Genomic DNA, 56916 nt, shown 5'->3' on the forward strand with positions numbered 1-56916 from the left:
AGGTCGCCGTGGTGTTCGGCTGCTGGACCTCGGTGTCGCGCAAGTCGGTGCTGCCGGTGTTCGAGGAACTCAACGGCCTGCTGTTCTACCCGGTGCAATACGAGGGCGAAGAGATGTCGCCGAACGTGTTCTACACCGGCGCGGCGCCTAACCAGCAAGCGATCCCGGCGGTGGAATACCTGATGAGCGAAGACGGCGGCAGCGCCAAGCGCTTCTTCCTGCTCGGCACCGACTATGTCTACCCGCGCACCACCAACAAGATCCTGCGCTCGTTCCTGCATTCCAAGGGCGTGGCCGACAAGGACATCGAAGAGGTCTACACCCCGTTTGGCCACAGCGACTACCAGACCATCGTCGCCAACATCAAGAAATTCTCCGCCGGCGGCAAGACCGCAGTCATCTCCACGGTCAACGGCGACTCCAACGTGCCGTTCTACAAGGAACTGGCCAACCAGGGCCTGAAAGCCACCGACGTACCGGTGGTGGCCTTCTCCGTGGGCGAGGAAGAACTGCGCGGCATCGACACCAAGCCGCTGGTGGGCAACCTCGCGGCCTGGAACTACTTCGAGTCCGTGGAGAACCCGGTGAACCAGAAGTTCGTCGCCGACTGGAAAGCCTACGCCAAGGCCAAGAAGCTGCCGGGCGCAGATAAAGCCGTGACCAACGACCCGATGGAAGCCACCTACGTCGGCATCCACATGTGGGCCCAGGCGGTGGAGAAAGCCAAGTCCACCGACGTCGACAAAGTCCGCGAAGCCCTGGCCGGCCAGACCTTCGCCGCGCCGTCGGGCTACACCCTGACCATGGACAAGACCAACCACCACCTGCACAAGCCGGTGATGATCGGCGAGATCCAGCCGGACGGTCAGTTCAATGTGGTCTGGCAGACCGAAGGCCCGATCCGCGCCCAGCCGTGGAGCCCGTTCATCCCGGGCAACGACAAGAAGCCGGATTACGCGGTGAAGAGCAACTGATCCTGACCTCAGGTCTGACGCCTTCCCTGTAGGAGCGAGCTTGCTCGCGATCGACCGCGAAGCGGTCGCAAGAGCAATCACCGCTGGAGGTCCTGCGGGCCTCATCGCGAGCAAGCTCGCTCCTACAGGTGTCCGGGTGTACCGCGAGGTCATCCGGACCTTTCAAGGACATCGATATGCCCACTGCCCTCTACCGTTTCATTCTCGCCTGCCTGCTGTTGCTGCCCTTGGCTGCCAGGGCCGGCGATGCCGAAGACTTCGTCGCGGCCAACGCCACGCAACAGGCCAGGCTCCTGGAAAGCTGGGCCGCGCAACCCGACCCGGCGCGCCTCGAACTGCTCGGCGCCTTGCAGCAAGGCCAGCTGACCGTCGATGGGCAAGCCAAGACCTTGCGCCTGAACAATCGCCTGCGCGGCCTGATCGACACCGCTATGGCCAGCCATCAATTGCTCGCCAGCGATGCCAACATCCGTCTGGCCGCCGCGCAGCAGTTGCAGAAAAGCGCCAAGCCGGCGCAGTTGAAATTCCTCGATGCCAGCCTGGAGGCCGAACAGGACCAGGCCGTGCATGACGCCCTGAGCCTGGCCCTGGCCAACCTGCAACTGGTGGACAGCGACCCGGCCGTGCGCCTGGCCGCGGTACGCCTGCTGGGTGAAACCGGCGACCCGCTGGCCCGCACCCGCCTCGAAGGTCTGCTCGAACCCGGGGTGGAAGCCGATGCCGGGGTGCGCACCGCTGCCGAAACCAGCCTGGCCCAGGTCAAGCGCAAGCTGTTGGTGGGCGAAGTGCTCGGCCAGGCCTTCAGCGGCATGTCCCTGGGTTCGATCCTGTTGCTGGCGGCCCTGGGCCTGGCGATCACCTTCGGCCTGCTCGGGGTGATCAACATGGCCCACGGCGAGATGCTGATGCTCGGCGCCTACTCCACCTACATGGTGCAGTTGCTGTTCCAGCGCTACGCCCCGCAGGCCATCGAGTTCTACCCGCTGATCGCCCTGCCGGTGGCGTTCTTCGTCACCGCCGGCATCGGCATGGCCCTGGAACGCACGGTGATCCGCCACCTCTACGGCCGGCCGCTGGAAACCCTGCTCGCCACCTGGGGCATCAGCCTGATGCTGATCCAGCTGGTGCGCCTGGTGTTCGGCGCACAGAACGTCGAGGTGTCGAACCCGGCCTGGCTGTCCGGCGGGATCCAGGTGCTGCCCAACCTGGTGCTGCCCTACAACCGCATCGTGATCATCGCCTTCGCGCTGTTTGTCGTCGTCCTCACGTGGCTGCTGCTGAACAAGACCCGCCTGGGCCTGAACGTGCGCGCGGTCACCCAGAACCGCAATATGGCCGCCTGCTGCGGCGTGCCCACCGGCCGGGTGGACATGCTCGCCTTCGGCCTCGGCTCCGGCATCGCCGGCCTCGGTGGCGTGGCCCTGAGCCAGATCGGCAACGTCGGCCCGGACCTGGGCCAGAGCTACATCATCGACTCGTTCCTGGTGGTGGTGCTCGGTGGCGTCGGCCAGCTGGCCGGTAGCGTGTTCGCCGCATTCGGCTTAGGGGTAGCCAACAAGATTCTCGAACCGCAGATCGGTGCCGTGCTCGGCAAGATCCTGATCCTCGCGCTGATCATTCTGTTTATCCAGAAACGTCCGCAAGGCCTCTTCGCATTGAAAGGACGGGTGATCGACTGATGAATCAACCATTACTCATTACCGCCAGCCAGAAAGCCGGGCCCAAGGTCTCGGTCGCCGTCGGCGCGCTGATCCTGGTGCTGCTGCTGGCCCTGCCGCTGCTCTCGCTGCTGGCGCCGGACAACCCGCTGCACGTCTCGGCCTACACCCTGACCCTGGTGGGCAAGATCCTCTGCTACGCCATAGTCGCCCTGGCCCTGGACCTGGTCTGGGGGTATGCCGGGCTGCTGTCCCTGGGCCATGGCCTGTTCTTCGCCCTCGGCGGCTATGCCATGGGCATGTACCTGATGCGCCAGGCCGCGGGGGACAGCCTGCCGGCGTTCATGACCTTCCTTTCGTGGACCGAGTTGCCCTGGTACTGGAGCGGCACCAGCAGCTTTCTCTGGGCGATGTGCCTGGTGGTGCTCGCGCCGGGCTTGCTGGCGCTGGTGTTCGGTTTCTTCGCCTTCCGCTCGCGGATCAAGGGCGTGTATTTCTCGATCATGACCCAGGCCCTGACCTTCGCCGGCATGCTCCTGTTCTTTCGCAACGAGACCGGCTTTGGCGGCAACAACGGCTTCACCAACTTCCGCACCATCCTCGGCTTCGGCATCACCGAGCCGGGCACCCGCGCGGTGCTGTTCCTGGCCACCGTGCTGTTGCTGGTGGCCAGCCTGTACATCGGCTGGCGCCTGGCCCGGAGCAAGTTCGGCCGGGTGCTGACCGCGCTGCGCGATGCCGAGAACCGCCTGATGTTCTGCGGCTACGACCCGCGCGGCTTCAAGCTGTTCGTCTGGGTGTTGAGCGCGGTGCTCTGCGGCCTGGCCGGCGCCTTGTACGTGCCGCAGGTAGGCATTATCAACCCCAGCGAAATGTCGCCGACCAACTCCATCGAGGCCGCCGTATGGGTCGCCCTGGGCGGTCGCGGCACGCTGATTGGCCCATTGCTCGGCGCCGGCGTGGTCAACGGCATGAAGAGCTGGTTCACCGTGGCCTTCCCGGAATACTGGCTGTTCTTCCTCGGCGCGCTGTTTATCGTCGTGACCCTGTACCTGCCCAAGGGCGTGATCGGCTTGCTGAAGAAAAGGGGCGAATCATGAGAATCACACCGACGGCCGACTTCATGCTCGAGCCCATCCTCGAACCCAATAAGGACGCGGGTAGCAGCCGCGACGCCATCGGCCTCGGCCAGGCCGCCGGCAAGGGCCTGAACACCCGCCACGGCACCATCCTGACCCTGGAAGACATCAGCGTCAGCTTCGACGGTTTCAAGGCGCTCAACGACCTCAACCTGTACATCGGCGTCGGCGAACTGCGCTGCATCATCGGCCCCAACGGCGCGGGCAAGACCACCCTGATGGACGTGATCACCGGCAAGACCCGACCCACCCACGGCAAGGCCTGGTTCGGCGAAACCCTGGACCTGACGCAGATGAGCGAGGTGCAGATCGCCCAGGCCGGGATCGGCCGCAAGTTCCAGAAGCCCACGGTGTTCGAGGCCCTGAGCGTGTTCGAAAACCTGGAGCTGGCGCAGAAGACCGACAAGTCGGTGTGGGCCAGCCTGCGGGCGAAACTCTCCGGCGAGCAGAAGGACCGCATCGACGAAGTGCTGGAAACCATTCGCCTGACCGCCTCGGTGGAGCGCCAGGCCGGCCTGCTGTCCCACGGCCAGAAGCAGTTCCTGGAGATCGGCATGCTGCTGATGCAGGACCCGCAACTGCTGCTGCTCGACGAGCCGGTGGCGGGCATGACCGACGCCGAGACCGAGTTCACCGCCGAGCTGTTCAAGCGCCTGGCGGGCCAGCATTCGCTGATGGTGGTGGAGCACGACATGGGCTTCGTCGGCTCGATCGCCGACCACGTCACCGTGCTGCACCAGGGCAGCGTGCTAGCCGAAGGGTCGCTGGAACAGGTGCAGGCCGATGAACGTGTCGTTGAAGTCTATTTGGGCAGATGATCGGCCAGCTTCAAGCCGCAAGCTTCAAGCGGCAAGTGAACAGCAAAGCCACATCCCCCGCCCTTACTTGCAGCTTGAAGCTTGCCGCTTGAAGCCCTACTAACGGAGTTCCAATGCTACAAGTCCAACACCTGCACCAGTACTACGGCGGTAGCCACATCCTGCGGGGCCTGAGCTTCGAGGTGAAGGTCGGCGAGGTCACCTGCCTGCTCGGGCGCAACGGGGTGGGCAAGACCACCCTGCTCAAATGCCTGATGGGCCTGCTGCCGGCCAAGGAAGGCGCGGTGAACTGGGAAGGCCGGGCGATCACCGCCTACAAGCCCCATCAGCGGGTACACGCCGGTATCGCCTACGTGCCCCAGGGCCGGGAAATCTTTGGCCGCCTGACCGTGGAAGAAAACCTGCTGATGGGGCTGTCGCGTTTCCCCGGCTCCGAAGCCAAGGAAGTGCCGGCCTTTATCTACGAGCTGTTCCCGGTGCTGCTGCAAATGAAACAACGGCGCGGCGGCGATCTGTCCGGCGGCCAGCAACAACAGCTGGCCATCGGCCGCGCCCTGGCCAGCCGGCCACGGCTGCTGATCCTCGACGAGCCCACCGAGGGCATCCAGCCGTCGGTGATCAAGGAGATCGGCGCGGTGATCAAGAAACTCGCGGCACGCGGCGACATGGCGATCCTGCTGGTGGAACAGTTCTACGACTTCGCCGCCGAACTGGCCGATCAGTACCTGGTGATGTCCCGGGGCGAAATCGTCCAGCAGGGCCGCGGTGAAAATATGGAAGCCGAGGGTGTACGCGGACTGGTTACGATCTAACCTGTAACGTCCCGACATTAAGCACGAATCATGAATCTGCCTGCCCACACCGCCCTGTTCACCCCCAGCTGGCATGCCGAGCTGGAACTCGGCTACGCCCGCTTTGGCGACAGCACGCGCCCGGTGCAGCGCCGGCACAAGGGCCCGCTGCGGGTGCAGAAGCATCTGTACGCCGAAGGCCCCGAAGTCTGCCAGCACATCATCGTGCATCCGCCCGGCGGGATTGCCGGCGGCGACCGCCTGCAGATCCGCGCCAGCGTCGAGCGCGATGCCTGGGCGCAACTGACCAGCCCCGGCGCCGCCAAGTGGTATCGCGCCACCGGGCCGGCCTATCAGACCCTGGACTTGAGCGTCGCCGCCGGTGCCACCCTGGAATGGCTGCCCCAGGAAACCATCGTGTTCAGCGCCGCCCAGGCCGAGTTGAGCACCCGCATCGAGCTGCAAGGCGACGCCCGGCTGTTCTACTGGGACCTGGTGGCCCTCGGCCGCCCCGCCAGCGACGAACGCTTCGACCTCGGGCATTTCCAGTCGCACCTGGACATCCGCCGCGACGGCCAGTTGCTCTGGCACGAACGCCAGCGCATTGTCGGCGGCGACGGCTTGCTCGACTCACCGATCGGCCTGGACGGCCAGCCGGTCTTCGCCACCTTGCTGGCCACCGGCGAGATCGACAGCCCGTTGCTGGAACGCTGCCGCGCACTGCCTCATGCCGTGCGCGGCGACCTGACGCAACTGCCCGGCCTGTTGGTGGCCCGCTGCCTGGCCAGCGAAGCGCTGCTGGCCCGCGCCTGGCTGATCGACCTGTGGCGCCTGCTGCGCCCCGCCCTGCTGGGCCGCGAGGCGCTGCCGCCGAGGATCTGGAGCACATGAATATCCATGTCCCTGTAGGAGCGAGCTTGCTCGCGAAAAACGCCAAGTCACCGCGCTCCTTCAGGCAGTACGCATTATCGCTAACACTTTTCGCGAGCAAGCTCGCTCCTACAACAACGGATTGCCAACGATGGACCTGACCCCACGCGAAAAAGACAAACTGCTGATCTTCACCGCCGGCCTGGTGGCCGAACGACGCCTGGCCCGGGGGGTGAAGCTCAATTATCCGGAAGCCATGGCCTACATTTCCGCGGCGCTGCTCGAAGGCGCCCGCGACGGCCAGACCGTGGCCGAGCTGATGCACTACGGCACCACCCTGCTGACCCGCGAACAAGTGATGGAAGGCATCCCGGAGATGATTCCGGAAATCCAGGTGGAAGCGACCTTCCCCGACGGCACCAAGCTGGTCACCGTCCATCAACCGATCGCCTGAGGCCACGCCATGACGTATTCCATCCGCGATGCCGTGCATGCCGACCTGCCGGCGATCCGCGATATCTATAACGACGCCGTGCTCAACACCACGGCGATCTGGAACGAGCAGGCCGTGGACCTGGGCAATCGCCAGGCCTGGTTCAGCGCCCGCCAGGCCCAGGGTTATCCGGTGCTGGTGGCGGTCGACGCCGACGACAGCGTGCTCGGTTATGCCTCGTTCGGCGACTGGCGGCCCTTCGACGGCTTCCGCCATACCGTCGAGCACTCGGTCTATGTGCGCAACGACCAGCGCGGCAACGGCCTCGGCCCGCGCCTGATGCAAGCGCTGATCGAACGCGCCAGGACCTGCGACAAGCACGTGATGGTCGCGGCCATCGAAAGCGGCAATGCCGCCTCGATCCGCCTGCACGAACGCCTGGGCTTCGTCACCACCGGACAGATGCCGCAAGTGGGCACCAAGTTCGGGCGCTGGCTGGACCTGACGTTCATGCAGCTGACCCTCGATCCGGGGGCGCTACCGCCCACTATCCACAAGGAGTGATACCCGATGAACGCTGCCCAACTGCGTCGAGTCCATGCGGAGAGCTTTGCCCACTATCGCCAGGGGTTGATTGATCTGTTGTTCGACGCCGTGGGCCACGGCGCCTCGGTGGGTTTCATGGCCGACCTCGACGAGGAACAGGCCCGCGCCTACGTCAACAGCGTCCAGGCCAGCGTGGCCGACGGCAGCCTGTTGCTGTGGGTGGTGGTGCAGGACGAGCGAGTCCTGGCCAGCGTGCAACTGACGCTGTGCCAGAAGCCCAACGGCCTCAATCGCGCCGAAGTGCAGAAGCTCCAGGTGCGCCACGACGCCCGCCGCCGTGGCCTGGGCCAGCAGTTGATGCACGCCGTGGAGCTCGCGGCGCGCCAGCACAAGCGCGGCCTGCTGCACCTGGACACCCAGGCTGGCTCGGACGCCGAAGCCTTCTACAGCGCCCTCGGCTACACCCGCGTCGGCGAACTGCCGAACTACTGCCAAAGCCCGGACGGCACCTACACCCCGACCGCCATTTACTTCAAGACTCTGGGGCAACCCGTATGATTCCAGGCCAATACCAGATCCAGCCCGGCGACATCGAACTCAACGCCGGCCGCCGCACCCTCAGCCTGAGCGTCGCCAACAGCGGCGACCGGCCGATCCAGGTGGGCTCGCACTATCACTTTTTCGAAACCAACGACGCCCTGACTTTCGACCGCGCCGCCAGCCGAGGCATGCGCCTGAACATCCCGGCCGGCACCGCCGTGCGCTTCGAGCCGGGGCAGACCCGCGAGGTGGAACTGGTGGACCTGGCCGGGCATCGCCGGGTGTTCGGTTTCGCCGGGCGGGTCATGGGCGACCTTTGAGGTGTATTGCCTGTTCTGACGCCATCGCGGGCAAGCCTCGCTCCTACAAGGGAATGCGATCAAATGTAGGAGCGAGGCTTGCCCGCGAATAGCGAGCTACGCGAGCGGTCTCAAATCCAATTGAATCCCAAGGCAAGCACATGAAGATTTCAAGACAAGCCTACGCCGACATGTTCGGCCCCACCGTCGGCGACAAGGTGCGCCTGGCCGACACCGAGCTGTGGATCGAAGTCGAGAAGGACTTCACCACCTACGGCGAAGAAGTGAAGTTCGGCGGCGGCAAGGTGATCCGCGACGGCATGGGCCAGGGCCAGCTGCTCGCGGCCGAGGTGGTCGACACCCTGATCACCAACGCGCTGATCATCGATCACTGGGGCATCGTCAAGGCCGACGTCGGCCTGAAGGACGGACGCATCGCCGCCATCGGCAAGGCCGGCAACCCGGACATCCAGCCCGACGTGACCATCGCCGTCGGCGCCAGCACCGAAGTGATCGCCGGCGAAGGCATGATCCTCACCGCCGGCGGCATCGACACCCATATCCACTTCATCTGCCCGCAGCAGATCGAAGAGGCGCTGATGAGCGGCGTCACCACCATGATCGGCGGCGGCACCGGGCCGGCCACCGGCACCAACGCCACCACCTGCACCTCCGGGCCCTGGCACATGGCGCGCATGCTCCAGGCGGCGGACTCGTTCCCGATGAACATCGGCTTCACCGGCAAGGGCAACGCCAGCCTGCCAGAGCCTCTGATCGAGCAGGTCAAGGCCGGGGCCATCGGCCTCAAGCTCCACGAAGACTGGGGCACCACCCCGGCCAGCATCGACAACTGCCTGAGCGTCGCCGACCAGTACGATGTGCAGGTGGCGATCCACACCGACACCCTCAACGAGTCGGGCTTCGTCGAAACCACCCTCGGCGCCTTCAAGGGCCGCACCATCCACACCTACCACACCGAAGGCGCCGGCGGCGGCCACGCCCCGGACATCATCAAGGCCTGCGGTTTCCCCAACGTGCTGCCGAGCTCGACCAACCCGACCCGGCCGTTCACCCGCAACACCATCGACGAACACCTGGACATGTTGATGGTCTGCCACCACCTCGACCCGAGCATCGCCGAGGACGTGGCCTTCGCCGAAAGCCGCATCCGCCGCGAAACCATCGCCGCCGAAGACATCCTCCACGACCTGGGCGCCTTCTCGATGATCAGCTCCGACAGCCAGGCCATGGGCCGGGTCGGCGAGGTCATCACCCGCACCTGGCAGACCGCCGACAAGATGCACCGCCAGCGCGGCCCGCTGCCGGGCGACGGTGCCGGCAACAGCAACTTTAGGGTCAAGCGCTACATCGCCAAATACACCATCAACCCGGCGATCACCCACGGCATCAGTCATGAAGTGGGCTCCATCGAAATCGGCAAATGGGCCGACCTGGTGCTCTGGCGCCCGGCGTTCTTCGGGGTCAAGCCGACGCTGATCCTCAAGGGCGGGGCCATCGCCGCCAGCCTGATGGGCGACGCCAACGCCTCGATCCCGACCCCGCAGCCGGTGCATTACCGGCCGATGTTCGCCAGTTACGGCGGCAGCCGGCACGCCACCAGCCTGACCTTTATCAGCCAGGCCGCGCTGGAGGCCGGGGTGCCACAGCAACTGGGGCTGAAAAAGCAGATCGCAGTGGTCAAGGGTTGCCGCAACGTGCAAAAGACCGACCTGATCCACAACGACTACCTGCCGGCTATCGAGGTCGACCCGCAGACCTATCAGGTCAAGGCCGACGGCGTGCTGCTGTGGTGCGAGCCGGCGGACGTGTTGCCGATGGCGCAGCGCTACTTTCTGTTCTAGAAACCTGGATCCAACGGGCGCCCATGCGGGCCGCCCAACGGTCAGCAAAGCCGGACGTCTTGCTGTGTTGAACGGATCAATCGCGGCTAGAATTCGACAGGCCGTCCTCACTCTTGCTGCCTGACAAGGTTCCCGGCCATGCGTCTACCCGACTTCATCGTGCAACACGTTGATCGAATCGTTGATGAGTGGGAGCAATTCGCCCGATCCATCGCCCCCGATACCGACTCCCTGACCCGCCTGCAATTGCGCGACCATGCCAAGTCCATCCTGCTGGCCGCCGCTCGCGACATGCGCACCGCCCAGACCGCCAGCGAACAGGCGGCCAAGGCCAGGGGCGAAGGCCCGGAGAAGACCCCGAGCCTCGACAAGGCCGCCGCCAGCCATGGCGAATTGCGCCACAACGTCGGCTTCGACCTGGTACAGATGACCTCGGAATTCCGCCACCTGCGCGCCTGCGTGATCCGTCTCTGGGTCACCAGCCTGGAGTCGCCGCAGCTGGCCTATTTCCAGGACATGATCCGTTTCAACGAAGCCATCGACGAGGCGCTGGCCGAATCCACCACGGCCTATGCCGAGCAGGTCAACCGCTCGCGGGATATCTTCCTGGCGATTCTCGGCCACGACCTGCGCGCGCCCTTGCAGGCGGTGAGCATGTCCACCGAGATGCTGGCGCGCAAAGTCGCGCTGGACGCCGATGCGCTGGCCTATGTGTCGCGGATCAAGAGTGGCGCCAGGCACATGGCGGCGATGGTCGGCGACCTGCTGGAGTTCGTGCGCAGCCGCCTGGGCAGCAGCCTGCCCATCGAGCCGGCGCCCATGGACATGGCCAGTGCCATCAAGGCAGCCATGGACGAAGCCTGCGCCGGCCAGCCGGACTGCACACCGGCGCTGAACTTCCATGGCGACAGCCATGGCATCTGGGATCGCGGGCGTATCGAACAGATGCTGCAGAACCTGATCGGCAATGCCCTGCAGCATGGCAGCAACAGTCGCACCGTGACCGTGACCCTCACTGGCAGCGCCGAGCAGGTGCTGCTGACCATCCACAACTACGGCCCGCCGATTCCCAAGGAAGCCCTAGGCACCCTCTTCGATCCCCTGGTGCGCAGTGCCAACGAAGAGCTCGGCAGCCCTTCCACCAGCCTCGGCCTGGGCCTGTTCATCGTCAAGGAAGTGGTTACCGCCCACCAGGGCAGCATAGAGGTCAGCTCCAACGAGAGCGATGGCACCACCTTCACCGTGACCCTGCCACGAGTATCCCGCGCCGAATCGTTGTAGCCGCCAACACAGAACCCCGTAACCGCTGCCCATGCTTCTGTAGGAGCGGCCGGCCGACGCGCCATTGCTCGCGATGGACGATGCCCGAGCCTTCCAACCGCTATAGAGACGAACGCACCGTAGCCGCTGCCGAGCCCGCGAGGCTGCGATCGAGGACGAAGTCCTCGCAAAGCCTGGGCATGGGGTGTGTCTGGAAGAACGGGTTGCCCGGTTTTGCGACCGCTTCGCGGCCGATCGCAGCCTCGCGGGCTCGGCAGCGGCTACAACATCACCACCCATGCCTCCGTAGGAGCGCGATGAACGATAACGCGCAGTCTCAGTCGGCGAGCAGGCGCCCCAGGCGCTGCTTGAGCATCTGGTTTTCCGTGCGCAACTCGCGGACTTCGTCGAGCAGTTCCAGCGCCAGGGCGACGCCTTCCCACTCCAGTTCCAGGTCGCGCCGCAACTTCGCGGCGCGCTTGGCGACCGCCAGTTCATAGTCGGTGAAACGCCAGTCGCGGGGCGCCGCGCCATGGGGATCGAGGATCCCGTGCTCGACGATTTCCATCACATAGGCGGCCGGCAGATCGGCCACCTCGCAGAACTCTTCCATATCCAGCTGAACGATCAGGGTGCTCATGGTCAGCGACTCCTATGTTCCAGATCAGAATGGGTTGCGGATCAGAAATGCTCCCGCGGGTTGAAGGCGGCCTTCTTCGCCAGCTCCTGCCACAACGCCTTGACGTCGTCGCCGCAAGCCTTGGGCATCACGGCCTTGAGCTGCACGAACAGATAACCGCGATGCCCGGCCTTGTTCAGCAGGCCATGGCCCTTGGCGCGCATGCGCTGGCCGTTCTGGCTGCCGGCCGGCACCTTGAGGTTGATCTTGCCGGTCAGGGTCGGCACCGCGACCTCGGTCCCCAGCGCCAGCTCCCAAGGGGCCAGCGGCAGGGTGATGATCAGGTTCTCGCCCTCGATATCGAACTTCGGATGGGGCGCGAAACGAATGGTCAGGTACAGGTCGCCATTGGCCCCGCCGCCGACACCGGGCGCGCCCTGGCCCTTGAGGCGGATGCGCTCGCCGTCGGCGACGCCGGCCGGGATCTTCACGTTCAGGCTCTTGCTGGTGTTGCTGACATGCTGCCCGGCGGCGTTGTACTGCGGCACCTTGAAGCTGACCTTCTTCGACTCGGCCGACAGGGTTTCTTCCAGGAAGATCGGTAATTCCATTTCCACGTCTTGCCCCCTGCGCCCGGCGCTGCGCGATTGTCCACCGCCGAAACCCGGCCCGCGGTTGCCGAAGATCGAACTGAAGAAGTCCGAAAAGTCCCCGCCATCGCCGAAACCGCCCGCATCCGCGCGGCCTTTCCAGCCCGGTGGGCCCTGGAACGGCTGGCCGTGCTGGCCATAACGCCGTAGGTCGTCGTATTCGGCCCGCTTGTCCGCGCTTTTCAGCGCTTCATAGGCTTCCGACGCGTCCTTGAACTTGGCTTCGGCGTCTTTTTCCTTGCTGACATCGGGGTGGTATTTGCGCGCCAGCTTGCGATAGGCGGCCTTGATCGCCTTGTCGTCCGCCGTCGGCTCCACCCCGAGAATCTTGTAATAGTCTTTGAAGTCCATCTAAGGATCACCATCCGTTATCAATGTGGCGCGGCGGGACGTACAGCATGCACTCTTGAGCAGCGTCAAGGCTGATCGATCTCAATACTGTGACTCACGCGGCGCAGCAGAAGTTTATCGGCAGCTGGCGGCGGTTCTTGCGACCGCCCGATGGCTGCCCGGCCCATGCCTGCAAGTTTGGGGTAAAGAATAGTCTTTCAAGGCTTGCGGGTTTCGATTTAGCGGATAGTCGGCCTTCGATTCTGCGAACGACTGGCATACACTGCGCGGCCGTTTTTTCCAACCGGAACTCGAAAGACATGAAAAACGCATCTGCGGCCCGTGCCTGCGGTATCGACTTCGGCACGTCCAACTCCACGGTCGGCTGGCTGCGCCCCGGCATGGAAACGCTGATTGCGCTGGAAGACGACAAGATCACCCTGCCGTCGGTGGTCTTCTTCAACATCGAAGAACGCCGTCCGGTGTATGGCCGCCTGGCGCTGCACGAGTACCTGGAGGGCTACGAAGGCCGGCTGATGCGCTCGCTGAAGAGCCTGCTGGGCTCCAAGCTGATCAAGCACGACACCAGCGTGCTGGGCACGGCGATGCCGTTCAAGGACCTGCTGGGCCTGTTCATCGGCCAGCTCAAGAGCCGCGCCGAAGCCGCCGCCGGCCGGGAGTTCGAGGAAGTGGTGCTGGGCCGCCCGGTGTTTTTCGTCGATGACGACGCCGCCGCCGACCAGGAGGCCCAGGACACCCTGGTGGAAGTGGCGCGCAAGCTGGGCTTCAAAGAAGTCTCCTTCCAGTACGAGCCGATCGCCGCGGCCTTCGACTACGAGTCGACCATCGAACGCGAAGAGCTGGTGCTGATCGTCGACATCGGCGGTGGTACTTCCGACTTCTCCCTGGTGCGCCTGTCGCCCGAGCGCCGTGGCCTGGACAACCGCCACGAGGACATCCTCGCCACCGGCGGCGTACACATCGGCGGGACCGATTTCGACAAGCAGTTGAGCCTCCAGGGCCTGATGCCGCTGTTCGGCTACGGCAGCCGGATGAAGAGCGGCGCCTACATGCCCACCAGCACCCACATGAACCTGGCGACCTGGCACACCATCAACTCGGTGTACTCGCAGAAGTCCCAGCTGGCCCTGGGCAGCATGCGCTACGACATCGAAGACACCGGCGGCATCGACCGCCTGTTCAAGCTGATCGAGCAGCGCGCCGGACACTGGCTGGCGATGGAAGTGGAAGAGACCAAGATCCAGCTGACCCACGCCGACAACCGCGTGGTGCCCCTGGACCGTATCGAGGCGGGCCTGAGCGTGGACCTGAGCCGGGCGCTGTTCGAGTCGTCCATCGACAGCCTGCTGGAGCGCATCCGCGGCAGCGTCACGCAGCTGCTGGGCGATGCCAATGTCGGCGTCGGCCAGGTCGATACGGTGTTCTTCACCGGCGGCTCCAGCGGCATCCCGGCCCTGCGCCAGAGCGTCGCGGACATGCTGCCCAACGCACGCCACGTCGAAGGCAACATCTTCGGCAGCATCGGCAGCGGCCTGGCCATCGAAGCGAAAAAACGCTACGGCTAAACGCCCCCCTGTAGCCGCTGCCGCAGGCTGCGATAAGGTCCGCAGGACCTTCAGCGATTTTGAGATCGCTACGGCCTTCGGCCGATCGCAGCCTTCGGCAGCGGCTACAGGGATAGCGTCAGCTCAAACCAACCCCGCCTGCTTCAATTCACTCTTCAGGTAGGCGTAATAGATCGGCCCGGCCACCACCCCCGGCAGGCCGAACGCCGCCTCGAACACCAGCATCGCCAACAGCAATTCCCAGGACTTGGCACTGATCTGCCCGCCGACGATCCGCGCGTTGAGGAAGTATTCCAGCTTGTGGATAAAGATCAGGTAGCCCAGCGCCGCCGCGGCCACCCAGATCGACAGCGACATGCCGACGATGGTGATCAGGGTGTTGGAGATCAGGTTGCCGATCACCGGCAACAGCCCCAAGAGGAAGGTCAGCACGATCAGGGTCTTGGTCAGCGGCAGCTTGACGCCGAACATCGGCAGGATCAGCGCGAGGAAGATCCCGGTGAAGAAGGTGTTGAGCAGGGAAATCTTGATCTGCGCGAACACGATGTTGCGAAAGGCCTGGACCAGCAGGTGCAGGCGGTCGAACAGCGCGGCCGCCAGCGGCTTGCGCTTGGTCAGGTCGGGCACGCGCTGCAAGGCGATGATCGCCCCCAGCACCATGCCGATCAACAAGGTCACGAACATGTGCGCCGCGTCCTTGCCCACCAGTTGCAGCTCGCTCAGGTGCTTGCTGGCCCAGGCGCCGATGGCCACCTGGAACTCCGCCGCGCTGGCCGGCAGATAGGAGTCGAGGAACGGCGGCAACTGGCCGCGCGCCTTGTCCACCACCGCCATGAATTTGTCCAGGGAAGCCCCCGGATTTTCCGCTTCGTGCAGCAGGAAGCTGATGGCGCCGGCGAACAGCAGCGTCAGCACGCTGACCACCAGGGTGCCGAGCAGGGCCACCGCCAACCAGCGCGCCCGCCGACCTTCGATCAGCCGTTGCAATTGCGGGGTGAGCATGTTGACCAGTTCGAACACCAGCAGGCCCGCCAGCAGGCTCGGTAATAGCCGCAACGGGATTACCAGCAGCAGGCCGCCGAAGATGATCACCCAACTGAACAACAACAGATGACGCTGAGAAAACGTTGGCATACAGCCTCAAACAAACAGCGTGAAAGGATTGGCAGTCTGCCAGCGTTGCACTGACGATGCGAGGCCGACAGGCGCGGGTTTGCTGGCGATCAACGATACAGAGTGTGTCAGGCAAACTGCCGCGACCGGATCGTGAACAAGCTCGCGCCTGCGAGGGAAAAGGTTATTGCTTCTTCAGGCAGGTGCTCATGAAGGTCTTGCGCTCGTCGCCCTTGAGGGCTTTGGCGGTGGCGTCGGCGTTGCAGGTCTTCATCCGTTCCTGCGGGGTGGACGGGGTTGCCGCAGCAGCCGGGGTGGCTTTCAGGCAGGTGCTCATAAAGGCTTTGCGTTCATCGCCCTTGAGGGCTTTGGCGGTGGCGTCGGCGTTGCACGTGGTCATCTTGTTCTGCTGGGCGGTGGCGGCAAATCCTTGGGAACAGAGCAGCAGGCCAACCATCAACAAAGGGATACGCAGCATCTTCATGGAGTTTTCTCCTTGTTACCGCACCGACGGGCGCGGCCTCCAGCGCAGTGTAGACAAACCCTGTTACAGGTTCACCTGTTCTGTAGGCTGGTGCGCCGGTACTGCTCGGGCGTGCAGCCGGCCTGGCGCTGGAACATCGCGATAAACGCCGAGGCGCTGCTGTAGCCCATGTCGAACGCCACCTCCTGGACACTGCGCGCACTGTCCAGCGCCTCGATGGACGCCAGGAAGCGCAGGCGCTGGCGCCACTCGCCAAAACTCATGCCCAGCTCGCGCACGAATTGCCGGGCCAGGGTGCGTTCGCTGACATGGATCTGCCGCGCCCAATCGGCCAGCGCGCGGTTATCCCCCGGGGCGGCCTGCAATGCCTCCAGCACGCCGAGCAAGGCCGGGCTGCTGGCATAAGGCAGGTAACCGTCATGCACCGGCGCCTGCTGCAACTGGTCGAGCATTACCTGGGCCAGGCGGCTGTCCGTTTCCTGCTCGGGGATCTGCACATCGCGCGCGGCGAAGTCCTTGAGGATCGCCTTGAGAATATCGCTGATGGCCAGGGTGCAGGCCTGCTGCGGCAGCACCCGGCACAGCTCCGGGACCAGGCACACGGCGCGGTATACGATCGGCTGCGGGCTGTAGAAGCTGTGCTCGGTGTCCGGCGGAATCCAGATGGCGTACTGCGGCGGCGACATGAAGCGCTGGCCGGCGATCTCCATGTGCATCACGCCGTGGGCCGAATACTCCAGGCAGCCCCAGGGATGACGATGCTCCAGCGCATGGCTGTGGGCGTCGAAATCGGCGTAGCGGAAGTACACCGGGGCCGGCAGACCGCTGAAGGGCAGCAGGTCGATGTGTTTTTTGCTCATGCTGTCCGGATTCAAGGGCGGGTTGTCTGGATCGAAGTATAGGCTTTGATCCAGACAGAGGGATAATCACCCTTCATCAACGTTCTGGTTTTTCCTCATGCAATACGCTTATCCGTTACTGGCCGTCTTTATCTGGGCCGGCAATACCGTCATCAACAAGCTGGCGGTCGGGGCGATCTTCCCCGCGGAGATCGGTTTCTATCGCTGGCTGCTGGCCGGCCTGCTGTTCACGCCGTTCATGCTCAAGGCGGTGGTCGCCCACTGGGCGGTGATCCGCCCGAACCTGGGCAAGATCTTCATCCTCGGCGTGCTGGGCATGGCGGTGTACCAGAGCCTGGCGTACTTCGCCGCGACACTGACCTCGGCCACCAACATGGGCATCATTCTTTCGCTGATGCCGCTGATGTCGCTGGCCATGGCGATCGCCAGCCTCGGCCAACGCCTGACGGCCGGTGCCCTGGTCGGTGCGGTGCTGTCGTTTGCCGGGGTGCTGGTGGTGGTGTCGTCCGGCAGCCTCGAGGTGCTGCTGGAACACGGCGTGAACCTGGGCGACGCGATGATGCTGATCGCCACCCTGGCCTACGCGATCTACAGCACCCTGCTGAAAAAATGGCAGCTGCGCCTGCCGCCGCTGGTGCTGCTGTACCTGCAGGTGCTGGTGGCCGTGGTGGTGCTGTTTCCGCTGTTCTTGGCCTCGCCGAAAACCGGCCTGACCCTGCACAACATTCCCCTGGTGCTCTACGCCTGCCTGCTGGCCTCGATGCTCGCGCCGCTGGCCTGGATGCAGGCCGTGGTGCGCCTGGGGCCGAGCCGCACCACGCTGTTCTTCAATCTGCTGCCGCTGATTACCGCGCTGATCGCCGCCGTGGTGCTGCATGAACAGCTGGCGCTGTATCACCTGGTGGGTGGGATGCTGACCCTGGGCGGGGTGATCCTGTCGGAACGCTGGACCACGGTGCTGGGGCGCAAGGTCAGCGTCGCCTGACAGATCGTCATCGCGAGCAAGCTCGCTCCTACAGGGGATGGCTCGATCCTGTAGGAGCGAGCTTGCTCGCGATAAATCTCAAAACCGCCACATCTCTCCCTGGCTATACCCCCGCCGCTTTCAATCGCTGCGCATGCTCGACGAACAGCCGGATCGGCTCCGCGCCCCGGCCCACCAGCCCCAGGGACTGGTTGACGATATCGAAATGATCCAGGGGGTAATCGTCGCCAATCACCGTGCCCAGGTGCGAGCTGTAGCGGCCGACCATGCCATCGCACTGCCCGGCTTCGCGGACGAAGGTCCTGGCGAACAGCCGGCAGCTGCGATTGGTGCCGTCGAACAGGTTGCGCCCGCGATTGGTCTTGCCCGGCTGCAAGGTGCCGGACCAGGAGTAGTAACGCACCCCGTTGACCTCTTCCGGCCCCTGCCCGCCCCAGGTTTCCGGCAGGCCCTGGGGATACTGGCGGTTGAACAGCACCACGCCCTCGCTGGTCAGCGAGCGGTGCGAGGCATGGATATCCGCCGGCAGCTTCGGCCCGCGATAGCCGGTGTCCAGCCAGCACATCAACGCGGCAATCACCCGCAGGATAAAACTCAGCACCCGCCCGCGCAGGGTGTCGATGGAATGGTGGCGTTCGATGTAGTCGGCCAGCTCCGAGCCATGATTGGGCCCGGCCACCGAGGTCACCGAGGCCACCCAGTCCGGGCGTTTGGCCGCGGCATAGCGGGCGGTGAGCGCCCCCTGGCTGTGGCCGATCAGGTTGACCTTGTCGGCGCCGGTTTCGCGGCGGATCTCCTCGATCCGCGCCAGCAACTGCTCGCCGCGCACCTCGGTGCTATGCAGCGGCGAAACCTGCACCGCAATCACCGTGGCCCCGCCGCGGCGCAACGCCGACTCGATGCCGAACCAGTAGGAGTACAGCACCAGCCGGATAAACCCCAGCATGCCGGGGACCAGGACCAGCGGGTAACGCGTGGCAAGCTCTTGGGACATGGGAACATCCTTGTGATCGGACTTGTATCAGGGACCGCGGCGCCCGAGGCTGGATGTCGGCAGCAGCCAAGAGCATCGACAGCCAAGATGACAGCTTCACGACCACTGTATGACATTCCCCCGAGGCTAACGCGAGCAAGCTCGCTACAGGGGATTGGCAATAAATGGATCGCCCCGGGTCTGTAGGAGCGAAGCTTGCTCGCGATAGCTCCGGTTCAGGCAATGGATTTCTTCCAGTAGAACTGAAGCGGGTTTGGGGCTGCTGCGCAGCCCATCGCGAGCAAGCTTCGCTCCTACAAGGGATAGGCTATTTCAACCCCACCACCCCGGCCACGATCAGCCCCACCGACACCAGCTTGACCAGCGTCAGACTCTCCCCCAGCAAGGCAAAACCGAGGAACACCGTGCCCAGGGAACCGATGGCGGTCCAGATCGGGTAGGCGATGCTCACCGGCAGCTCACGCATCGCCAGGGTCAGGAAGTAGATGCCGCCCAGCGCGGCCACCACCGTCAGCAGCGACGGCCAGAGCCGGGTGAAACCCTCAGCGTACTTCATGCCCATGGCGAAGGTGACTTCGAAGGCGGCGGCGATCAGCAAGAACAGCCAGGCCATGTCGCCTCCTCAGAAGGTCCGTGCCAGCGCCAGCAGGCGTTGCTCGGCTTCGGCGCAGGACACCTGGAACGTGCGCTCGGCCGACTCCTCGCCTTCGGCCGCGACCACCGTGACGTCCTCGATGCCGATAAAGCCCAGCGCGGTACGCAACCACGGATCGGCGTGGTTCATGGCTTCCAGCTCGCCACCCGGACCAAAGCCGAAGCCGCCGCGACTGGTGACGATCAGCGCTTTCTTGCCCCGCACCAGCGGCTCGTACTGGGCGATGCCATTGTCCTGCACGGTATTGAAGGTCAGGCCCAGGCGCACGATCTGGTCGACCCAGGCCTTGAGGCCGCTGGGCACGCTGAAGTTGTACATCGGCGCCGAGATCACCAGCAGCTCATGCTCCAGCAGCTCGGTCACCAACTCGTCGCTCAGGGCCAGGTCAGCCTGCATCGACAAGGGCCGCGCCTGCGGCTCGGGATAAAACGCCGCGGCGACGAAGGCCTCGCTGACATGGGGCAGCGAAGCGCGGCCGACTTCCCGACGGGTCAGCTGGCCCTGGGGATGGGCCTCGAGCCAGGCCTGGAGAAAGCGTTCCGTCAGCCGCCGCGAATGGGAGCGTTCGCCACGGGGGCTGCCATGTACTGCTAGAATTCTGCTCATCTGTCATTCCTCATCCTGGATCATTCTGGAAGACCGCAAAAAGCCTTCCTGGGCGGGAATAAAGCTATTGATGCCGGCCCCATGGAACAAATGAGCAATAGTTGATCAGGATGAATCCATTTCACCCATAAGGTGACCCTGTATGTTTGCCAACCTGCCGCTGACCGCTTTGCGCGCCTTCGAATCGGCGTCCCGGCTCTTGAGTTTCAAGGCCGCTGCCGAGGAGCTGTCGGTCACGCCCACGGCGATTTCCCACCAGATCCGCTCCCTGGAAAGCTGGCTGGGCGTGCCGCTGTTCCAGCGCCTGCCACGCCAGGTGCGCCTGACCGAATGCGGCGAGCGCCTGTTCCACAGCCTGCACGGCGCCTTGCTGGAAGTGGCGCAGAGCGTCGACAGCCTGCGCCCGCAACGCAGCGGCGCGAACCTGATGATCTCCACCACGCCAGCCTTCGCCGCGCTGTGGCTGGTGCCGCGCCTGGGGCGTTTTTATGCCCGGCACCCGAACATCAACCTGCGCCTGGACACCAATTGCGAGGTCATCGACCTGCAGCAGGACGCGAGCGTCGACCTGGTGATCCGCTACAGCCTGGACGACTACCCGAACCTCTATGGGCTGTGCCTGTTCGACGAGTGCTTCGCGGTCTACGGCTCGCCGGAACAGGTGGCCCTGGCCCGCCAGCAAACGCCGACGCTGATCAGCGTGCGCTGGCACAACTCCAAGCTCTATGCCCATGGCTGGGAGGCCTGGTGCGACAAGGCGCAGGAAAGTTGGATGCGGGATCGCCCGGTGTTTCGCGAATACGACGAGGAGCACTACGCCCTGCAAGCGGCCATTGCCGGCCAGGGCCTGGTGCTGGCCAGCAATATCCTGGTGTCGGAGAGCGTGACCAGCGGCCTGCTGGTGCCGTATCGCCCGCAGATCCATGTCGACGGTGCAGGCTACAGCGCCTTGTGCGTGCCCGGGCGCGAACGGCATCCGCCGGTGCGGGCGTTTTTCCAGTGGTTGCGCGAAGAGGCCCAGGCGGCCGGACATCCGATGCTCACCGCCGGCTGAGGCCCGCCGAACAGGTAGGAGCGAGGCTTGCCCGCGACCCAGGCACCGCGAAGTGCCTGTAATACCGCGTTATCGTTCATCGCGAGCAAGCTTCGCTCCTACACTGGATGCGTGGGGCCATCCTCCCCGTAGGAGCGAGGCTTGCCCGCGATTCAGGCGCCGCGGAGTGCCTGTAGTACCGCGTTATCATTCATCGCGAGCAAGCTTCGCTCCTACACTGGATGCGTGGGGCCATCCTCCCCGTAGGAGCGAGGCTTGCCCGCGATTCAGGCGCCGCGGAGTGCCTGTAGTACCGCGTTATCATTCATCGCGAGCAAGCTTCGCTCCTACACTGGATGCGTGGGGCCATCCTCCCCGTAGGAGCGAGGCTTGCCCGCGATTCAGACGCCGCGGAGTGCCTGTAGTACCGCGTTATCGTTCATCGCGAGCAATCGAGCGTCGACCGGCTGCTCCTACAGAAAAGCGGGCCTTAGCGGGTCGGCTTGACCGCCACCGGCGCCTTGCCCGAGCGCATCTGCTCGAGCAGCGGCGCGCACTGGTTCGGCTCGCCACCGCTCGGCGCCACCAGCGCCAGCAACCCGGCCGCCGGCCCGGCGATCACCCCCAGCGCCACCATGCCAGCGCCGCGCAACATCAGCGGCACGGCCTTGACCCCGGCCTCCGGCTTGATGAACTTGCCTTGCACATAGAGCGGCGAGCGCAGGGAGAACAGGCGCAGGCCCTTGGACTCAGGCGTGATGGTCAGGTCCAGTTGCTCGCTGGCCATGTTCGCGGTGCCGTCGATGTAGACGATCGCGTTCTCGGTATCGAACACGAACAGGCGACTGGTGGCCAGGCCGGTCTTGATGCCGAAGTCGGCGGCGGCGCAATTGATCTTCACTTCCTTGTCGCCAAACATCTTGCCGATCACATAGTTGCCGACGTTGAGCCCGGCGATCTCCATCAGGCTGCGGCTGATGGCGCCGTCGTTGATCAGCATCTTCAGCTCGCCGTTGGCGCTGCCGAGCAGGGCCGCCACCGAATTGCCGCGCCCGGCGATATCGGCATCGCCGTTGAGTTCGCCGAAGCTGGTTTTCATCAGCTCGAAGGTCGGGAACAGCTGCTTGAGCTTGAAGTTGCGCGCAGTCAGTTTGGCCCGGCCTTCCAGCGGCGCGGCCTGGCCATTGAGGCGAATCTGCGCATCCAGCTTGCCGCCGGCCACGCCGAAACGCAGCGGCTCCAGGCTCAGGCGCCCGTCGTCGAGCACCAGATGGGTGTACAGGTCGGTGAAGGGCAAATCGGCGCTTTGGACGATGCGCTTGCCGGTGAATTCGACATCGGCGTCCATGTCACGCCAGCGCTCGGTGCGGAACTCTTCCACCGGCAGCACCTTGTCCGCCGGTTGCTTGCTGTCGCCGCCACGGGCCTTCTGCTCGGCATTGGAGTCGGCACCGATCAGCGGCGCCAGGTCGCTGAACAGCAACTGATTGGACACCAGCGCGCCGGTCAGCTTGGGCCGCGGCTGGCTGGCGACGTAGGTCAGGTTGCCATGAATGTCGCTGTCGCCGATCTTGCCGTTGAAGTCCTGGTACTGGAACTTCGCCCCGGCCGGATCGCGCAGCTGCGCGCTCAGGTGGCCATCGGTGGCATAGGCCGGCGAGTCCGGCAGGGTCACGCCGGTCAGCGGGTACAGGTTGCCCAGGCTGGTGCCGGCGAGCTTCATGCGCAGATCCAGCGCGCCGAGGTTCAGCGGGTCGGTCAGGGTGCCGGCCAGTTCGACGCGGGTATCGCCGATCGTTGCCTGGACCTGCAGCGGGAACGGCTTGCTCGCGTCCTGCAGCGCCAGCAGGCCGCCGATCTTGCCGGAGCCGGCCAGGGCCTGGCCGTGATACTGCCCCTTGGCCTTGAAGGCAAAGGCGTAGGACTGGGGAGCTGCGCCCTTCTCCTCGGCTTTCTTCGCCGCCTTGTCGCCAACGATGTCGCTGAACGGAATCGGCTTGCCCAGTGGGTCGATCAGCAGGTCGAGACGGGTTTTCAGGTTTTGGTCATTGAGGATGACATGCCCTTTGTCGAAGCCGATGGCGCCGATGTCCACCACCCAGTTGGAGGGTTCGCCGTTCGGGTCTTTCGGGTCGAACTGGAAAGTCCAGTTGGCGCGGCCGTCGGCCAGGCGCTCGAGGGCGGCATTCGGCTCGGTGAGGTCGATACGCGGAATGCGCACGCGCTGCGCCAGCAATGCCAGGGGTGAAATGCGCAATTCGACGCGCTTGAGGCTGACCATCTGCGGCGCCTTGGACCACTCGGGGTTGCCCAGGGTCAGGTCTTCGGCCACCACGTGCGGCCAGGGCACCCAGGCCCGCCAGCCGCCTTCGTCGAGTTCGCGCTGCCAGATCACCGCCAGGTTGCCGTTGATGGCGAAGGGGCGATGCAGTTCTTCGGAGACTTTGGCATTGAGTGGCGGCTTGATCCGGTTCCAATCGAAGAACGCGATGATCAGTACCAGCACGGCCAGCAGCAGGAAAAGGCTACCGACTGTCCAGGCGAGAATTTTACGGGTGCGCGTCATGCACAGGGCTCCTGACTGCTGACGGGCGCCTGGATGGCGACGCCCTTGTGAACTGCCGGGGTTGAAATCCACCGGTCATGGAAACTAGGACTGACAAACGGCCCGCAGGTTTAACCCAAAAGCCGCGACTCAGACACAAAAGCACGGATTTTTCTGACCGAAGCGCCAGCTTGGCGTTACCGCCGCCGCACTTTTGCGAGGCGCAGATGGGTCGAAAATACCCACCCCGGTGCAAAACCCTTCTTCGAAAACGCCCGTTCTAGAGCCCTCGGGCCGAACAATCAATTCTGTTGATTATTACCATTGTCTTTATGAACTTTTATATCGATTTAGCGCGCGTAACATTGGCTCCGTACCCACTTTATCGCCCTTCCAAGGAGCAACTCATCATGAAACGCCAATTACTGCTTAGCCTGACCCTCTCGATCCTGGCAGCCAACGCTTTCGCCCTGCCAGCCGCTGAACAGGCTACCCCACAAGTCAAAGCAAGCACCTCGGTATTCACCCAGACCCTGGCTGCCGACGGTAGCGACCGCACTCCACAAGGCCAGACCCTGGCTTCCGATGGCAGCGACCGCACTCCACAAGGCCAGACCCTGGCTTCCGACGGCAGTGACCGCACCCCACAAGGCCAGACCCTGGCTTCCGACGGCAGCGACCGCACCCCACAAGGCCAGACCCTGGCTTCCGACGGCAGCGACCGCACCCCACAAGGTCAGACCCTGGCTGAAGACGGCTTCGATCGCACTCCCCTGGGCCAAGCTGTAGCTGAAGGCGGCCGTGATCGCCTGGAAGAGAAAGGTCTGGTTTAAGACGGCAACGACCGTTTGGCCTAACGCAACCCAGCTGTGAGTCAAGCCTATGATGCCTCTACAGAAAAGCCCGGTCCCTGGATCGGGCTTTGTTTTTTCCTGAGCTGCGCCGTTTTAGTCCTGCGCCCCAACACTCCGATCCAAGCCTCGCCTTCAATCCACCGCCCCCACCGGGTTCGACGCCGGTAAAGTTGATTTGCTAGAGTGCGCCGCTCTCTTGATCAGAAAACCAGCCAGCCGATGCTGCCCCGCGCCGAACAGAAACAACAGACTCGCAACGCTCTGATGGACGCTGCCCGCCACCTGATGGAATGCGGCCGCGGATTCGGCAGCCTGAGCCTGCGCGAAGTGGCAAAAACCGCCGGCATCGTGCCGACCGGTTTCTACCGGCATTTCGCCGATATGGACCAGCTTGGCCTGGAACTGGTCAGCGAAGTCGGCCAGACCTTCCGTGCAACCATCCGCCTGGTGCGCCATAACGAATTTGTCATGGGCGGCATCATCGATGCCTCGGTACGGATCTTCCTCGACGTGGTGGCGGCCAACCGCTCGCAGTTCCTGTTTCTCGCCCGCGAGCAGTACGGCGGTTCTCTGCCGGTGCGCCAGGCGATCGCCAGTCTGCGGGAAAACATCAGCGCCGACCTGGCGGCCGACCTGACCCTGATGCCCAAGCTGCAACACCTGAACATCGCCGACCTGACGGTGATGGCCGACCTGATCGTCAAAAGTGTGTTCGCCACCTTGCCGGACATCATCGACCCACCGGCCGAAGCCCTGCCCGAGCACCTCACGCCCCAGGCGAAGATCACCCAGCAGCTGCGTTTCATCTTTATCGGCCTCAAGCATTGGCAAGGGCTGGGCAGCACCGAATAACCCCGCCGCTTCGCTGAACCGCCCCCACCTCCTCCACGCCTTATCTGCCCGCTTTGGCTTGCGCCAGAGCGGCGCTCTGTCGCGCATCAAAAAACAGCACAACGCACCAAGTCAGTGCTATAAATCAGCTCGAACCCTGAATTTGTAACAAAATAAAACAGAAGCCTGCCCCATTTTCAGGCGCTTCCCCCCTGTTTCCGATCAGACCGGGCGATTGGCAAGGCACTTGCTCTACACCCTGTATCGCTCATAGCTGGAAGCCTTCAAATGCTGGTGATTCATCGCAGAATCGCGCCGCAACCCGACTGGTCCGCCGAGTTGCACCTGACCTTCGAAGCCCGCAGCAAAAGCCGCTTGCGCTGTTTTAGTGCCGACGGCGAGGACGTCGGGCTGTTTCTGGAGCGTGGCCAGCCGCCGCTGCACGACGGCGAATGCCTGCAGGCCGAGGATGGCCGGATCGTGCGGGTCTGCGCGCGTGCGGAAACCCTGCTGCATGTCACCTGCCGCAATGCCTTTGAACTGACCCGCGCCGCCTACCACCTGGGCAACCGCCACGTTGCCCTGCAAGTCGGCGATGGCTGGCTGCGCCTGCTGGACGACTATGTGCTCAAGGCCATGCTCGAACAGCTCGGCGCCAGCACCGCAACCATCGAGGCGCCGTTCCAGCCGGAACACGGCGCCTACGGCGGTGGCCACCATCATTCCCGCCACGGCGACGAGGACTTCAACTACGCGCCGCGGCTGCACCAGTTCGGCGTGCGCCCATGAATCCCGCCTGGGCCCTGCTGCGCCTGGCCAGTCCACAGCTGCCGATCGGCGGCTACAGCTATTCCCAGGGCCTGGAGATGGCCGTGGAACAGGCCACGGTCAACGACCCGCACAGCGCCCGGCGCTGGATCGGCGACCAGTTGCTGCTCAACCTGGCGCGCTTCGAAGCGCCGCTGTTGCTGGCCCATTGTCAGGCGGCCGCGGACGAGGACTGGGCGCAGCTGTTGCAGCTGTGCCAGGAACATCGCGCCAGCCGCGAAACCCGCGAGCTGCACCAGGAAAGCCGGCAGATGGGCTATTCCCTGCAACAGTTGCTGAACGGCCTGCCGGAGCTGGATGCGCCAGCCCGCGCCTTTCTCGAGCAGATCACCGAGCCGCACCTGGCCCTGGGTTGGGCCCTGGCCGCGCGCGCCTGGCGGATCAGCCCGCAGGACGCCCTGGCCGCCTGGCTATGGAGCTGGCTGGAAAACCAGTTGGCGGTGCTGATGAAAACCTTGCCCCTGGGCCAGCAGGCCGCCCAGCGCCTGACCAGCGAACTGCTGCCGCTGCTGCAACAGGCCCAGCGCAATGCCTCGAACCTCGACCCTGAACATTACGGCAGCGCCGCCTTCGGCCTGGCCCTGGCGTGCATGGCCCATGAGCGCCAGTACAGCCGCCTGTTCCGTTCATAAGTCCTTTTACTTCGGCGCCTTTTACTTGGGTGTCTTTTATTTTGGAGAGTCGCATGAACACACAACCTCTGCGTGTCGGCATCGGCGGCCCGGTGGGCTCCGGCAAGACCGCCCTGACCCTGGCCCTGTGCCTGGCCCTGCGCGAGCGCTACAACCTGGCAGTGGTGACTAACGATATCTACACCCGCGAAGACGCCGACTTCCTGGTGCGCAACGAGGCCCTGGCGCCCGAGCGCATCATCGGCGTGGAAACCGGTGGCTGCCCGCACACGGCGATTCGCGAAGACGCCTCGATCAACCTCGAAGCGGTGGACCAGTTGAACCGGCGCTTTCCCGGCCTCGACCTGATTCTGGTGGAGTCCGGCGGCGACAACCTGTCGGCGACCTTCAGCCCCGAGCTGTCCGACCTGACCATCTATGTGATCGACGTGTCGGCGGGCGACAAGCTGCCGCGCAAGGGCGGCCCGGGCATCTGCAAGTCCGACCTGCTGGTGATCAACAAGATCGACCTGGCGCCCCTGGTCGGCGCTTCGCTGGAGATGATGGACGGCGATACCCGGCGCATGCGCGGCGGCAAACCGTTCGTCTTCAGCAATCAGAAGACCGGCCAGGGCCTGGAGGAAATCATCGCCTTTATCGAACGCCAGGGACTGCTGACCGCGGCCTGATCGTTATTTTCAAAAGCTCAACAAGGAAGCCTGTCCATGACCCTCAAACGTATTCTCGGCACCCTCGCCCTGCTGCTGACACCGGCCCTGGCCTTCGCTCACCCGGGCCACGGCGACAACGGCCTGATGGCCGGCATCAGCCACCCGATCGGCGGCCTCGACCACCTGCTGGCGATGGTTGCGGTCGGCCTGTGGGCCGCGCAGCAGCAAGGCGCGGCGCGCTGGGCACTGCCCTGCACCTTCGTCGGCACCATGCTGATCGGCGGCGTGCTGGGTTTTGAAGGGCTGAACCTGCCGGCCCTGGAAAGCGGGATCGCCGCATCGGTCCTGGCCCTCGGCCTGGCCGTGGCTTTGGCGGTGCGTCCGCCGCTAAGCCTGGCGGTGGCCGCCACTGCGCTGTTCGCCCTGTTCCACGGTGTGGCCCACGGCCTGGAACTGCCGGACATGTCCAGCCCCTGGACCTATGCCGCAGGCTTCGTCGCTGCCACCGCGGCACTGCACGCGGCCGGTTACGCCGTGGTACGGGTCCTGCCACAGGCCGCCGCGCCGCTGGTACGCCTGGCGGGTGCGGCCTCGGCACTGACCGGTGCCTGGTTACTGGCTGGCTGATGCGCGTCGTTTGAGGCATTTTTTCGCGAGCAAGCTCGCTCCTACAGGAACAGCGCCGTCACTGTAGGAGCGAGCTTGCTCGCGATTACGGGCGCCGGCCCGACACCGCTCCCCGGGGCCTTCTCTGCTACCATGTCGCGCATTCCACCCTGCCGTGACGACGCCAGCCAATGCCCGATGTTTCCAGCCCCGTTTCCCCGTCTGAATCGACCGCCCTGTTCAAGGCCGTACAGCAGCATTTCCACACCGTGATCGTGCCGCTCTGGCAGGGGCCGGGCTGGAATCCGGAGCTGGCTTTGCCCTTCGAGGCGCTGGACGCCGAGCATGCCCCGCTGCCGCCGCAACGTTATCGGGCCATGGCCTGCGCCCGGCAGCTGTACCTGTTTTCCAGCCTGACCGGCGATGGCCATACGCCGCTTGCCCAAGAGCGCGCCGCGGCGCTGTTCCGTTCCCTGCAACGGCACTTCCACGACGCCGAACACGGCGGCTGGTTCTACAGCATCGATGCCGAGGGCACGCCGCTGGACAGGCGCAAGGACCTCTACACCCACGCCTTCATCATCTTTGCCTGCGCCCATTACTGGGCCAAGGTCCGCGAGCCGCTGGTGGAGTCGGTGCTCAACGCCGCGCTGAAAGTGGTGGCCGAGCTTTTTGCCAGCGGCGATGGCCTGTACGAGGCGGTCCTCGCCGAGGACTGGTCGTCCCTGGCCTCCGGTCCGTTGCAGAACCCGCTGATGCACCTGGCCGAAGCCTTCCTCGCTACTCTGGCCGTGCGTGACGACGCCGCCGTGCAAGGCGCATTGCTGGCCTTGTGCGAGGGCATGCAGCAACGCTTCATCGAACCACAGCATGGGCTGATGATGGAGAAACCGCTGGGGGCTGTGGATAACTGGTTCGAGCCGGGGCATCAGTTCGAATGGTTCTTCCTGTTGCAATCCTCGCCTCTGCTGCTTGGCTGCCCGCTGCAGGCCTCGCTGGAACGGGCCTTTGCCTATGCCGAGCAGGTCGGTGTGGATAACCACAGCGGTGCGGTGAGCGGGATGCTGAGTGTCCAGGGCGATGTGCTCGACCCGACCCAACGCATCTGGGCCCAGGCCGAATACCTGCGCGCCCTGACCTTGCGCCAGGGCAGCGCCGAACGCCTGCAGCGTCAGTTGCTGGCGCTGCAAAAACACTTCCTGCATGCCAAGGGCTGGAACGAATGCCTGGACGCCCATGGCGTACTCAGCCGCCGGGACATGCCGTCGACCACGCCTTATCACCTGGCGACCTGTTATCTCGGTCTGGCCGAATACTTCGGCTGACCTTCAATAGGCTATCGTGAGCAAGCTTCGCTCCTACAGGATCGCGTGGTCCTTTGTAGGAGCGAGCTTGCTCGCGGTTGAGCACCTGCGCTCAGGAAGGCCTCAGGCAATCCACTTGCGATCGCCGGTAAAGCTGATGGTCAACCAGCGCGCCGCATCCGCCTTGCCAAGCTGTGTGGATATCTCCTCGCGCAGCGTGTCCAGCGTCGCCACGCCCTGCAACGGATAGTCCGCCGGCAGCACGATGTGAATCTCGATGAACCGCGCCCGTCCGTGCTTCTGCACATACGAGATGTAGTCGGCAAAGCCGTGCTCGACTTTCGCCTTGTCCATCACTTGGCGAACCTTGTCATCCAGTTGGTCCGGGACAATTCCCAGTACATCGCGTAACGCTGGCTTGAGAATATTGAGGGCCGGCGCAAGCATGCTCAGGGCCAGCAGGATCAGGATTGACGGGTCGACGTAGGCGGCCCACTGGCCATAACCCTGGGTCTTGAGCAGCAACGCGATGAGAAAGCTCACCAGCAAGCCGACCGAGAGCATCGCGTCCACCAGCCAGCTGACGTTGTCGAACTGGATCAACGAGGATTTCAACGTGCGATTGCGATAACGGACGTAGAAGAAATAGGCGAAGCAGACGACGCTAAGCACCATCGCAAAAGGGATCACCAGGCCCAGTTCGATCTCGCGGCCACCGTTGATGATGCCGAACATACCGCTGAGAAAGGCATAGATCGCAATCAGCAACAAAAAGCTGCCTTCGATCAGCAGCACCATCGGTTCCAGGTGCCAGAAGCCGAACTGAAAGCGCTGGTTGCTTTCCTTGGCGATCAGCTTGGCGGTGATCAGCATCAGGACCTTGATGACGGTCGCGATCAGCGAAAAAAAACCATCGAACAGAATCGATTGGGAACCGGAAAAAAACCCCGTGACGATCGCGGCGATCGCCACGGCGAACATCAGGATGGTCGATTGTTTGAGCAGTACCTGCTCACCTCGGTTACTCACATTTCCTCCTCGAGAACCTTTGAAATCGCAGCCTTGATGCAAGGCCGCGGTGGGTTGCGGAGCGGGAGTCTACCTTGTGCGGGCTGATTCGGGCCTGAACGGTTGTGTTGCCAAACGCATCGGCACATGGGGTGTGTAGCCGCTGCCGCAGGCTGCGATCGACCGGGAACCGGTCGCAGGACTCAAGATCGCTGAAGGTCCTGCGGACCTTATCGCAGCCTTCGGCAGCGGCTACAGGCGATGGTCATTCAGCCCTTGGCGTTGCGCTCGATGGCGAAGCCGGCCCAGGTCTGGCTCACCGGCATCAGTTCCAGGCTGTTGATATTGACGTGGGCCGGCGTGTTGAGCACCCAGAAGATGGTGTCGGCGATGTCCTGCGGCTGGATCGGCTCGGCACCGGCGTAGGTGGCGTTGTAACGCTCCTGGTCGCCCTTGAAGCGCACCAGGGAGAACTCGCTTTCGCACAGGCCCGGCTCGATGTTGGTCACCCGCACACCGGTGCCTTGCAGGTCGCAACGCAGGTTCAGGGAGAACTGTTTGACGAACGCCTTGCTCGCGCCATACACGTGGCTGCCCGGATACGGGTAGTTGCCGGCGATGGAACCGAGGTTGACGATGCCGGCGCCGCGGCCATGGGCGATCAGCCGTGGCAACAGCAGGCGGGTGCTGTACATCAGGCCCTTGATGTTGGTGTCGACCATGGTGTCCCAGTCGTCCAGGTCGCACTTGGGCGCCGGGTCGACCCCCAGGGCCAGGCCGGCGTTGTTGATCAGCCCGCGCAGCTTGGCAAAGGACGGCGGCAGGTTGGCGATCGCTTCTTCCATGGCCTTGCGGTCCCGCACATCGAGCACCAGGCCGTGCACTTCGGTCTGCTTCGACAGTTCGGCGCACAGGGCGTTGAGACGCTCTTCGCGGCGCCCGGTCAGCACCAGCGACCAGCCGGCCTCGGCAAAACGACGGGCACAGGCTTCGCCAAAACCGGAGGTCGCGCCGGTAATAAACAGGGTGGAAGTCATGGTGTTCTCCTTGCTGGGGCGTCGAACCGCCGTGGAAATGAAAAATCGTTTCGCAGCATGCCCGGCCTGAATCGCAGCGGCAACCGGAGGTTGTGCGAGCCAGGCTATCAGCTTCCCCTGTAGCCGCTGCCGAAGGCTGCGATCGACCTCGAAGAGGGCGTGCTCTTCAAGATCGTTGAAAGGCCCTCCGGGCCTTATCGCAGCCTTCGGCAGCGGCTACAGGGACGCAACTGTACAGAAAACGACCAACACCAGCAAAGCCCCGGCTTTCCTGGCCCGCAGCCATATGCACGCACCTTATCCACAGGACGCTCCACAGTCTTTGGGGGCAAGTGCAAAAGTCTGCAAGCCGCTATCCACAGGGGTTGCAGGCGGTTTTAGAAAGTTTTTTGCTTGACCCGGGCATGGCGTCCATGCAGCCCCGGCCGACGAAGGCGGCCGGGCGGTCAGGCAGGGGATGGCTTCAAGCCAGTAACGACGCTGCCTTGGCGAGTCTTTCCAGAGTTTAGTCACAGACTTATCCACAGGCTTGTCCAGGGTGTTTTCGCCCTTTGCCTGCGACAATAAAAAGGTTGACAACGGCTGCTCGAGGTCCGGCAAAAAAGCCTGATCAAAAAACAATCAACCTCCTGCAGGCCACGCCGATCAAGGCGTACAGCCAGCTACTCCCACGTTACCCACAGCCAGTTCCACAGCAAACGGGGACAAGTCAAAACCGTGGCAAAACAACTATTTGCAGCGTCTTTATGCCGCGCTTTGCCAGCTTGCGCAGAATGTTTTCCACAATTTTCGGTTTCGGCTGTGGACAAGGTCATCCGCCGCCAGCTTCTGTAGGAGCAGCCGGTCGACGCTCGATTGCCCGCGATCGGCTCACCGCATGAGTTCGGTACACCGCGTTATCGTTCATCGCGGGCAAGCCTCGCTCCTACAAGGACAGGATGTGGATAAAAAATGCCCCGGCGGCGCGAACCGGCGGGGCAGGTCTTATCCACAGTACGCAGGCTCAGTGCCCGCCCAGATACGCGTTACGCACCTCCTCGTTGACCAGCAGTTCCTTGCCGGTACCGCTCAGGCGGATCTCGCCGTTGACCATCACATAGGCCCGGTCCGACAGCTTCAGCGCGTGGTTGGCGTTCTGCTCGACCAGGAAGATGGTCATGCCGGTGGAGGCCAGCTCGCGCAGGGTGGCGAAGATCTGCTTCACCACGATCGGCGCCAGCCCCAGGCTCGGTTCGTCCAGCAACAGCAGCTTGGGACGGCTCATCAGCGCGCGGGCGATGGCGAGCATCTGCTGCTCGCCGCCGGACATGGTCATGGCCCGCTGGGTCCGACGTTCCTTGAGCCGCGGGAACAGTTCGAACATGCGCTGCATGTCTTCGGTGGCGTACTTGTCGCCGATGGGGATGGTGCCCATCAGCAGGTTCTCTTCCACCGTCATGTCCGGAAACACCCGGCGCCCTTCCGGCGACTGGGCGATGCCGTTGGAGGCGATGTAGTGCGAGGACTTGTGGGTGATGTCCACACCGCGATAGATGATCTGCCCGGACTCGGCCCGCGGCTGGCCGAAAATCGACATCAGCAGCGTGGACTTGCCGGCACCGTTGGAGCCGATCAGGCTCACGGTTTCACCTTCGTTGATGTGCAGCGAGACTTTCTTCAGGGCCTGGATCGGCCCGTAGTACACGTCCAGGTCCTTGAGTTCGAGGATAGGTGCAGTCGTCATACCAGCTCCTCTTCGTCCGCACCCAGGTAGGCGGCAATCACTTTCGGGTCGTTGCGGATCGCTTCGGGCCCGCCCTCGGCGATCACGTTGCCGTGGTCGAGCACCACGATATGGTCGGAAATACTCATCACCATGCCCATGTCATGTTCAATCAGCACCACGGTCAGGTCGTGCTCGTCGCGCAGCAGCCGGATCATCGCGCTGAGCGCTTCGGTTTCCTGGGGGTTGAGGCCGGCGGCCGGTTCGTCGAGGCAGATGATCTGCGGCCGGGTGCACATGGCGCGGGCGATTTCCAGGCGGCGTTGCTGGCCGTAGGACAACTCACCGGCCAGGCGGTTGGCGCAGTCCACCAGGTCCACCACTTCCAGCCAGTAGAAGGCGTGGTCCAGGGCATCGCTTTCGGCCTTCTGGTAACTCTTGGTATTGAGGATGCCGGACAGCAGGTTGCGGTTGACCCACATGTGCTGGGCCACCAGCAGGTTCTCCAGCACCGACATTTCCCTGAACAGGCGAATGTTCTGGAAGGTCCGTGCCAGGCCCGCCCGGTTCACCAGGTGGGTACCGCCGAACATCTTGTAGAACAGCCGGCTGGCAAAGCGCTTGGGCGACACGAAGTCGGTCACCCGGAACGGCTCGCCCAGCAGCTTGATGACATTGGTCGGCGTGCCCCGGGTATTCAGGGCGATATGCCCGCCCGTGGCCTTGTAGAAACCGGTCAGGCAGTTGAACACCGTGGTCTTGCCGGCACCGTTGGGGCCGATCAGGGCAAAGATGGAGTTGCGCTTGACCTCCAGGCTGACGTCGCTCAGGGCCTTGATGCCACCGAAGTGCATCATCAGGTTCTCGACCTTCAGGATCACTTCATCGCTCATGATGCGCTCCTCTCGGTCAAGGCACCCTTGCGCGGGGTCACGCCGGTGCGGCTGATACGAATCAGGCCCCGGGGTCGCCAGATCATCATCAACACCATGAGGATGCCGAACAGCAGCACCCGGTACTCGGAGAAACTGCGCAGCAGCTCCGGCGCCACGGTTAGCACGAACGCCGCGATCACCACGCCGACGGTCGAACCCATGCCGCCCAGGACCACGATGGCCAGGATCAGCGCCGACTCGAAGAAGGTGAAGGACGAGGGGTTCACGAAGCCCTGGTAGCTGGCGAAGAACACCCCGGCCAGACCAGCAGTCGAGGCGCCGATGGTGAAGGCCGAGAGTTTCACCAGCACATGGTTCAGGCCCATGGCGCGGCAGGCGATCTCGTCTTCGCGCAGCGCTTCCCAGGCCCGGCCGACCGGCATGCGGGTCAGCCGGTGCTTGATGTAGAGCACCAGCAGCACCACGATGAACAGCACGATGTAGATGAACAGGAACTTCAGGTTGGGGTTGTATTCCAGGCCGAAGAACTCGTGGAACGGCACCCCGCCATCCTTCGCCCGCCGTCCGAACTCCAGGCCGAAGATGGTCGGCGACGGCACCGGCATGCCGTTCGGGCCGCCGGTGAAGGACAGCCAGTTGTTGAGGATCAGGCGGATGATCTCGCCGAAGCCCAGGGTCACGATGGCCAGGTAGTCACCGTGCATGCGCAACACCGGGAAGCCGAGTATGCACCCCGCCAGCGCCGCGGCGAGGGCGGCCAGGGGCAGCACGGTCCAGAAGCCCAGGCCCAGGTACTGGTAACCCAGCGCCAGTCCGTAGGCACCGATGGCGTAGAACGCCACGTACCCCAGGTCGAGCAGCCCGGCCAGGCCAACCACGATGTTCAGCCCCAGGCCCAGCAGCACGTAGATCAGGCCGAGGATGACCACGGTCAGCAGGTACTTGTTGGCGAAGAATGGGAAGACGATGGCGATCACGATCAGCGCCGGGATGATCCAGCGCAGCCGCGACTTGTAGTCCGGCGCCCGCACATGCACACCGGAGCTGCTGCTTTCGAAACCCTGGAGGATCCTCAGGCCCTTGGGCGTCTGCAGGAACAGGCTCAAGGCAAAGCGGCCGATCATCACGATCGCCACCAGCCAGCCGACGCGGGCCGGTTGCAGGTTGAAGCTGTAGCCCTCGAGTACCACACCCACGATAGGACCGAACACGATCAGCGAGATCAGCCCGGCCAGCACGGCGTCGATGACGCTCTTTTTGATATCAATCGGTTTATTGGCAGCAGACATACTTATACCTTCGCCACGAGTGGGCGACCCAGCAGGCCTTGGGGACGGAAGATCAGAATCAGCACCAGCAGCGAGAAACTGAACACGTCTTTGTAGTCGGAGTTGATCAGACCGGAGAACAGCGACTCGGAGATCCCGAGGATGATCCCGCCGAGCATCGCGCCCGGCAGCGACCCGATACCGCCGAGGACCGCCGCGGTGAACGCCTTGATGCCGATGACGAAGCCGGCATAGAAGTCGAACGTGCCGTAGTTCATGGTGATCAGTACACCCGCCAGCGCAGCCATGGCCGCGCCGATGATGAACACGTAGGAAATCACCCGGTCGGTGTTGATCCCGAGGATCGAGGCCATCTTGCGGTCTTGCTGGGTGGCGCGGCACATGCGGCCGAGCTTGGTGTACTTGATGATGTAGGTGAGCAACGCCATGCCGGCGAATGCCGCCACCAGGATGAAGATCTTGGTGTAGGTGAGCTGGACGAAACCGGTGCCGATCTCGACCTTCCAGGCGCCGGCCAGCAGCGTCGGTACACCTTGTTGCTTGGCGCCCTGGCTGATCTGCGCGTAGTTCTGCAGGATCAGCGAAATCCCGATGGCGCTGATCAGCGGCGCCAGGCGGGTGGAGTTGCGCAGGGGTTTGTAGGCGACGCGCTCGATGACCCAGCCGTAGATCCCCGTCACGACGACGGTGAAGACCAGGGTACCGAGAATGAGCAGCGGGAAGGATTCGATGCCGAAGTAGGCCAGCAGAGCCAGACTGATTGCCGCGAGGTAAGCGGAAATCATGTAAACCTCGCCGTGGGCGAAGTTGATCATGCCAATGATGCCATAGACCATTGTGTAGCCGATGGCGATCAGACCATAGACAGACCCGAGGGTCAGTCCATTGATCAGTTGCTGCAGGAAAATACCATCCATAACGCAATCTCACGCATTTGAGAGACTGCACACAGCGGATACGACGGCCTGGGGTTCAACCACCCGCGCAACACGACAGTTGTGCAGCTCTACGAGAAAAGACAGGTACTGCACGGACACGCATGCGGCAGGCCTGCGCCCTCCCCTGGAGGATGAGCCGGCCTGCCCGGACGCTCATGTCACTTCTGTTTTTCCAGCTGGTGGTATTTGCCGTCCTTGTCCCACTGGTAAACCACGTAGTCGGAGACTTTCAGGTCGCCCTTGGCGTCCCAGGTCTTCTCGCCCATCACGGTTTTCACCGGGTTGGCCTTGAGCCACTTGGCGGCGTCTTCGCCCTTGTTGGATTTGGCGCCGTTGAAGCCGGCAGCCAGGGCCTGGACCGACGCGTAGGCATACAGGGTGTAGCCTTCAGGCTCGGTGCCGGCCTTGCGGAAAGCGTCGACCACAGTCTTGCTGTCCGGCAGCAGGCGTGGGTCGGCGCCGAAGGTCATGTACACACCGTCGACGTACTGCGGGCCGCCAGCGGTGGTCACCAGTTCGTCGGTGACGATACCGTCGTCGGACATGAACTTGACGTCTTTCAGGCCCTGCTCGCGCAGCTGGCGGACCAGCGGGCCGGCTTCCGGATGCAGGCCGCCGAAGTAGACGACATCGGCACCGGCGGCGCGGATCTTGGTGACCACGGCGCTGAAGTCTTTTTCGCCACGGGTCAGGCCTTCGTACAGCACCGGCGTCACGCCGCGCTTGCTCAGCTGTGCCTTGGTGGCGTCCGCCAGGCCCTGGCCGTAGGTGTCCTTGTCGTGCAGCACCACGACTTTCTTGCCCTTGAGCACGTCGACGATGTAGTCGCCGGCGACGATGCCCTGCTGGTCGTCACGCCCGCACATGCGGAACATGGCGGAGAGGCCACGCTCGGTGACCTGCGGGTTGGTGGAGCCCGGGGTGATGGCGATCACGCCAGCTTCGTCGTACACCTCGGAAGCGGGAATGGTGTTGGAGGAGCAGAAGTGCCCGACCACGCCGATCACCTTGTCCTGGTCGACCAGGCGGTTGGCTACGGCCACAGCCTGTTTCGGTTCGCAGGCATCGTCGCCCTTGACCAGGACGATCTTCTCGCCGTTGACGCCGCCCTTGGCGTTGATTTCGTCAGCCGCTGCCTGTGCACCCTTCATGTACTGCTCGCCAAATGCCGCGTTGGCGCCTGTCATGGGACCCGCTACGCCGATCTTGAGGTCGGCCTGAGCAAACGCAGAAACGCCCAACGCAGCTGCCACTGCGAGGGCCAGAAAGCCTTTCTTGTAAAACGTCTGGGACATGAGGTGGTGCTCCAAGGTTTTTTTAGTTGGCACTGCGACTTCACCGAATGCTCAGAGCAAGGGCCGTGCCATTGGTTTTTTATTCTGAAAAAAGTCGCTCTTTTATTGTTATTTCGACTGTTTCGAGCCCTTTTTTATTGGGCGTGCAACCGTCTAAACCGCGGAAGGTAAAACCCTACAAAACATCAGGCGCAACCCGCCTGCGCCATCATTGCAACCGCGGCGCAAATCAACGTGCAACCAGCCTGTAACAGCCTGCGTAACCGAACTGCACACTACTGGTGCAGGACTGCTACGCCCCGCACCACTACAGGCTAGTCGCTGCGCCGAAAAGCGCCGCACCGTGCAACATATTTCCTCTGTCAGATAACGATGCGCAGGCACTGGCCCGCGTGATACAGCGAGAACCCGGCCTCGTACAGGCAACTGCGCAAGCCCACGCCGGCCAGGGGCTGCATCGGGGCGAAGGGAATCGGCAAGGCCTGAGGATTTCCGTTACACAGGTAATCGGCGAACGCCTTGCCAACCACGGTGCCGGTGGTCACGCCCCGGCCGTTGTAGCCGGTGACGGCCACCAGGCCGGGCGCCGGCTCGAACAGGCGCATCAGGTGATCGGGGGTAAAGGCGATGCAACCGGTCCAGGTGCACTCCCATTCCACCGTTTTCAGATAGGGAAAATAATGCTGCTGCACCCGGTCGGCCCAGGCCTTGAGGAACCAGGCCGGCTTCTGGTTGCCATTGCCCAGGCTGCCCAGCAGCAGGCGACCGTCGGCGTCCCGGCGAATGCTGCTGAGCACCTGGCGGGTGTCCCAGGAGCCCTGGCCACCCGGCAGGATCCGCTGCGCGGCGTCCTCGGTCAGCGGCCTGGAGGCGACCTGATAGTAGTAACCGGGGAAAAAATTGCGCCGCAACTCGGTCCAGTCGCCCTCGGTGTAGGCATTGGAGGCAATCACCACTTGCTCGGCCAGCACCGAGCCCTGCGCGGTCTGCACCGACCAGCGCCGGCCCTGGCGTTCGAGACGGGTGACGGGCGAGTGGTCGAACAGCTGGCCCCCCAGGTCGACCGTGGCCTTGGCCAGGCCACTGACATAGGCCATCGGATTGACCGTGCCGGCCCGGCGATCGAGCAAGGCGGCGGCGATCTTCCGGGTGCCGGTGGCGGTTTCACAGGCCGCCCCGGTCAACAGCTCGACCGGCGCGCCCCGGCGCTTCCACTGGGCTTCCCGGCTGCGCAGGTCGGCCTCGCCCCGGGCGTTGTGCGCCATGTGCAAGGTGCCTTCGCGGCGCAGCTGGCAATCGATGCGGTATTTGTCGATCAAGCTGAACACCAGGGCCGGCGCCGCCCCCAGCATGCGGTTGAGCTGGCTGCCGACCGCCTCGCCGAAACCGGCTTCGATCTCGTCCGGTGGGATCCACATCCCCGCGTTCACCAGCCCCACGTTGCGCCCCGAACCACCGTGACCGGTGCGATGGGCTTCCAGTACACAGACTCTCTTGCCCTGCTCCAGCAGGTGCACGGCGGCCGACAGGCCGGTAAAGCCCGCGCCGATCACGCAGACATCCACCGTGACCTCGCCCTTGAGCGGGGCATTGTCAGGCCTTTGCGGCGTCAGTTTTTCCCACAGGCATTCTTCGCGTAACGACATAGGAGCTCCTTGCGGAGCAGCAGTCAGCTACAAGCGTCAAGCTGCAAGCAACCTCACTTGCAGCTTGACGCTTGTAGCTTGCCGCTGCTACTCAAAACTGATGCCTTGGGCCAATGGCAACTCCAGCGAGTAGTTCACGGTGTTGGTCTGCCGGCGCATATAGGCGCGCCAGGCATCGGAACCGGATTCGCGGCCACCGCCGGTTTCCTTCTCGCCACCGAAGGCGCCGCCGATTTCCGCGCCGCTGGGGCCGATGTTGACGTTGGCGATGCCGCAGTCGCTGCCCACCGCCGACATGAACTGCTCGGCCTCACGCACATCGGTGGTGAAGATGCAGGACGACAGGCCTTGCGGCACGGCATTGTTCAGGCGCAGCGCTTCGGCGAAATCGGTGTAGCCCACCACGTAGAGAATCGGCGCGAAGGTCTCGCTGCACACCACGTCGCTCTGCTCCGGCATCTCGACGATCGCCGGCGACACGTAATAAGCGTTGGGGAACTGGTCTTCCAGCTGGCGCTTGCCGCCGAACACCCGGCCGCCCTCGCTCAGGGCCTGCTCCAGCGCATCCTGCATGTTGTCGAAGCTGTGCTTGTCGATCAGCGGGCCGACCAGGTTGCCTTGCAGCGGATGGCCGATGCGCACCTTGGAATAGGCGGCCTTGAGGCGGGTGACGATTTCTTCCTTCACCGATTCATGGGCAATCAGCCGGCGCAATGTCGTGCAGCGCTGACCGGCGGTACCGACGGCGCTGAACAGGATCGCACGCACGGCCATGTCCAGATCGGCGCTCGGCCCCAGGATCATCGCGTTGTTGCCGCCCAGTTCGAGGATGCTGCGGGCGAAACGCGCGGCGACTTTCGGCGCCACTTCGCGGCCCATGCGGGTGCTGCCGGTGGCACTGATCAGGGCCACGCGCGGGTCGTCCACCAGCGCTTCGCCGGCGTCGCGCCCACCGATGATCACCTGGCTCAGGTATTCGGGGGCATCGCTGAAGTTCTTCAGCACGCGCTCGAACAACGCCTGGCAGGCCAGGGCGGTCAGCGGGGTCTTTTCCGAGGGTTTCCAGATCACCGGGTTGCCGCAGACCAGCGCCAGGGTGGTGTTCCAGGCCCAGACCGCGACCGGGAAGTTGAACGCGCTGATCACCCCGACGATGCCCAGCGGGTGCCAGGTTTCGCGCATGTGATGGCCTGGGCGCTCGGAGGCGATGGTCAGGCCGTACAGCTGGCGCGACAGGCCGACCGCGAAGTCGCAGATGTCGATCATTTCCTGCACTTCGCCCAGGCCTTCCTGGGTGATCTTGCCGGCTTCCCAGGACACCAGCTCACCAAGGTCGGCCTTGTATTCGCGCAGCACTTCGCCGAACTGGCGCACCAGCTCGCCGCGACGCGGTGCCGGCACCTTGCGCCACAGCTCGAATGCATGCTCCGCGCGACTGACCTGCTGTTCCACCTCGGCCGCGCCCTGCCAGTTCACGGAGGCGATGCGGCTGCCGTCGATCGGCGAATGCACGGGCTGCTTGCCCGATTGATACAGGGCCGGGTTCACACCAAGACGATCAAGCAATGCGGCAACCATGGGTCACTCCTTACAGATGGAAAGCAAAAAATCGCAGCCGCTGACACGGCTATTCAGATCTGTAGTTGTAGCCGGCCCGAGACTTGCCAACAAACGACGATTAGGCGAGATATCATTCCGTTTATTCATGCTGCGCAGCCGAGACAAGAACAAGGAACCCTCGATGCTGAACAAACGCTACCTGCCCTCGATCACCGCCCTGCAGTGTTTCGAGGCCGTCACCCGGCACCTGAGCTTCACCCGCGCCGCCGAGGAACTGAACCTGACCCAGAGCGCGGTCAGCAAGCAGGTCGCGCAGCTGGAAGAACTCCTGCAGCACCTGCTGTTTCGCCGGGTACGCCGGCGCCTGCAACTGACCCCGGCCGGCGATCTGTACCTGGTGGAGGTGCGCAAGATCCTCTCGCAGATCGAGATGTCGACCCATTACCTGCGTTCCTACGGTGGCGAAACCGAAGTCCTGCGGGTGTCCACCCCGTCGACCTTCGGCGCGCGCTGGCTGGTGCCGCGTCTCAAGGGCTGGCGCCTGCGCCATCCGCAGATCCACCTGGACCTGTGCAACGAACAGGAAGCCGACGACCTGCTGCAAGGCCGCAGCGACATGGCGTTCTATTTCGGCCAGGGCTCGCGCCCCGGCACCGAGTGCCTGAAGCTGTTCGGCGAAGAGCTGGTGGCGGTCTGCGCGCCCGGCAGCCTGCCGGACAAGCCCTTCACCGACCCGACGCAACTGGCCGAACTGGTGCTGCTGCAACTGGCCTCGCGGCCGCAGGCCTGGCATGACTGGTTCGACAGCCAGGGTTACCACACCGAGCACAGCTATCATGGTCCGCGCTTCGAAACCTTCTACATGTGCATCCGGGCCGCCCAGGTCGGCTGCGGCGTCGCCCTGCTGCCGCGGTTCCTGGTGGAGGAAGAGCTGGCCGAGGGCAAACTGGTGCTGGCCTGGGACTACGCGATGCCCAGCCACGATGCCTACTACCTGGCCTACCCTGAACATGCGGCCGAAGTGCCCAAGGTACGGGAGTTCGTACGCTGGATGCTGGAGCAGATCGACAGCCCGACGCCGGCCTGAGAACGCCATCGCGAGCAAGCTCGCTCCTACATGAACAGCGCAGCACCTGTAGGAGCGAGCTTGCTCGCGATAAGGCCGGCAGCCCTGACAATGCCTTCAAGCAAAAAACGCTGGCAAAACCCACAACGGATATGCGCCACTACTGCCTTCATTGAACAAGCTGGAAAGCCACGTCCTTCATCGTGGCCAGCATGGAGATTCCCGTTATGAGCGAGAGTGTGTTTGCCGATCGCATCGTGCAGAACCTGCTCGACACCGACTTCTACAAACTAACCATGATGCAGGCGGTGCTGCACAACTACCCCAATGTGGAAGTCGAATGGGAATTCCGCTGCCGCAACAGCGAGGACCTGCGCCCTTATCTGGCGGAGATCCGCTATCAGTTCGAGCGCCTGGCCGACCTGAGCCTGAGCGCCGACCAGTTGAGCTTTCTGGAGCGCATCAGCTTCCTGAAACCGGACTTCCTGCGCTTTCTCGGGCTGTTCCGCTTCAACCTGCGCTATGTGCATACCGGTATCGAGAACGGCGAGCTGTTCATCCGCCTGCGTGGGCCCTGGCTGCACGTGATCCTGTTCGAAGTGCCGATGCTGGCGATCGTCAGCGAGGTGCGTAACCGCTATCGCTACCGCGAAGTCGTCCTGGAACAGGCCCGCGAACAGTTGTATCGCAAGTTCGACTGGCTGAGCGCCAACGCCAGCGCCGACGAATTGTCGCACCTGCAAGTGGCCGACTTCGGCACCCGTCGGCGCTTCTCGTACCGGGTCCAGGAAGAAGTGGTGAACGTGCTCAAGCACGACTTCCCCGGGCGTTTCGTCGGCACCAGCAACGTGCACCTGTCCCGCGAGCTGGACATGAAACCCCTGGGCACCATGGCCCATGAGTGGATCATGGCCCACCAGCAACTGGGGCCGCGGCTGATCGACAGCCAGATCGCCGCCCTCGACTGCTGGGTCCGCGAATACCGTGGCCTGCTGGGGATCGCCCTGACCGACTGCATCACCACCGACGCCTTCCTCAACGATTTCGATCTGTATTTCGCCAAGCTGTTCGACGGTTTGCGCCACGACTCGGGCGATCCGATCGTCTGGGCGGAAAAGGCTATCGCCCATTACCTGAAACTGGGCATCGAGCCGATGAGCAAGACCCTGGTGTTCTCCGACAGTCTGACGCTGCCCAAGTCCCTGGAGATTTTTCGCGCGCTGCGTGGTCGGATCAATGTCAGCTTCGGTATCGGCACCAACCTGACGTGCGATATTCCCGGTGTCGAGCCGATGAGCATCGTGCTTAAAATGGCCGCCTGCAATGGCCAGCCCGTCGCCAAGATCTCCGACGAAGCGGGCAAGACCCATTGCAAGGATCCCAACTTCGTCGCTTATCTGCGCCACGTTTTCCAAGTACCTGCCGCCCTTTCTGGCACATCAAGCAAGGAGTGAATCATGCAAGCCGTACAGCGTGAGATTGCTGAACAGCTCAAGGTCCAACCCCCTTTCAAGGACCAGGCCGATCTCGAGGCAGAAGTCGCCCGGCGGGTCGCGTTCATCCAGCAATGCCTGCTCAATTCCGGGCTCAAGACCCTGGTACTGGGCATCAGCGGTGGCGTCGACTCCCTGACCGCGGGCCTGCTGGCCCAGCGGGCGGTGCGCGAACTGCGCGCCAGCAGCGGCGACCAGGGCTATCGTTTCATCGCCGTGCGCCTGCCGTACGACGTGCAGTTCGACGAGCACGATGCCCAGGCCTCGGTGGACTTCATCGAACCCGACGAGCGCCACACTGTGAACATCGGGCCGGCGGTCAAGTCCCTGGCCAATGAAGTGGCGGCCTTCGAAGGCCATCAGGCGGTAACCCGGGACTTCGTGCTCGGCAATACCAAGGCGCGCATGCGCATGGTCGCGCAGTACACCATCGCCGGTGCCGCCCACGGCCTGGTGATCGGCACCGACCACGCCGCCGAAGCGGTGATGGGCTTCTTCACCAAGTTCGGCGACGGCGCCTGCGACCTGGCGCCGCTGAGCGGGCTGGTGAAGAACCAGGTGCGCGCCGTTGCCCGGCATTTCGGCGCGCCGGAGTCGCTGGTGGAGAAGATCCCTACCGCCGACCTCGAAGACCTGTCTCCCGGCAAGCCGGATGAAGCCTCCCACGGCGTGACCTACGCCGAGATCGACGCCTTCCTCCACGGCCAGCCGGTACGCGAGGAAGCGTTCAAGATCATCTGCAACACTTACAACAAGACCCATCACAAACGTGTGATGCCGTTCGCGCCTTGAGGTGATGAGGTGACGCAAAAGCCCGCCGCGGGAAATCCTCGGCGGGCTTTTTGTTGTGTGTTGGCCGGGCTGGCGTTATCGCGAGCAAGCTTCGCTCCTGCAAAAGCTTGTGGGAGCCAGGCTTGCCCGCAACCGCCCGCCCACAAAAAAGCGCCCCGAAGGGCGCTTTTTTTCACTCGGAATCAACCGATCACTTCAGCACCACGGCGCCTTTCATCATCGAGTTGTGGCCCGGGAACGAGCAGAAGAACTCGTAGCTTTCGCCCGCGGTCAGCTTCGACACGTCGAAAGTCACCGAGTCTTTTTCGCCAGAGCCGATGATCTTGGTGTGGGCGATGACGCGGCTGTCGCCTGGCTTCAGGTAGTCCTTGTCGATGCCGGCAGCCATGCCGTCGGTCGCGATGCCGGCCATGTCCGCGCTTTTGCTCAGCACCCAGTTATGGCCCATGACGTTCTTCGGCAGGCTGCCGGAATGGGTCAGGTTCACGGTGAAGGTCTTGCAGCTCTTGTCGATGGTGATTTCCTTCGTGTTGAAGGACATCTGGTCGGTAGAGTCGACATCGACCTTGCATTCGGCGGCCATCAGCTGGCTGCTGGCCAGTGTCAACAGGGATACCGCAACGAGTTTGGCAAACATGGTGAATCTCCAAGGCAGGGTTAACAAAATCCATCTGAATCCATGAGGGTGAAGACTGCCTGAATTTTTCACAAGTTCCTATGATTCAAATCAAGAAATTGTATACAACTTTGCGCTATCGGCTTGATCGAGAGAATCAAACAGCCAGCCAACGGCCGCGGATCTATGCTCGGCGCACATCACTATCGGAGTGTCTGCCATGCACCTCAACAGCCTGTTCCGCAGCCTGCTCGCCGCCTACGCCTGTGGCGCCAGCGGCACCTATGAAAGCCCCCGCCGCGAGGATTGACCCTTGGAGCGCGGCCGACCAGCCATTACTCTGTGGCCCTCACCGACCATGGAGTAAGGCATGTCTTTAACGTCTGTATGCGTGTTCTGCGGTGCCAGCACCGGCACCAACCCGGCCTACCGCGAGGCCGCCGAAGCCCTCGGGCGCCATCTGGCCGAACGCAAACTGACCCTGGTCTATGGCGGTGGCGCTGTCGGCCTGATGGGCCTAGTCGCCGACGCGGCCCTGGCGGCCGGAGGTGAAGTCATCGGCATCATTCCCCAGAGCCTCAAGGACAAGGAAATCGGCCATCCGGGCCTGACGCGCCTGGAGGTGGTCGACGGCATGCACGCCCGCAAGGCACGCATGGCCGAGCTGAGCGATGCCTTTATCGCGCTGCCGGGTGGCCTGGGCACCCTGGAAGAGTTGTTCGAGGTCTGGACCTGGGGCCAGCTGGGCTATCACGCCAAGCCCCTGGGGTTGCTGGAAGTGAATGGCTTCTACGAGAAACTCACGGGTTTTCTCGATCACATCGTCGGCGAAGGCTTCGTTCGCGCCCCGCACCGTGACATGCTGCAAGTGAGCGATTCGCCGCGCAAACTGCTGGATGCGCTGGAGGCCTGGCAACCCACGGTCGCCCCCAAATGGGCCGAGCAAAAACCCGATTAACCGCCGGCCCCCGATACAAGGCAGAATACGCGCCGCTCAACCTCACCTTCGACCCCAGAGGATCGCCCATGGCTAAACCCAATTACTCCTTCGCCAAACGTCAGCGAGACCTGGCAAAGGAGCAGAAGAAAGAGGAAAAGCTGCAACGCAAGAAAGCGGCCGCTGAAGAAGCCGGCGCACCGAGCCCGGATACAGAAGACGAAGTGGCCGTCGACGACGCCAATGCAGTAGACGATCAGGCCCCCAAAGCCTGAGACCCGCCAGGCCTGATACTCCTGTCAGGCCCTCGGGATCTGGGGTCGGCTATCCATTACCGACCCTCGGATACCCAACGCTTTGACAATCGAATCGCGATAACCCTGTGGCAAGTTGGCCGGTAGCTGGTCGGCTGCGAACAGACCGATTTCCTTGTGCTCGTGGCTGATGGTCGGCACAAAACCGCCCAGGAGCCGGCAGCGATAGGTCGAGATAAAGACATGCTTGCCGGGGATGACCTCGAACAGGTACGAATCCAGCGGCTCCGCCACCGCCACCTGCACGTCCAGCTCTTCCTCGATCTCCCGCGCCAGGCATTGCGGCGCCGTCTCCCCCAGCTCGATCCGCCCGCCGGGCAGCTCCCACTCGTCACGCTCGTTGAGCATCAGCACCACCAGCCCTTCGGGGGATTGCAGCACGCCCTTGATCGATACCGGGAACATAAAGCGACTCCTGTAAAGCCTATAGCCGCTGCCGCAGGCTGCGCCCGGGCGCGTAGCGGCCGTGTTTTTTTGACCGTTGGAAGGTTCTGCGAACCTTATCGCAGCCTGCGGCAGCGGCTACAGAGAGATCCGTTCATTCAGCGGCATCACCGTCACCCGCACTTCCGGGTCGTGGCTGCCGCCGCCGAGAATCACCCCGCGCAACGGCGAGACGTCGGAAAAGTCCCGGCCCCAGGCCAGGGTGATGTGTTCCAGTGCCGGCTGCACGTTGTTGGTCGGGTCGAAATCGACCCAGCCGAGCACCGGGCAGAACACCGAAACCCAGGCATGGGAGGCGTCCGCGCCGATCAGGCGTGGCTGCCCCGGTGGCGGTTGGGTCAGCAGGTAGCCGCTGACATAACGCGCCGCCAAACCGCGGGAACGCAAACACGCCAGCATCAGGTGGGCGAAGTCCTGGCAGACCCCGCGCCGCCGCTCCAGCACCTCCACCAGCGGCGTCGCCACCTGGGTGGCTTCGGCATCGAAGGTGAACTCGCTGAAGATCTTCTCCATCAACGCCTGTACCCCGAGCAACAACGGGCGCCCGGCAGGGAAACAGCTTTCGGAAAAATCGACGAAGCTCTTCTTCAAGTGCACATAGGGCGACTCGAAGCGGTAACGACACGCCTCCATCAAGGCCGCGGACAACGGCCGGCTGCTGTAGGTCAGCGCACTGCGGGTGGCGTCCCAGGGCAATGAGCGGGTGAAATCCAGCGCAGGCCGGGCCAGCACCTCCACCGTCAGTTGCGCATTGACCAGCAGTTCGTCATGGGGGCGCTCGAACGCCAGCCGGGTCAGCGGGTTGCCGAACACATCCAGCTCGTCGCGGCGGGTGGTGGGGTCGGGGCTGATCAGCAGTTCCTGCTGGCTGCAATGCTGCCAGGCGCAGGCCCGCGGCCACAGGTGCGCCAGCTGCTGGGCCAGGGAAACCGGGCTGTCGTAGTGGTAATGGGTATCGTGGAAGATCTGGTAATGAGCGCTCATCAGACGGACACCGTTTGTTGGCTGACATCGTCGACATGGGCGAAATGCCGCAGCGCCAGGCGGTCGGAGACCTGCCCGCTGGCATCGGCGATTTCCTGCAACAGGTCGGCCAGGCCTTCAAGCGCCGCACGCACGCTGGCTTCGCCGAACAGCGGGTTTTCCAGGCAACCCAGGTCGAAGCGCGACAAGCGCCCCACCAGCTTGGGCAAACCGGCCTCGCGCGGCACACCGAACTCGTCGTTCAAGCGATTGAGGGTCCGGGTCACCAGCTTCAGCTGGAACAGCACCGCGTGGGGGTTCTGCTCATCGAGCAGCAACAGGTCGAGCACCGGGATCAACTGCGCCACCGCCAGGTAGCGGGAACGGTAGGTGATGCTGCTGTTGCCCAGCTCCAGCAGCCACTCCAGCCCGGCCTGGTCGAACGCGGTGGCGCTGCGCAGGAAGGCCGCCAGGCTGCTGCTGAGGAACTGCAGGCGCTCGATACGCCGGCCGATCATCAAAAAACGCCAGCCTTCGTCGCGGGTCATGTCGTCCAGGGCAAAACCCGACAGCGCCGCCAGGGACATCACCAGGCGATTGAGGAAGTCCAGCAATTCGCCGAAGTCCGGCTCCCGGGCCTCCAGCGCCAGAGCTTCGCGCTGCAACTCCACCAGCGCCTGCCAGTTTTCCCGCGAGAGCTTGCCGCGCACCTGGGACGCCGCCCACTGCAGGCGCTGCAGGTTGGAGCGCAGGCTGAAGGCCCAGTCGTCGCCCTGCAGAGCCGCCAACAGCCGCTCGGGCAGTTCCCCCTCGTCCGGCAGCAACATCAGGCTTTCGCCCAGGTCGACCGCCGCCTGCAAGGCCTGCGGGTCATCGCCGTCGATATAACGCGCCAGCATGATCCGCAACAACCGCGCGCTGCCATCGCAACGCTCGCAGTAACGGCCGAACCAGAACAGGTTTTCCACCACCCGCGACGGCAGGTACGGATCGCGCCGCACCAGCTCATGCACGCCGATGGTCCGCTGGCCCTTCCACTGTTCGCCGCTGGGCGCACGCTCGCCCAGCACCCAGGTGTCCTTGCTGGCGCCGCCGCGCTGCATCGATACCACTTCGGCATCGGCCTCGGCGGCCACCCGGGTCAAGCCGCCCGGCAGCACCCGGTAACCGTCGCGGCTGGCCACGGCATACACCCGCATGCCGATGGCCCGCGGTTGCAGTTGGCCGTCCTCGGCCTGCCAGACCGGCGCCTGGGACAGCTGCGCCAGTTCCTGGGCGACATAGGCATAAGGCCGCGCCCGCATGCGCTCGGCCAGGGCCTGGCGCTCTTTCTCGCAGAGGTCGCGGCCGAACAAGGGGGCAAAGCTCTGGGACGGGAACGCCGGCTTGATCAGCAGCTCCGGGAGCTTTTCCAGGGCCTGGGCCAGCACCGGCGCCTCGCCGCACCACCAGGTGGCGACGGACGGCAGAATCAGTTCTTCGCCAAACAGGTGCTCGCTGATCTTCGGCAGGAAACCCAGCAGGCCTGGCGATTCCAGCACGCCGCTGCCCAGGGCATTGGCTACCAGCACCCGGCCCCGCCGCACCGCCTCCAGCAGCCCCGGCACGCCGAGGGCCGAGTCGGTGCGCAGTTCCAGCGGGTCGCAGAAGTCGTCGTCGAGCCGGCGCATGATCGCGTGCACCCGCCGCAGGCCGCTCAGGGTCTTGAGGTAGACCGTGGCGTCGCGCACCGTCAGGTCGCCGCCCTCCACCAGCGGATAACCAAGCTGGCGCGCCAGGTACAGGTGCTCGAAATAGCTTTCGTTGAAACGTCCCGGGGTCAGCAGCACGATCAGTGGCGCTTCGTCGTCCCGGGGCGCCTGGCGGGCCAGGGTTTCCTGCAGGGTGCGGAAGAAGCCGGCCAGGTGCTGTACCTGCAGGTCGCGGTACAGGTCCGGAAAGGCCCGGGACACGATCATGCGGTTTTCCAGGGCGTAGCCGGCACCGGAGGGCGCCTGGGTACGGTCGGCGGTGACCCACCAGCGCCCGTCCGGGGTGCGCGCCAGGTCGACCGCGTACAGGTGCAGGAAAGCGCCGTCCGGCGGCTGGATGCCCTGGCACGGCCAGAGGAAGTTGTTATGACCGAACACCAGTTCGGCCGGCAGCAGGCCTTCGCTGATCAGCCGCTGGGGGCCATACAGGTCGGCCAGTACCGCATTGAGCAAACGCGCCCGCTGGGCGATCCCGGCGGACAGCTGCTGCCATTCATCGGCGGCGATCACATGGGGCAACAGGTCCAGCTCCCACGGCCGGTCGGCGCCCTTGGGATCGGCATAGACGTTGTAGGTGACGCCGTTTTCCTGGATCTGTCGGGTCAGCAGGGCCTGGCGCTGCATCAACTGCGCCGGCGTGCTGCGCTGCAACTGGTCGAACAACCGGCGCCAGTGCGGGCGTACCGCGCCGCTGGCGTCGAGCAGTTCGTGGTAGGTACCCGCCGTCAGCGGGTAGTGGTCAAGCAGGTCAGGCATGGAGAACTCGGCAGACGGCAAGGTAAGTCAGATTAACGCAGACACATGACGCCCGGATATGCGAAACATCCGGGCGTCGCGTCTGCTTTAGAAACGTCGCAAATCGAGTGTCATCGGCAACTCGTCGTTGATCGTCAGGCTCGGCACCGACAAGGTGCCGGGGCTATGCCCCAGGCGGAAGAAGCGCGCCATGCGGCGGCTTTCGGCTTCGTTGGCATTCACCGGCAGGCTGTCGTAGTTGCGCCCGCCCGGGTGGGCTACGTGGTACTGGCAACCGCCCAGGGAGCGCTGCATCCAGGTGTCGAGCAGGTCGAACACCAGGGGCGCGTGCACCGGGATGGTCGGTTGCAGGCAGTTGAAGGGCTGCCAGGCCCGATAGCGCACCCCAGCGACAAACTCCCCGACCCGCCCGGTAGGCTGCAGCGGCACCGCGACGCCGTTGCAGGTCAACAGGTAGCGCTGCGGCGCCAACCCGGTGAGCTTGACTTGCAGACGCTCCAGCGACGAATCGACATAACGCACCGTGCCGCCACCGGAGCCCTCCTCCCCCAGCACATGCCAAGGCTCCAGGGCCTGGCGCAGTTCCAGCTCGACCCCGCCAACCGCGTAATCGCCGACCTTGGGGAAACGGAACTCCAGGTGCGCGGCGAACCACTCGGCGCGCAGCGGATAGCCGGCGGCGTTGAGCTCGACTATGACGTCGGCGAAGTCCTGCTCGATAAAGTGCGGCAACAGGAAGCGGTCGTGCAGCTCGGTACCCCAGCGCGCCAGCTTGGCTGGCGCATAGGGCTCGCGCCAGAAGCGCGCGACCAAGGCCCGCAGCAACAGTTGCTGGGCCAGGCTCATGCGCGCATGGGGCGGCATTTCAAAGGCGCGCAGTTCCAGCAGGCCCAGGCGCCCGGTGGCGCCGTCCGGCGAGTACAGCTTGTCGATGCAGAACTCGGCGCGGTGGGTGTTGCCGGTAACGTCGATCAGCAGGTTGCGCAGCAGCCGGTCGACCAGCCACGGCGGGCACTCCTCGCCCGGTTCGGGCATCTGTGCGAAGGCGATTTCCAGCTCGTACAAGGCATCGTTGCGTGCCTCGTCGACCCGCGGCGCCTGGGAGGTCGGGCCGATGAACAGCCCGGAGAACAGATAGGACAACGACGGATGGTTGTGCCAATAGCTGATCAGGCTGCGCAACAGATCCGGCCGGCGCAGGAACGGCGAATCCGCCGGCGTCGCGCCGCCCAGCACGAAGTGGTTGCCGCCGCCGGTGCCGGTGTGGCGCCCATCGATCATGAATTTCTCGGTGGTCAGGCGGGTCTGCCGGGCTTCCTCGTAGAGGAATTCGGTGCGCTCCACCAGCTCGTCCCAACTGGCGGACGGCTGCACGTTGACCTCGATCACGCCCGGATCGGGGGTGACGCGGAAGTTGCTCAGCCGTGGATCGCTCGGCGGCTCGTAGCCCTCCAGCAGCACCGGGCAATGCAGCTCCTCGGCGGTGGCCTCGATGGCGCTGACCAGCTCCAAGTAATCCTCCAGGCGCTCCAGGGGCGGCATGAACAGGTACAACCGCCCACCCCGCGCCTCGGCACAGAACGCGGTGCGGGTCAGCCAGTCGGCGGACTGGTCGATCTGCGGCACCCGCTCATCGGCCTCGGCCGCCTCGCCATGTTCACGCAGTTGCGCGCTGTCCGGCAGCTCGGGCAGCTCCTGGTTCGGGTCGGTGGGGTGCACATAGGGGTATTCCGCCGCCGTCACCCAGGGCTGGGACGCCAGCGGCAGGCGATAACCCAGAGGCGAATCCCCCGGGACCAGCCGGCAATGGCTGTCGCGCAGGTACCAACGGCCGCTCTGCCACTGGTCGCCCTTGGCCGTGCGGGCCAGCGGCAGGACCTGGCCGATGACCTTGTCCAGGCCCTGGCTGAAGACCTTGCGCAGGCGCGCGCGCTCCAGTTCGTCCGCCAGCCGTGAATCCTCGGCAGTCACGTTCTGCGGCAAGGTACCTTCGCGCCACAGGTAATAGAAATTGTCTTCATAGGCCGGGAACACGAAGCGCGGCGGCAGCTTCAGGCGTTCGGCGACGCTGGCCAGGAAACGCCCGGCCAGTTCGCTGTCGGCGCCGTAGTCTTCGTGTTCGTCGGCAATCAGCGCGGCGTTGTGCCAGATCGGCACGCCATCGCGGCGCCAGTAGCAGTTCAGCGACCAGCGCGGCAGTTGCTCGCCCGGGTACCACTTGCCCTGGCCGAAATGCACCAGGCCCTTGGGCGCGTAGTGGTTGCGCATGCGCTGGAACAGCTCGGCGGACAGCCGGCGCTTGTTCGGTCCGAGGGCCGCGGTGTTCCATTCGGCGCCATCCGGGTCGTCGATCGAAACGAAGGTCGGTTCGCCGCCCATGGTCAGGCGCACGTCGCCTTCCAACAGATCGGCATCGATCTGTCGGCCCAGGGCCTGGATCGCCAGCCATTGCTCTTCGGTGTAGGGCTTGGTGACCCGCGGCGCTTCCCAGACCCGCTCCACCGACATCTGGTGGCTGAACTCGCATTCGCAAGGCTCCACCAGGCCGCTGATCGGCGCCGCCGAGGACGGATCGGGGCTGCAGGCCAACGGGATATGGCCTTCCCCGGCAAACAGCCCGGAGGTGGCGTCCAGGCCAATCCAGCCGGCGCCGGGCAGGTACACCTCGCACCAGGCATGCAGGTCGGTGAAATCCACCTCGGTGCCGGACGGGCCGTCGAGGGATTTGACGTCGGCGGTCAGCTGGATCAGGTAGCCGGAAACAAACCGCGCCGCCAGCCCCAGGTTGCGTAGCAGCTGCACCAACAGCCAGGCGGAGTCGCGGCAGGAGCCGGAAGCCTTGTCCAGGGTCTGCTCGGGCGTCTGCACGCCCGGCTCCATGCGGATCAGGTAGCCGATGTCTTCGCTCAGACGCTGGTTCATGCCCACCAGGAAATCCACCGCCGGCATCGGCGTGCGGTCGATGCCCTCAAGGTAAGCCTTGAACTTCGGTGTCAGCGGCAGGGTTTCCAGGTAAGGCGCCAGTTCCCGCTGCTCATCGGCGGCGTAGGCGAAGGGAATCTTCTCTGCATAGGGTTCGAGGAAGAAGTCGAACGGATTGAACACCGCCATCTCCGCCAGCAGATCGACTTCGATGCGCAGCTCGTCGGTCTTTTCCGGGAAGACCAGGCGCGCCAGGTAGTTGCCCTGGGGGTCCTGCTGCCAATTGATGAAGTGCTGCTCGGGCTGGACCTTCAGCGCATAGGAGAGAATCCGCGTGCGGCTATGGGCCGCCGGACGCAGGCGAACAATCTGTGGGCCGAGTTCGACCGCGCGGTCGTAGCGGTAATGCGTGACATGGTGCAATGCGACATGGATCGACACGGCGTGCCTCCTGCGGACCTGGACGTACACGAGAGCGCGCAAGACTTATGCCAGGGCACCAGTCCCGGCGCTTTCCCCGACTGCTGTGGGCAGTACAGCACCAAAAGCGAGCGGCGCGTGCTTTAGCGTGCGCAGGGTTGCACATAAATGTGGCGACAGGATGTAACCGGCGGTCAGCGCACCCGCTTCAGGCCGGCTTCCAGTCGCTGCAGGCGCCGGCGTTTGCGCGCCGCCACTTGCAGCACCTTGAGCCCGCGCTGGTAGCGCCGGGTGCTCATCAGGTACAGGCCGGTCAGGGGGATGCACAGGACAAAGGCCGGGAAAAGGCGCTGGCGGGAATCCAGCAGGACCAGCAGCGCGCACGCCAGGCAGAACACCAATGCGCCGAACAAGGCCCAGGCCCCGCGCGGGTAGCCGCGGATCACCAGCAGGAAACACAGGCTCATCAGCAGGCCAACGCCCAGCATGGCCATCGCGGCGTAGTTGGCGACCTGGAAGTCCCGGGGAAAATACAGATGGGGCACCTGCGCGGCGGTCAGCGAGACGCTGAAGATCGTCGTCATCATCACTGCGATATGAATCACCCCGAAGCGCCGCACATAGGGCTGCCAGGCAAGCCATTCGGCGGTCTTGAGGCGCAGCAGCTTGTCTTCGATCTGCTGTTGTTGCGGGGTTTTCCTGCGACGTAACACGCTGCTCTTCCTTGAGTCGATGCCAATCCTGGGGCGCACCTTAACAAACCCGAACGGCGAAATGCACAACGCCAACCCTGGGGTTGGCGTTGTGTCTGCACAGCAGCTGCCTTAGCGGGGCACGACCGGTTTGCGGGTCGGCTTCTTGCCTTTGCCCTTGGCCGCATCCGTGCGTTCCTTGGCGGCCTGCTTGTTGCGGGCCATCGCGGCGGCCTTGGCCTGTTCGCGCTTGTCCCACGGGTTGCCGCCGTCGCTGCCACGCGGTGGCAGGCCGGTGTGCTGGGTGAGGATCCGGGTGGTTTCCTTGGCCACTTTGTGGCTGCCAGCCGGCGTCGAGTTCTTGCGACGGGCGCTCTGGTAGCTGTCGGTAGCCGGCTGATGCAGCGGAATCAGCTGGTGCTTGCCCGGCCCGATCAGGTCGGCGCGGCCCATGCGGGTCAGTGCTTCACGCAGCATCGGCCAGCCTTTCGGATCGTGGTAACGCAGGAACGCCTTGTGCAGGCGCCGCTGCTCCTCGCTCTTGACGATGGTCACCCCGTCACTCTTGTAGGTGACCTTGCGCAGCGGGTTCTTGCCCGAGTGGTACATGGCGGTGGCGGTGGCCATCGGCGACGGGTAGAACGCTTGCACCTGGTCGGCGCGGAAACCGTTGCCCTTGAGCCACAGGGCCAGGTTCATCATGTCTTCGTCGGTGGTGCCCGGGTGCGCGGCGATGAAGTAAGGAATCAGGTACTGCTCCTTGCCTGCTTCCTTGGAGTACTTCTCGAACATCCGCTTGAACCGGTCGTAGGTACCGATGCCCGGTTTCATCATCTGGTTGAGCGGACCTTCCTCGGTGTGTTCCGGGGCGATCTTCAGGTAGCCACCGACGTGGTGAGTCACCAGTTCCTTGACGTACTCCGGCGACTCGACCGCGAGGTCGTAGCGCAGGCCGGAAGCGATCAGGATCTTCTTCACCCCCGGCAAGGCGCGGGCGCTGCGATACAGCTGGATCAGCGACGAGTGATCGGTGTTCAGGTTCGGGCAGATGCCAGGGAACACGCAGGACGGCTTGCGGCACGCGGATTCGATTTCCGGGCTCTTGCAGGCGATGCGGTACATGTTCGCGGTCGGGCCGCCGAGGTCGGAGATGACCCCGGTAAAACCTGGAACCTTGTCGCGAATCTCTTCGATCTCGCGAATGATCGACTCTTCGGAACGGTTCTGGATGATCCGCCCTTCGTGCTCGGTGATCGAGCAGAAGGTGCAGCCGCCAAAGCAGCCCCGCATGATGTTCACCGAGAAACGGATCATGTCGTAGGCCGGGATCTTCTCCTTGCCGTACGCCGGGTGCGGGATGCGCTGATACGGCATGCCGAACACGTAGTCCATCTCTTCGGTGGTCATCGGGATGGGTGGCGGGTTGAACCAGACGTCGATCTCGCCATGCTTCTGCACCAGCGCACGGGCGTTGCCCGGGTTGGTTTCCAGATGCAGCACGCGGTTGGCGTGGGCGTAGAGCACCGGATCGTTACGCACCTTTTCCATCGACGGCAGGCGGATCACGGTCTTGTCCCGGGTCATCTTCGGGCTGGCCAGGATCTGCACGACCTTGGCTTCCTGAGGGTCTTCCACCGGCCCCTTCTCTTGCTCGATGGCGCAGGCGGCGGTGTCCTGGGTGTTGACGTAGGGGTTGATGATCTTGTCGATCTTGCCCGGACGGTCGATACGCGTGGAGTCCACTTCGTACCAGCCCTGCGGCGTGTCACGGCGAATGAACGCGGTGCCGCGCACATCGGTGATGTCTTCGATCTTGTGCCCGTAGGACAGGCGCTGGGCAACTTCAACAATCGCCCGCTCGGCGTTGCCGTAGAGCAGGATGTCGGCGCTGGCGTCGATCAGGATCGAGTTGCGCACCCGGTCCTGCCAGTAGTCGTAGTGGGCGATGCGGCGCAAGGAGGCTTCGATGCCGCCCAGGACGATCGGCACGTGCTTGTAGGCTTCCTTGCAGCGCTGGCTGTAGACCAGGCTGGCGCGGTCCGGACGCTTGCCCGCCAGGCCACCGGGGGTGTAGGCGTCGTCGGAACGGATTTTCTTGTCCGCGGTGTAGCGGTTGATCATCGAATCCATGTTGCCGGCCGCGACGCCGAAGAACAGGTTCGGCTCGCCGAGCTTCATGAAGTCGTCTTTGGACTGCCAGTTCGGCTGGGCAATGATCCCGACGCGGAAGCCCTGGGACTCCAGCAGCCGGCCGATGATCGCCATGCCGAACGACGGGTGATCGACGTAGGCATCACCAGTGACGATGATGATGTCGCAGGAATCCCAGCCGAGCTGATCCATCTCCGCCCTGCTCATCGGCAGGAACGGCGCCGGCCCGAAACATTCGGCCCAGTACTTGGGATAGTCAAATAACGGCTTGGCTGCTTGCATGTCGATGACCGGTATAGGTGTAGATAAGGGCGCGTTTATTTACAGAGAAATTCGCGGGCGCGGAATATAGCACAAAAAATGACCAATTCCGACGACCATGGTCGGAAATCGGTGGGGCGTTTATCGCGGGCAAACCTCGCTCCCAGGAACACGATGACCTTGGAGGCTTGCCTGCGCTCGAGAGGCCGGGCCTTACTCGTCGTCGTCGAAGTTGTAGCTGCCCGGCGCGAGGTTCTCGAAGCGGGTGTACTTGCCGATGAACGCCAGGCGGATAAAGCCGATCGGGCCGTTCCGCTGCTTGCCGATGATGATTTCGGCAATGCCCTTGTGCTCGGTCTCGGGGTGATACACCTCGTCCCGGTACACGAACATGATGACGTCGGCGTCCTGCTCGATCGCTCCGGATTCCCGCAAGTCGGAGTTCACCGGGCGCTTGTTCGGACGCTGCTCGAGGGAGCGGTTGAGCTGGGACAGGGCCACTACCGGGCAGTTGAATTCCTTGGCCAGGGCCTTGAGGGAACGGGAGATCTCGGAAATCTCGTTGGTTCGGTTGTCGCCACTGGAACCTGGGATCTGCATCAACTGCAGGTA

At 64.0% G+C, this 56916-nt stretch carries 53 protein-coding genes (2 of these 53 running past the window's edge); 27 read left to right on the top strand and 26 right to left on the bottom strand.

Annotated elements, in window-relative coordinates:
* The 12 genes from urtA to NRG23_RS16150 all read left to right on the top strand — a co-directional run.
* A protein-coding gene (urtA, locus tag NRG23_RS16095) for an urea ABC transporter substrate-binding protein (RefSeq protein WP_009046748.1) crosses the window boundary here: on the top strand, positions 1-974 show its 3' portion. It extends 292 nt beyond the left edge of the window; only the last 974 of its 1266 coding nucleotides appear in the window; its start codon lies off the left edge, out of view; it ends in the stop codon at positions 972-974.
* A 176-nt stretch (positions 975-1150) separates the two neighbouring features.
* A complete protein-coding gene (urtB, locus tag NRG23_RS16100) occupies positions 1151-2653 on the top strand; it encodes an urea ABC transporter permease subunit UrtB (RefSeq protein ID WP_101281732.1) in 1503 nt (500 codons plus the stop codon).
* On the top strand, positions 2653-3732 hold the full coding sequence (gene urtC / locus NRG23_RS16105; RefSeq protein WP_135006224.1) for an urea ABC transporter permease subunit UrtC: 1080 nt from the start codon (positions 2653-2655) through the stop codon (positions 3730-3732). The genes urtB and urtC overlap by 1 nt, the downstream gene beginning before the upstream one ends.
* Entirely contained in the window at positions 3729-4589 is an 861-nt protein-coding gene (gene urtD / locus NRG23_RS16110; protein ID WP_257371414.1) for an urea ABC transporter ATP-binding protein UrtD, read from the top strand. The genes urtC and urtD overlap by 4 nt, the downstream gene beginning before the upstream one ends.
* Positions 4590-4702: 113 nt before the next feature.
* A complete protein-coding gene (gene urtE / locus NRG23_RS16115) occupies positions 4703-5401 on the top strand; it encodes an urea ABC transporter ATP-binding subunit UrtE (RefSeq protein WP_038582467.1) in 699 nt (232 codons plus the stop codon).
* A gap of 30 nt (positions 5402-5431) precedes the next feature.
* Positions 5432-6271 carry an urease accessory protein UreD gene (locus tag NRG23_RS16120; RefSeq protein WP_016703751.1) on the top strand — a complete coding sequence of 280 codons (840 nt, stop codon included), beginning with the start codon at positions 5432-5434 and terminating at the stop codon, positions 6269-6271.
* 130 nt (positions 6272-6401) lie between these two features.
* Positions 6402-6704, top strand: a complete 303-nt coding sequence (gene ureA, locus NRG23_RS16125) for an urease subunit gamma (protein ID WP_007927275.1) — start codon at positions 6402-6404, stop codon at positions 6702-6704.
* A 9-nt stretch (positions 6705-6713) separates the two neighbouring features.
* Complete coding sequence (locus NRG23_RS16130; protein ID WP_009046742.1) at positions 6714-7247, top strand: GNAT family N-acetyltransferase; 534 nt, start codon at positions 6714-6716, stop codon at positions 7245-7247.
* 6 nt (positions 7248-7253) lie between these two features.
* Positions 7254-7787 (top strand): N-acetyltransferase, encoded by a 534-nt coding sequence (locus tag NRG23_RS16135; RefSeq protein ID WP_257371415.1) that lies wholly within the window; start codon positions 7254-7256, stop codon positions 7785-7787.
* Positions 7784-8089, top strand: a complete 306-nt coding sequence (locus tag NRG23_RS16140) for an urease subunit beta (RefSeq protein WP_009046740.1) — start codon at positions 7784-7786, stop codon at positions 8087-8089. Before NRG23_RS16135 ends, NRG23_RS16140 begins: the two co-directional genes overlap by 4 nt.
* A 140-nt stretch (positions 8090-8229) precedes the next feature.
* Positions 8230-9930 carry an urease subunit alpha gene (gene ureC / locus NRG23_RS16145; RefSeq protein WP_028683716.1) on the top strand — a complete coding sequence of 567 codons (1701 nt, stop codon included), beginning with the start codon at positions 8230-8232 and terminating at the stop codon, positions 9928-9930.
* Between the two features lie 138 nt (positions 9931-10068).
* On the top strand, positions 10069-11211 hold the full coding sequence (locus NRG23_RS16150) for a sensor histidine kinase KdpD (RefSeq protein WP_257371416.1): 1143 nt from the start codon (positions 10069-10071) through the stop codon (positions 11209-11211).
* 316 nt (positions 11212-11527) lie between these two features.
* On the opposite strand, the gene NRG23_RS16155 is transcribed toward NRG23_RS16150, so the two are convergent.
* Together NRG23_RS16155 and NRG23_RS16160 are read right to left on the bottom strand one after the other, a co-directional pair.
* The gene (locus NRG23_RS16155; protein WP_009046737.1) at positions 11528-11830 is read right to left on the bottom strand and encodes a chaperone modulator CbpM; all 303 of its coding nucleotides are present in this window, start codon (positions 11828-11830) and stop codon (positions 11528-11530) included.
* A 41-nt stretch (positions 11831-11871) separates the two neighbouring features.
* Complete coding sequence (locus tag NRG23_RS16160) at positions 11872-12810, bottom strand: DnaJ C-terminal domain-containing protein (RefSeq protein ID WP_009046736.1); 939 nt, start codon at positions 12808-12810, stop codon at positions 11872-11874.
* Positions 12811-13109: 299 nt separating this feature from the next.
* Between NRG23_RS16160 and NRG23_RS16165 the strand changes: the two genes are divergently transcribed.
* Positions 13110-14375, top strand: coding sequence for an Hsp70 family protein (locus tag NRG23_RS16165; protein WP_009041945.1), 1266 nt, complete (start codon positions 13110-13112; stop codon positions 14373-14375).
* A gap of 123 nt (positions 14376-14498) precedes the next feature.
* Here NRG23_RS16165 and NRG23_RS16170 read toward each other — a convergent pair whose 3' ends face one another.
* The 3 genes from NRG23_RS16170 to NRG23_RS16180 form a co-directional block, all read right to left on the bottom strand.
* The gene (locus NRG23_RS16170; protein ID WP_009046734.1) at positions 14499-15509 is read right to left on the bottom strand and encodes an AI-2E family transporter; all 1011 of its coding nucleotides are present in this window, start codon (positions 15507-15509) and stop codon (positions 14499-14501) included.
* Between the two features lie 163 nt (positions 15510-15672).
* Positions 15673-15972 (bottom strand): PsiF family protein, encoded by a 300-nt coding sequence (locus NRG23_RS16175; RefSeq protein ID WP_009046733.1) that lies wholly within the window; start codon positions 15970-15972, stop codon positions 15673-15675.
* A 71-nt stretch (positions 15973-16043) separates the two neighbouring features.
* On the bottom strand, positions 16044-16832 hold the full coding sequence (locus tag NRG23_RS16180; protein ID WP_016704103.1) for a helix-turn-helix transcriptional regulator: 789 nt from the start codon (positions 16830-16832) through the stop codon (positions 16044-16046).
* Between the two features lie 97 nt (positions 16833-16929).
* Between NRG23_RS16180 and NRG23_RS16185 the strand changes: the two genes are divergently transcribed.
* Positions 16930-17817: a DMT family transporter gene (locus NRG23_RS16185; protein ID WP_009046731.1), complete on the top strand. Its 888-nt coding sequence runs from the start codon at positions 16930-16932 to the stop codon at positions 17815-17817.
* A 103-nt stretch (positions 17818-17920) separates the two neighbouring features.
* Here the strand turns inward: NRG23_RS16185 and NRG23_RS16190 are convergent, their stop codons facing one another.
* The 3 genes from NRG23_RS16190 to NRG23_RS16200 form a co-directional block, all read right to left on the bottom strand.
* Positions 17921-18811 carry a triacylglycerol lipase gene (locus tag NRG23_RS16190; protein ID WP_110176062.1) on the bottom strand — a complete coding sequence of 297 codons (891 nt, stop codon included), beginning with the start codon at positions 18809-18811 and terminating at the stop codon, positions 17921-17923.
* 307 nt (positions 18812-19118) lie between these two features.
* The gene (locus NRG23_RS16195) at positions 19119-19424 is read right to left on the bottom strand and encodes a multidrug efflux SMR transporter (RefSeq protein WP_009046729.1); all 306 of its coding nucleotides are present in this window, start codon (positions 19422-19424) and stop codon (positions 19119-19121) included.
* A 9-nt stretch (positions 19425-19433) separates the two neighbouring features.
* Positions 19434-20072 carry an FMN-dependent NADH-azoreductase gene (locus tag NRG23_RS16200; RefSeq protein WP_009046728.1) on the bottom strand — a complete coding sequence of 213 codons (639 nt, stop codon included), beginning with the start codon at positions 20070-20072 and terminating at the stop codon, positions 19434-19436.
* 142 nt (positions 20073-20214) lie between these two features.
* Here NRG23_RS16200 and NRG23_RS16205 point away from each other — a divergent pair, with 142 nt between their 5' ends.
* Positions 20215-21126, top strand: a complete 912-nt coding sequence (locus NRG23_RS16205) for a LysR substrate-binding domain-containing protein (protein WP_009046727.1) — start codon at positions 20215-20217, stop codon at positions 21124-21126.
* A gap of 469 nt (positions 21127-21595) precedes the next feature.
* Here the strand turns inward: NRG23_RS16205 and NRG23_RS16210 are convergent, their stop codons facing one another.
* A complete protein-coding gene (locus tag NRG23_RS16210; RefSeq protein ID WP_257371417.1) occupies positions 21596-23671 on the bottom strand; it encodes an AsmA family protein in 2076 nt (691 codons plus the stop codon).
* 389 nt (positions 23672-24060) lie between these two features.
* On the opposite strand from NRG23_RS16210, the gene NRG23_RS16215 reads away from it, so the two are divergent.
* From NRG23_RS16215 to NRG23_RS16245, 7 genes are all read left to right on the top strand, one after another.
* On the top strand, positions 24061-24483 hold the full coding sequence (locus tag NRG23_RS16215) for a hypothetical protein (protein ID WP_038630478.1): 423 nt from the start codon (positions 24061-24063) through the stop codon (positions 24481-24483).
* A 240-nt stretch (positions 24484-24723) separates the two neighbouring features.
* A complete protein-coding gene (locus tag NRG23_RS16220) occupies positions 24724-25356 on the top strand; it encodes a TetR family transcriptional regulator (protein WP_038582510.1) in 633 nt (210 codons plus the stop codon).
* A gap of 267 nt (positions 25357-25623) precedes the next feature.
* Positions 25624-26124, top strand: coding sequence for an urease accessory protein UreE (gene ureE, locus NRG23_RS16225; RefSeq protein WP_023970250.1), 501 nt, complete (start codon positions 25624-25626; stop codon positions 26122-26124).
* Entirely contained in the window at positions 26121-26795 is a 675-nt protein-coding gene (locus NRG23_RS16230; protein ID WP_257371418.1) for an urease accessory protein UreF, read from the top strand. Before ureE ends, NRG23_RS16230 begins: the two co-directional genes overlap by 4 nt.
* Before the next feature lie 53 nt (positions 26796-26848).
* On the top strand, positions 26849-27463 hold the full coding sequence (gene ureG, locus NRG23_RS16235; RefSeq protein WP_009046721.1) for an urease accessory protein UreG: 615 nt from the start codon (positions 26849-26851) through the stop codon (positions 27461-27463).
* 36 nt (positions 27464-27499) lie between these two features.
* Positions 27500-28072 (top strand): HupE/UreJ family protein, encoded by a 573-nt coding sequence (locus NRG23_RS16240; protein ID WP_009046720.1) that lies wholly within the window; start codon positions 27500-27502, stop codon positions 28070-28072.
* A gap of 170 nt (positions 28073-28242) precedes the next feature.
* On the top strand, positions 28243-29376 hold the full coding sequence (locus NRG23_RS16245) for an AGE family epimerase/isomerase (RefSeq protein ID WP_257371419.1): 1134 nt from the start codon (positions 28243-28245) through the stop codon (positions 29374-29376).
* A 102-nt stretch (positions 29377-29478) separates the two neighbouring features.
* Here NRG23_RS16245 and NRG23_RS16250 read toward each other — a convergent pair whose 3' ends face one another.
* The 9 genes from NRG23_RS16250 to NRG23_RS16290 form a co-directional block, all read right to left on the bottom strand.
* Complete coding sequence (locus NRG23_RS16250) at positions 29479-30384, bottom strand: cation diffusion facilitator family transporter (RefSeq protein ID WP_009046718.1); 906 nt, start codon at positions 30382-30384, stop codon at positions 29479-29481.
* 248 nt (positions 30385-30632) lie between these two features.
* Complete coding sequence (locus NRG23_RS16255; RefSeq protein WP_009041929.1) at positions 30633-31400, bottom strand: SDR family oxidoreductase; 768 nt, start codon at positions 31398-31400, stop codon at positions 30633-30635.
* Positions 31401-32403: 1003 nt separating this feature from the next.
* Positions 32404-33123 (bottom strand): ABC transporter ATP-binding protein, encoded by a 720-nt coding sequence (locus NRG23_RS16260; protein ID WP_009046717.1) that lies wholly within the window; start codon positions 33121-33123, stop codon positions 32404-32406.
* Positions 33120-33995, bottom strand: coding sequence for an ABC transporter ATP-binding protein (locus NRG23_RS16265; RefSeq protein ID WP_009046716.1), 876 nt, complete (start codon positions 33993-33995; stop codon positions 33120-33122). The genes NRG23_RS16260 and NRG23_RS16265 overlap by 4 nt, the downstream gene beginning before the upstream one ends.
* Positions 33992-35287: a high-affinity branched-chain amino acid ABC transporter permease LivM gene (livM, locus tag NRG23_RS16270; RefSeq protein ID WP_009046715.1), complete on the bottom strand. Its 1296-nt coding sequence runs from the start codon at positions 35285-35287 to the stop codon at positions 33992-33994. Before livM ends, NRG23_RS16265 begins: the two co-directional genes overlap by 4 nt.
* 2 nt (positions 35288-35289) lie before the next feature.
* Entirely contained in the window at positions 35290-36204 is a 915-nt protein-coding gene (locus NRG23_RS16275) for a branched-chain amino acid ABC transporter permease (protein WP_009046714.1), read from the bottom strand.
* 179 nt (positions 36205-36383) lie between these two features.
* The gene (locus tag NRG23_RS16280) at positions 36384-37520 is read right to left on the bottom strand and encodes a branched-chain amino acid ABC transporter substrate-binding protein (protein WP_009046713.1); all 1137 of its coding nucleotides are present in this window, start codon (positions 37518-37520) and stop codon (positions 36384-36386) included.
* Between the two features lie 362 nt (positions 37521-37882).
* Positions 37883-39166: an FAD-binding oxidoreductase gene (locus tag NRG23_RS16285; RefSeq protein WP_028683727.1), complete on the bottom strand. Its 1284-nt coding sequence runs from the start codon at positions 39164-39166 to the stop codon at positions 37883-37885.
* An 87-nt stretch (positions 39167-39253) separates the two neighbouring features.
* Complete coding sequence (locus NRG23_RS16290; protein ID WP_306674792.1) at positions 39254-40744, bottom strand: aldehyde dehydrogenase family protein; 1491 nt, start codon at positions 40742-40744, stop codon at positions 39254-39256.
* A 163-nt stretch (positions 40745-40907) separates the two neighbouring features.
* Here NRG23_RS16290 and NRG23_RS16295 point away from each other — a divergent pair, with 163 nt between their 5' ends.
* The 3 genes from NRG23_RS16295 (at position 40908) to nadE (ending at position 44077) form a co-directional block, all read left to right on the top strand.
* A complete protein-coding gene (locus NRG23_RS16295; protein WP_009046710.1) occupies positions 40908-41813 on the top strand; it encodes a LysR family transcriptional regulator in 906 nt (301 codons plus the stop codon).
* Between the two features lie 206 nt (positions 41814-42019).
* The gene (gene pncB / locus NRG23_RS16300; RefSeq protein WP_009046709.1) at positions 42020-43246 is read left to right on the top strand and encodes a nicotinate phosphoribosyltransferase; all 1227 of its coding nucleotides are present in this window, start codon (positions 42020-42022) and stop codon (positions 43244-43246) included.
* Positions 43247-43249: 3 nt separating this feature from the next.
* Entirely contained in the window at positions 43250-44077 is an 828-nt protein-coding gene (gene nadE, locus NRG23_RS16305) for an ammonia-dependent NAD(+) synthetase (protein WP_016704116.1), read from the top strand.
* Between the two features lie 190 nt (positions 44078-44267).
* Here nadE and azu read toward each other — a convergent pair whose 3' ends face one another.
* On the bottom strand, positions 44268-44714 hold the full coding sequence (gene azu, locus NRG23_RS16310; RefSeq protein WP_009046707.1) for an azurin: 447 nt from the start codon (positions 44712-44714) through the stop codon (positions 44268-44270).
* 349 nt (positions 44715-45063) lie between these two features.
* On the opposite strand from azu, the gene NRG23_RS16315 reads away from it, so the two are divergent.
* Both NRG23_RS16315 and NRG23_RS16320 read left to right on the top strand, forming a co-directional pair.
* On the top strand, positions 45064-45651 hold the full coding sequence (locus NRG23_RS16315) for a TIGR00730 family Rossman fold protein (RefSeq protein ID WP_009046706.1): 588 nt from the start codon (positions 45064-45066) through the stop codon (positions 45649-45651).
* A gap of 68 nt (positions 45652-45719) precedes the next feature.
* Complete coding sequence (locus tag NRG23_RS16320) at positions 45720-45905, top strand: hypothetical protein (RefSeq protein WP_009046705.1); 186 nt, start codon at positions 45720-45722, stop codon at positions 45903-45905.
* Between the two features lie 24 nt (positions 45906-45929).
* Here NRG23_RS16320 and NRG23_RS16325 read toward each other — a convergent pair whose 3' ends face one another.
* The 7 genes from NRG23_RS16325 to dnaB all read right to left on the bottom strand — a co-directional run.
* Positions 45930-46349: an NUDIX domain-containing protein gene (locus NRG23_RS16325; protein WP_053268103.1), complete on the bottom strand. Its 420-nt coding sequence runs from the start codon at positions 46347-46349 to the stop codon at positions 45930-45932.
* 117 nt (positions 46350-46466) lie between these two features.
* Positions 46467-47372 (bottom strand): transglutaminase family protein, encoded by a 906-nt coding sequence (locus NRG23_RS16330; protein ID WP_038630470.1) that lies wholly within the window; start codon positions 47370-47372, stop codon positions 46467-46469.
* Positions 47372-49858 (bottom strand): circularly permuted type 2 ATP-grasp protein, encoded by a 2487-nt coding sequence (locus tag NRG23_RS16335; protein ID WP_028683730.1) that lies wholly within the window; start codon positions 49856-49858, stop codon positions 47372-47374. The genes NRG23_RS16330 and NRG23_RS16335 overlap by 1 nt, the downstream gene beginning before the upstream one ends.
* 87 nt (positions 49859-49945) lie before the next feature.
* Entirely contained in the window at positions 49946-53221 is a 3276-nt protein-coding gene (locus NRG23_RS16340) for a DUF2126 domain-containing protein (protein ID WP_028683731.1), read from the bottom strand.
* Positions 53222-53394: 173 nt separating this feature from the next.
* The gene (locus NRG23_RS16345; RefSeq protein WP_038630469.1) at positions 53395-53913 is read right to left on the bottom strand and encodes a hypothetical protein; all 519 of its coding nucleotides are present in this window, start codon (positions 53911-53913) and stop codon (positions 53395-53397) included.
* Positions 53914-54024: 111 nt separating this feature from the next.
* A complete protein-coding gene (locus NRG23_RS16350) occupies positions 54025-56325 on the bottom strand; it encodes a YgiQ family radical SAM protein (protein WP_009046699.1) in 2301 nt (766 codons plus the stop codon).
* Between the two features lie 192 nt (positions 56326-56517).
* Positions 56518-56916: the 3' portion of a replicative DNA helicase gene (gene dnaB / locus NRG23_RS16355; RefSeq protein WP_007921486.1), read on the bottom strand. 999 nt of this gene lie beyond the right edge of the window; the window shows 399 of its 1398 coding nt (coding positions 1000-1398); the start codon falls outside the window, past its right edge — the gene reads right to left on this strand; the stop codon is at positions 56518-56520.

The sequence above is a fragment of the Pseudomonas sp. T8 genome (assembly GCF_024610635.1).
In the GTDB taxonomy this organism is placed as follows: Bacteria; Pseudomonadota; Gammaproteobacteria; order Pseudomonadales; family Pseudomonadaceae; genus Aquipseudomonas; species Aquipseudomonas chlororaphis_I.

Excerpts from the sequence above, each read along its gene's own strand:
- urtB (WP_101281732.1), top strand. The coding sequence starts at position 1,151 with ATGCCCACTGCCCTCTACCGTTTCATTCTCGCCTGCCTGCTGTTGCTG.
- urtC (WP_135006224.1), top strand. The coding sequence starts at position 2,653 with ATGAATCAACCATTACTCATTACCGCCAGCCAGAAAGCCGGGCCCAAG.
- urtD (WP_257371414.1), top strand. The coding sequence starts at position 3,729 with ATGAGAATCACACCGACGGCCGACTTCATGCTCGAGCCCATCCTCGAA.
- urtE (WP_038582467.1), top strand. The coding sequence starts at position 4,703 with ATGCTACAAGTCCAACACCTGCACCAGTACTACGGCGGTAGCCACATC.
- NRG23_RS16120 (WP_016703751.1), top strand. The coding sequence starts at position 5,432 with ATGAATCTGCCTGCCCACACCGCCCTGTTCACCCCCAGCTGGCATGCC.
- ureA (WP_007927275.1), top strand. The coding sequence starts at position 6,402 with ATGGACCTGACCCCACGCGAAAAAGACAAACTGCTGATCTTCACCGCC.
- NRG23_RS16130 (WP_009046742.1), top strand. The coding sequence starts at position 6,714 with ATGACGTATTCCATCCGCGATGCCGTGCATGCCGACCTGCCGGCGATC.
- NRG23_RS16135 (WP_257371415.1), top strand. The coding sequence starts at position 7,254 with ATGAACGCTGCCCAACTGCGTCGAGTCCATGCGGAGAGCTTTGCCCAC.
- NRG23_RS16140 (WP_009046740.1), top strand. The coding sequence starts at position 7,784 with ATGATTCCAGGCCAATACCAGATCCAGCCCGGCGACATCGAACTCAAC.
- ureC (WP_028683716.1), top strand. The coding sequence starts at position 8,230 with ATGAAGATTTCAAGACAAGCCTACGCCGACATGTTCGGCCCCACCGTC.
- NRG23_RS16150 (WP_257371416.1), top strand. The coding sequence starts at position 10,069 with ATGCGTCTACCCGACTTCATCGTGCAACACGTTGATCGAATCGTTGAT.
- NRG23_RS16155 (WP_009046737.1), bottom strand. The coding sequence starts at position 11,830 with ATGAGCACCCTGATCGTTCAGCTGGATATGGAAGAGTTCTGCGAGGTG.
- NRG23_RS16160 (WP_009046736.1), bottom strand. The coding sequence starts at position 12,810 with ATGGACTTCAAAGACTATTACAAGATTCTCGGGGTGGAGCCGACGGCG.
- NRG23_RS16165 (WP_009041945.1), top strand. The coding sequence starts at position 13,110 with ATGAAAAACGCATCTGCGGCCCGTGCCTGCGGTATCGACTTCGGCACG.
- NRG23_RS16170 (WP_009046734.1), bottom strand. The coding sequence starts at position 15,509 with ATGCCAACGTTTTCTCAGCGTCATCTGTTGTTGTTCAGTTGGGTGATC.
- NRG23_RS16175 (WP_009046733.1), bottom strand. The coding sequence starts at position 15,972 with ATGAAGATGCTGCGTATCCCTTTGTTGATGGTTGGCCTGCTGCTCTGT.
- NRG23_RS16180 (WP_016704103.1), bottom strand. The coding sequence starts at position 16,832 with ATGAGCAAAAAACACATCGACCTGCTGCCCTTCAGCGGTCTGCCGGCC.
- NRG23_RS16185 (WP_009046731.1), top strand. The coding sequence starts at position 16,930 with ATGCAATACGCTTATCCGTTACTGGCCGTCTTTATCTGGGCCGGCAAT.
- NRG23_RS16190 (WP_110176062.1), bottom strand. The coding sequence starts at position 18,811 with ATGTCCCAAGAGCTTGCCACGCGTTACCCGCTGGTCCTGGTCCCCGGC.
- NRG23_RS16195 (WP_009046729.1), bottom strand. The coding sequence starts at position 19,424 with ATGGCCTGGCTGTTCTTGCTGATCGCCGCCGCCTTCGAAGTCACCTTC.
- NRG23_RS16200 (WP_009046728.1), bottom strand. The coding sequence starts at position 20,072 with ATGAGCAGAATTCTAGCAGTACATGGCAGCCCCCGTGGCGAACGCTCC.
- NRG23_RS16205 (WP_009046727.1), top strand. The coding sequence starts at position 20,215 with ATGTTTGCCAACCTGCCGCTGACCGCTTTGCGCGCCTTCGAATCGGCG.
- NRG23_RS16210 (WP_257371417.1), bottom strand. The coding sequence starts at position 23,671 with ATGACGCGCACCCGTAAAATTCTCGCCTGGACAGTCGGTAGCCTTTTC.
- NRG23_RS16215 (WP_038630478.1), top strand. The coding sequence starts at position 24,061 with ATGAAACGCCAATTACTGCTTAGCCTGACCCTCTCGATCCTGGCAGCC.
- NRG23_RS16220 (WP_038582510.1), top strand. The coding sequence starts at position 24,724 with ATGCTGCCCCGCGCCGAACAGAAACAACAGACTCGCAACGCTCTGATG.
- ureE (WP_023970250.1), top strand. The coding sequence starts at position 25,624 with ATGCTGGTGATTCATCGCAGAATCGCGCCGCAACCCGACTGGTCCGCC.
- NRG23_RS16230 (WP_257371418.1), top strand. The coding sequence starts at position 26,121 with ATGAATCCCGCCTGGGCCCTGCTGCGCCTGGCCAGTCCACAGCTGCCG.
- ureG (WP_009046721.1), top strand. The coding sequence starts at position 26,849 with ATGAACACACAACCTCTGCGTGTCGGCATCGGCGGCCCGGTGGGCTCC.
- NRG23_RS16240 (WP_009046720.1), top strand. The coding sequence starts at position 27,500 with ATGACCCTCAAACGTATTCTCGGCACCCTCGCCCTGCTGCTGACACCG.
- NRG23_RS16245 (WP_257371419.1), top strand. The coding sequence starts at position 28,243 with ATGCCCGATGTTTCCAGCCCCGTTTCCCCGTCTGAATCGACCGCCCTG.
- NRG23_RS16255 (WP_009041929.1), bottom strand. The coding sequence starts at position 31,400 with ATGACTTCCACCCTGTTTATTACCGGCGCGACCTCCGGTTTTGGCGAA.
- NRG23_RS16260 (WP_009046717.1), bottom strand. The coding sequence starts at position 33,123 with ATGACGACTGCACCTATCCTCGAACTCAAGGACCTGGACGTGTACTAC.
- NRG23_RS16265 (WP_009046716.1), bottom strand. The coding sequence starts at position 33,995 with ATGAGCGATGAAGTGATCCTGAAGGTCGAGAACCTGATGATGCACTTC.
- livM (WP_009046715.1), bottom strand. The coding sequence starts at position 35,287 with ATGTCTGCTGCCAATAAACCGATTGATATCAAAAAGAGCGTCATCGAC.
- NRG23_RS16275 (WP_009046714.1), bottom strand. The coding sequence starts at position 36,204 with ATGGATGGTATTTTCCTGCAGCAACTGATCAATGGACTGACCCTCGGG.
- NRG23_RS16280 (WP_009046713.1), bottom strand. The coding sequence starts at position 37,520 with ATGTCCCAGACGTTTTACAAGAAAGGCTTTCTGGCCCTCGCAGTGGCA.
- NRG23_RS16285 (WP_028683727.1), bottom strand. The coding sequence starts at position 39,166 with ATGTCGTTACGCGAAGAATGCCTGTGGGAAAAACTGACGCCGCAAAGG.
- NRG23_RS16290 (WP_306674792.1), bottom strand. The coding sequence starts at position 40,744 with ATGGTTGCCGCATTGCTTGATCGTCTTGGTGTGAACCCGGCCCTGTAT.
- NRG23_RS16295 (WP_009046710.1), top strand. The coding sequence starts at position 40,908 with ATGCTGAACAAACGCTACCTGCCCTCGATCACCGCCCTGCAGTGTTTC.
- pncB (WP_009046709.1), top strand. The coding sequence starts at position 42,020 with ATGAGCGAGAGTGTGTTTGCCGATCGCATCGTGCAGAACCTGCTCGAC.
- nadE (WP_016704116.1), top strand. The coding sequence starts at position 43,250 with ATGCAAGCCGTACAGCGTGAGATTGCTGAACAGCTCAAGGTCCAACCC.
- azu (WP_009046707.1), bottom strand. The coding sequence starts at position 44,714 with ATGTTTGCCAAACTCGTTGCGGTATCCCTGTTGACACTGGCCAGCAGC.
- NRG23_RS16315 (WP_009046706.1), top strand. The coding sequence starts at position 45,064 with ATGTCTTTAACGTCTGTATGCGTGTTCTGCGGTGCCAGCACCGGCACC.
- NRG23_RS16320 (WP_009046705.1), top strand. The coding sequence starts at position 45,720 with ATGGCTAAACCCAATTACTCCTTCGCCAAACGTCAGCGAGACCTGGCA.
- NRG23_RS16325 (WP_053268103.1), bottom strand. The coding sequence starts at position 46,349 with ATGTTCCCGGTATCGATCAAGGGCGTGCTGCAATCCCCCGAAGGGCTG.
- NRG23_RS16330 (WP_038630470.1), bottom strand. The coding sequence starts at position 47,372 with ATGAGCGCTCATTACCAGATCTTCCACGATACCCATTACCACTACGAC.
- NRG23_RS16335 (WP_028683730.1), bottom strand. The coding sequence starts at position 49,858 with ATGCCTGACCTGCTTGACCACTACCCGCTGACGGCGGGTACCTACCAC.
- NRG23_RS16350 (WP_009046699.1), bottom strand. The coding sequence starts at position 56,325 with ATGCAAGCAGCCAAGCCGTTATTTGACTATCCCAAGTACTGGGCCGAA.